This window comes from Neolewinella lacunae (assembly GCF_014349155.1).
Lineage (GTDB): Bacteria > Bacteroidota > Bacteroidia > Chitinophagales > Saprospiraceae > Neolewinella > Neolewinella lacunae.
Genome location: NZ_JACSIT010000149.1, coordinates 57,672 through 98,064 on the forward strand (window position 1 = coordinate 57,672; position 40,393 = coordinate 98,064).

The window sequence follows — 40,393 nt, forward strand, 5'->3', positions numbered from 1 at the left end:
GGGATGCCCTCACCCGCATTGGCAAAATTGAGGTAGGGCAGTGGGAGCCCATTCTCGGTAGCGAAGCGACGTCCTTTTACCGCAATAAGCTGGAATTCGGAGTCGCCAACCGCCGCTGGCTGACGGCCGAAGAGGTAGGAACGGAAGTGAACAACGAAGCCAACGTCATCGGTTTTCATAAGGCCGGAGCTTACGATAAGCTCATCGAGATCGAGGAATGTCATCTCCAGCACGGCCCCAGCAATTTGCTCCGCAACGGCATCCAGGCGCTCGCCATCGAAATGGGCGTTCCTTTCTTCGACATGCGGGAGCGGACGGGCCTGTTCCGGCAGTTCATGATCCGGACTACTACCACCGGACAGTGTATGCTCGTCCTGGCATTCTTCACCGACGATCAAGCCCGGATCCAGCCCTTCTTAAGCGCCATCATGGCCCGGTTCGGCCAGCACCTGACCAGCCTTTACTACTGCATCAACGGCAAGATCAATGAATACATGATGGACCTGGAAATGGTCCACTTCGCCGGTACGACAACGGTGGTGGAAAACCTGGGTCACGTCAATTTCCACATCGGCCCCAAGTCTTTTTTCCAGACCAATACCCGCCAGGGGCAGCGGCTCTACGACATCACGGCGGAGTACGCGGGCCTTACGGGCCAGGAAAATGTATACGACCTTTATACCGGTATTGGCTCCATCGGGCAGTACCTGGCCAAAGACGCACGCGCGGTAGTGGGCATCGAAGAAATCGCCGCCGCCATCGAAGACGCCAAAGTAAATGCTGCCCTCAACGGCCTGGATAACTGTACCTGGTACGCCGGGCAGGTAGAGCACATCCTCACGCCCGAGTTCGCTGCCGAGCACGGGCGCCCCGACGTGCTCATCACCGACCCTCCCCGGGCGGGCATGCACCCCAAGGTCTTACCCATGCTGCTGGAACTGGCCGCCCCCGTTATCGTCTACGTCTCGTGCAACCCGGCCACCCAGGCGCGTGACCTCGCCATCCTGGCAGAAAAATACCGGGTAGTAAAGGCCCGGGCGGTAGACATGTTCCCCCAAACCAGCCACGTCGAATCCGTGGTGCGTCTCGAACTGTGCTAGTGGGCCAATCAGCCCGGCGTACCGGCTACTGCTGGGCTTTTTACTCAATCCCTATTTCCGCCTGTTGGCGGCTGATGATGACCCCCACCCGGCTGTAGAGCGAATCCACCCAACGGGGTTCCTGCCGGACGAGCCAAAGGAGGCTGTCGAATTCCGCCCGGTTACTGCCGTAGGCGGTTAAGGTGCGATCAAAGTATACCTCGCGCATCGAGTCCCGTACAATGATGGGCACTTCCGTAGCCAAACCTTCGGCCAGTTGCATATCGGCCACCAACGGGGCCAGGGCATCAAGATCAACCGGCGGCTCTCCGGGGACGGAGTCGCTACAAGCCTGAAACAGAAGAAACGAAAAGCAGAAAATGCGATACATATATATAAGGATGTTGGTGTGGGCCGGATAAGGGCCGCTAACCATAAGAACTACAAAAGGAGGGCGAAAGCCACCGGGGTCAACGTACTACGTCTGCTTTGGGTAGAGGAAAACGGTGCGCCGCGCCGCGCTCAGGCGGAAGGCCGTCCAGTTGGGGACGTCGGCCTCAGCTCCGATGATGCCGCAGGTTGGGACGTTACCAATGTAGCTGTCGTGTTCGAGGCGATTGGCCAGGTCGGTATACCCAGGGTTGTGGCCAAAGACCAGGACCGTATCCCACTCGGCGGGCAGGTTTTGCACGTGTTCCTCGATCGTATCGGGCCAGGCGTGGTAGAGCTCCGCCTCGGTAAGGACGGCCGCTTCCGGCAGGCCGAAAGCTTCCCGAAAAGCCTGGGCCGTTTGGCGCGCGCGCTTGGCGCTGGAGGTGAGCAATCCCGCGGGGGAAACGCCCAGCTCCCGCAGGCGCTGGGCCATACGCGGTGCGTCGTGGATGCCCCGCGTGTCGAGGGGCCGGTCGTGGTCCGCCAGGTTAGGGTGATCCCAATTGGATTTGGCGTGGCGAACGAAGTAAACTGTTTTCATAGCAGGGTGGGGCGGGTTGCGGGGTAGTCAATAACAGGCTTAACGCTTAATTAACCCCGGCGCGGCGGGAATGCCCTAGTTTTGTGCGTAATTTAACCCAAAGGTGTACCCTATGAGTTTGGCTAAGATACTACTGGTAGACGATGAACCCGACATTCTGGAGATCCTGGAATACAACCTCATCAAAGAAGGTTACGAAGTAGCTACCGCCGGAAACGGGGAAGAAGGCTTCAAGGTGGCGCAGAAATTTCAACCCGATCTGATCGTGCTCGATATCATGATGCCCGTTATGGACGGCGTAGAACTCTGCCGCCTCCTCCGCAGCAAACCCGAATTCAACAATACCATCATCACCTTCCTCACCGCACGGGAAGAAGACTACAGCCAGATCGCTGCACTCGATACCGGCGGCGATGATTACATCACCAAGCCCATCCGGCCCCGCGTCCTGCTGAGCCGCGTCAAGGCCCTCCTGCGCCGCAACGAACGGCAGGAAGACCACGAGGAAGCCAGCACCATCCTGGTCGGCGACCTGGAAATCGACCTCGAGCAAGTCATGGTCTTACGCGGCAAAGAGCGCATCGAACTGGCCAAAAAAGAGTTCGATCTCCTCACCCTCCTGGCCTCCAAGCCCGGCAAAGTGTTCAGCCGCGACGAGATTTTCAACCGCGTCTGGGGCACCGACGTTATCGTAGGTAACCGCACCATCGATGTCCACATCCGCAAACTGCGCGAAAAACTGGGCGACCACTACATCAAAACCATCAAGGGCATCGGGTATAAATTCGTCTTTTAATGTTGAAAAACAGCACCCCGCGGCAAGTCGCGGTGCAAGCCGCAGCCGCGGCAACTTTTATCACCACCGCACTCGTACTCGTTGTCGTACTGCTTTTTGCTGCCCCGGTACCCGCCTGGTTGTTTCTGCTCCTGCTGGCCTGTGGCTTTGCGGTCTCCTACTTCGTGATCCTCCTTTTTCTGGACCACTTTATCTACCGCCGCATCAAGTTGATTTACAAAACCATCCACAGCCGCAAGATCAGTCCCGATGCCAAAAGGGAAAGCGTCGACCCCGACCGACCCATCATCGACGAAGTGGAAAAAGAAGTGGAGGAATGGGCCACCTACCAGGAAGACCAACTCGATGAGTACGAGCGCTTCGCCGAATACCGCCGCCGCTACATCGGGGACATCAGTCACGAACTGAAAACGCCCATCTTCAATATCCAGGGATACCTGCACACCATCCTCGACGACGAAGACGTCCTCGACGACCGCAAGTTCACCCTTAAGTTCCTCCGCAAGGCCGCCAAAAACGTCGAACGCCTCCAAACCATTGTGGATGACCTCAGCGCCATCAGCCGCCTGGAAAGCGGCGAGCTCGTCTTAGACATTGAGACATTCAACATCCGCACGCTGGCCACCGAAGTCTTCGAAGAACTGGACCTGAAAAGCCACGAAGCCGGCGTCAACCTCAGTTTCAAACCCGGCGCGGACGGCGGGTTTATGGTCCGGGCCGACCGCGAAAGCATCCGCCAGGTCCTCATCAACCTGATTACCAACTCCATCAAGTACGGCAACGTGGGCGGCAACACCCGCATCGGCCTTTATGACATGGCCACCTACATCCTCTGCGAGGTAGCCGACGATGGCATCGGCATCCCCGAAAAACACCTCCCCCACGTTTTCGACCGCTTTTACCGGGTCGATAAGAGCCGCAGCCGCCAAAAAGGGGGCTCGGGGCTGGGCCTCTCCATCGTCAAGCACATCATGGAAGCCCACCAGCAAACCATCAACGTACGCTCCTCTCCCGGAATGGGCTCTACCTTCGGCATCACCTTGGCCAAGGCTTAGGCGCTGTTGTGGGCGCGGCCGCAGGTGCCAGGTGAGAAATATGAAGCAAGGGAAGGTCCCCGCAAAGGTTTTTTTGCCAGAAGCTTTTTCTCATCGCCCGGAAAACCCTATCTTTGCGGTCCAATTAAAAAATAGCACCGTTTAATGCTGATCATCAACGTCCGTGAAGGAGAAAACATCGACCGCGCACTCAAGCGGTACAAGCGCAAGAGCATCAACACCCGGGTGATCCGTGAGTTACGGAACCGCCGCGAATTCACCAAGCCAAGCGTTCTGCGCCGCCGTGAAAAGTTGAAGGCCGTCTACCGTCTGGAAAAATACGGAGAGCGCTAGCCACCGGCTAAGCCCCCTTGTTATTTGTCATATAGCAGGCTTTAGGAGAAGTCTGCGCACCGCCGAAAGCGGCTGCGGATTGCATTAAGTGCATCCCGCAGCCGCTTTCGGCGTTTGGGGAAGTTCCGGTACGAAGGGGGAGGAGAAGTTGTGCCTCAGGCAAACGCCTTCGTCAGCCAGGTTCAGCGGACGGCCGTGGTCTCTTCGCCGGCGGACGCACGGTCCGGGAGGTGGGGCTGGCTAGGGTCGTGGTACGGCGATGCCCCGACGTTGGGCGTGCGCGGCGGCCAGGTCAGTTCGAGCGGAATGGGCCGGGACTTTACCGGAACCGGGCGCTGCGCGGGAATGACCGCAAACAGGATAAAACCAAGAAACACCAGGGTGATCCCCGTGAGACCGAGTGCCAGTCCCGGTCCGAACGCACCCGGGTCTTCCTCGGCCCGTACCAGAACCGGGCGTTCCTCGGCCAGGCGGATGGATTTGATCGTGGCCAGGATGGCGCGCTGCTCGCGGGCCACGCTGCTGCAGTGCTGATCCACCAGCGTCTGGAAGGCACTCCACAGCGGTGCGGCACGGCTGCCCATAAAAGTAGCGCCGGGTGCCTCGGGCAGATAGGATGCGTTGAGAACGCTCGTCCATTCCCGCTGTCCGGTGGTGGGCTCGTGGCATAAGACGATGACGCGGCGGTTGGGGTCCTGGGCCGCTGCCGCAATGACGGGACGCTCGTACTGGCTGATGTAAGGGTCATTAACGTAAGCATCGTTGTTGATGACGATGATGAGGTCCGCCCGCCAGAGTCGGTCCATCACCGCCTGGTCGTATTCACGGAATTGCAGGTGGAGGTCGTACCAGTAGTCGAGTTCGTAGGCCTGGGCCTGGCGGATGCGGAGGGCGGCCAGACCGTTGACCACGTCGTTGATGCCGTAGGCCAGCCCCTTGCGGGCGTACGAAATAAAAACCTTAATGGACGGAAGGTCGGACATGACCAATGGGCGGTTTTTACAAAGGTAATTGGTTAGTTCATAGTCTAGTAGTCTAGTAGTTCCTGGTTCAATAGTTTGCCGGTAAGTAGTGAACTATGAACTATGAACTATGGAACTCCAACTCCCCTTGCACCTGCGGCCGCGCCCGATTTATTGACCTATACCGGGTAATAAGCGTTAGGCGGTGTATTTTTGACGCCCTATGGATTACCTTAACGATTTAGCGGAGGAATTCGAGCACCTGAAACGGTTTGAATGGGCGGCTAACCAACTGGTGGCACCCGATCGCCTGGCCACATTGGCGTGGGCCAATGACCGGTCCTATTTGCTGTTTGCCCTTTATCTGAAGGCGCGGCAGCTGTTGTACGAAGGCCGGTACACGGAAAAAAGCATCGGCCTGCAGGAGGCGGATTTTGTTGCGCTGGATGCGCTGCTGGTCCGTCGGGCGCTGCAAGTTGAAAAGGACCCACTTTTGTTTGCCTACCTCCGGACCTGCCAAATTGTGGCACTTGACCCGCTAGCGGAAGGCGTGGACCAGCAGATTGAAGACCACATTGCCTACCTCCAAAGTTTTCAAGTGCACCTGCCGTTGGAAGACTATGTGTACAATTTGTCCCTCCTCAACAATTTCTGCATCAAAGGAAAAAGCCTTGGTGCGAAGGGGCTCACCGCAGCTACTTTCCGCAGCGCATTGCTGATGCTGGAGGGCAAGTACGGAGCAAAATGGTCGCGTAAACCGCATTTGCCCTACATCATTTTCAGCAACGTGGCCACCGGTGCAATGGACCTGGCCGAACTTGGGCAATGGCAGTTTGTCCCGATTTACTACAAGGCCGATGAAGCGCCGGTAAATGATGTTTACGATTGGCTGGAGCTCTACATTAAAGGCTACCAGAGCCGGGTGGAAAAGACTTTTCGCGCTTCAACGGTGGCTTACGTACGGGCCCGGATGGCTTTTAGGCGGGGGGATTTTGTGGCGGCGGCCAATGCCATCAGTAAAATAGACGAAGCGGCTGTGGAGTCATTGGTGCTCGGCAGCCGGCGGCTGACGCTGATGACCTGGTACGCGCTGCGGTACAACGGTGACGAAACAGCCCGCCGAATGGCCCGGAAATTTTTGGCCGACCCAAGAGCTCTTCTCCTGAAGATGCGGGCCCAGGTGCGTGATTTAGAATTACGTCAAAAAAGGTTACCCGGCCACCGCTCGCACTTCCTCACTTTTCTCGACGCTTTTTCGGCACTCCTCCAGTTGCGGGATGCCTTGGAGGATTTACCACCCGAATCCATTCGCCGCAGCCAGCAACTGCACGAAGGTCGGCAGGCCGCCATTGCCCCACTTTTGGCCTACCCCCACGAATCCGGGGAGTGGTTATTAGCGCAGTTTAAGGCCCTGAGTTGAATACACTTGAGCGCATTGATTTGGTGGATGGGTCGTATTGCGCCCAAGCACCAATGAACCGATACTTTTGAAGTCATATGGAAGATTATCTACAGCAGTTACAGGAGGATTATGACGCACTCAAAAAATTTGAGTGGAGTATGAATGCACAGAAGCCCCCCGAGGGGCTCGCCCAATTGGCTTGGGCCAGCGACCGGGTTTTCCTGCTTTTTTCTTTCCGTTTTCAAGCCCGCTGGCGGATTTACCATATCCGGTTTACGGAACGCCAAATCGGCCTATCCGACAAGGATTTCCAAGGATTGCCCGCCGTACTGGCCCGCCGCAGCGCCCAGATCGAAAAAGAACCCCTTCTGTATGTTTATTGGAAAACCAACCAGATCCTGGACCATGATCCCCTCGCTCCAGAGCTCCTTCAGTTGATCGAAGACCAGCTGGCGGCGTTGCAGAGTTTTGAACCGGTGCTGCCACTGGAAGACTATATTGATAATCTTTCTGCTATTGACAATTACTGTGCCCACTGCACGCGGCAGGGCAATGTGGCTTTGGAAATCGTTGCCTTTCGCGCCAGATTACTCCTTCTAGAGGGCAAGTACGGTAAGCATTGGCGAAAAACGCCTTACCTGCCTTTGCTCTTGTTCACCAATCTGGCCCTTAATGCGGTGCAAATTGAAGGGCGGGCGAACTGGCGCTACGTGCCGGTATTCGGACTTTCCGAAGACGTTGTGGTACGGGGGGTAGGGGACTGGCTGGAGGGCTACATCAAGGGCTACCAGACCCGTGTGGAAAAACAGTACCGCAAATCCGCCGTCGCCTACATCCGTGCCCGACTGGCCTTTGCGGAGAAGGATTTTCCCCGGGCGGCTAAGGAAATTCTGAAAGTAGAGGAAGAAGCGGTTGAGGTATTAGTATTGTCCATCCGACGCTTACTCCTCATGACCTGGTATGAACTTCGTTATTGCAGCGGGGACGCGCCCGACCCCATGGCCAGAAAGCTATTAACGGACCCCCGGGCGACGTTAAAAACAGTCCGCGAAAGGCTGCGCGACCTCGTTGAGCGCCAAGGAACCCTCCACGCTCACAGCGAACATTTTCTACCCTTCATCAATGCCTTCGCCACGCTGCTGACCCTGCGCGATGGTTTAGAAAAGATGCCCCCCGAGGGCCTCGCCCGCAGCAAATACCTCTACCAGCCGCGCAAGGAGGCCCTGGAAGCGCTGCAAGATTACATCCACGAATCGGGCGATTGGCTCAGGGAGAAGTTTAACGCTTTGGCTTGAAAACCGGAGGGAGGCCGCAACGGCATTTGGCTCGTGGGACTTTCGCAAGCGGGCACGGGTTTACTTGGTGGATCAAAACGTTGAGATAAACATTTGTTGCTATAAAAAAGGTGGGCAGGCCACTGCTGACCTACCCACCCCCAACCTTGGTAATTAGTGCTGAGCATTTCCCCGCCGGGTAAGCCAGAAAGCGGGAGGAACCACCGCTGCCCTACTCAAGCGGACGAAATTACTTAGTCTTCCACCTCCACCTCGTAGGTCATTTTGCCACTGCTGTGGAAGATCTGGATGAGGTACACACCGGGCGGGTAAGCCGAAATGGTTTGTACTAAGACCTCCAACGTGGTGGTAATGAATGGACCTTCGTAGCCCTCATCCACACTAACGGCAGTCTCGGGATCCGTCTGTACCAACGGGGATACGGACTGCAGGAAGTTCTCGTCCGTGACAATTTGGGCACGGAGAGGGCTGGTCGCCAGGAAGGCGGCGACGGCAAAAACACTAACAATCTTGTTCATAATTGAAAATTGCGCAGTGAGAAAAAGTCAGAGTGCGCACTCTTGGATGAAGGCTAGCCAAGTGCTGTTCTGCCCCGCCGCCGGGGCGTCGGGACTTAGTGTCGTACGAATCGAAAAGGAAAAAGTGTCACCAACTAAGGCATGGTAGAGTGCGTAATCGGGTCGTCACCCAGCACTTTCCTTCTGCTTCATAAGCATTTGATTTTTAGTGTATTACAAAATATTTTCTCCTGTTTTTTACGGGTATCCGGGGCGTCAATCTGTGATTTTTTGCTATCGGAGAAGGATGGGCTCACCTTTGGTTTATAATTCGGTCCAGAAATGACCTCCAAGCAAACCTGCGTTCTGGCAGCGGCTTAACCCCAAGGGTTTGGCCAGAAATCCGGTGCGTAGCGCGCTTCTCTAAGCGGCCTATTAACACCCCCCTCCTTGCCGGGCGGCACTCTGGCGCACGCGCTGGATGCCACTTCGGTGAGGAGGCTTTTTACCCTTTCTATACATCTGTTTTGAGCGCCGGCCCGCCTACCTTCGGGGAAAGCGGAGCCGGTTTTACACCGAACTGCGCCGACGATTCGCGCAGACCCAATTATCTTCCAATGGTCCGAATACAACTTCGCTATGCCCCCGGCGCTGAGCCGGCACCGGGGCAGGTAGTTCTCCTGGTCATGCGCCATTCCCTGGGCTGGTCGGACGTAGCCACTACCGATGCCGACGGCAGCGTCACCCTCGATTTTCCGCCCTGCGAGGCAGTGCTTTACCTCAACGGGAGGCGCTGGTTCGAGGGAATGCTCTGCAGCGATGCCCAATTTTTCCTCTCCTCCCTCGGGGGGCAGGCATTAGTGGGCGCGGCCGCAGGTGCCGGGAACGTTGAAAGGCCAGGTGACGACAACAGCGACGGTTGGCGACTGCGCGGGCGGCGGATCGGGAAATTCTCCAAAAATCAGGACCAGAAACTTCAACTTCGCGGGCTCTTCCCCGCTAAGGCTAACGGCGAGGCTGAGACAGCTGCCGAAGTCGGAGGATGATGTAGAGCAGAAGCGAGATCAAGAATGCCAGCCCCAAACTGTAGCGCTTTGGTGAGGCATCGTTGCCCGTCGCGTAGCTGTTGCTGCTGTGCTGGAGGGCTTCGAGTTGCTGTTCCAGGTCCCGAGCGTAGACGGCCCATTCGCTGTTGCGGAGTACGTAGATGCTGTCGCGAAAAATCAATCGCTGGAGGGCGAGCTCTTGGGCGATACTGGTTTCGGTAAGCCCTTCGTTGTCGTGCACGACCTTTTCGTAGTCGTCAAGCAGGCGCCGGTGATCCTCTTCGACTGCGGCTAGGCGGCCAGCGAGGGAGTCGTAGTTGGCAAGTTTTGGGGCGTTGGCCTCCGCTCTATCTCGGAGTTCGCTGATGACCGCCTTACAGTCCTGGTTTTCCAGGCGCTGTTTGGCAACATGTGTGCGGACTTCCCGGGCGTTCGGCCTGGCTGTCGTGCACATGTACCCGAGGTTGAGAACCAAAAAGATGTAGAAGCCGTGTTGAATTATGTTGTTTCGTAACATTTGGAGATGATTATTTCTCCACCTGCGCGTATCTTTGGGTTGAAGCGACGAAGCTCCGCGCAAGCGTAGAGTGAGTCAAGTAGATCCTCGTTTTAGGCTTTTGGCCTTTACGACGGTAAGCGAACGGTGAGTTTCAACTTGCCGTGGTTCCTTTCCACTACCCTGCCCGGTTGTGGGATGGAGTTTACACAAGCTTTGTGGAAACTTACTGCCGCCCGTTTGGGCGGGGATCTTGCATTTGGTCGATTGTGTTGCATAGTAGTGTAGTTATTACAATGCAAATATAAGTAAATTTGATTACAATGCAAATAAATAGATAAAATAAATAGTATTTTGCTATGCATTTTACAATTCTGTGACATTTTAGTCGCCTTTTTCTGATTAGCCACCGCTTTTACGGAAGTCTTTTGAATTGTTAGCTTAGTCTAACTTCCCTTAGAATGTATCTAAATAAGGAGGAAATTTTAAATTTTGCTTTTTATTAAGGAATTGAGCACTACATTTGCAGAGTAAAAAAAGCGGTAGATCAAACTTTTTGAGTACTATACGGATTGGATAGTACCGCGTATTGTTGGTTACAATTGGATTGCAGAGGTTGATCCTAGGTAAAGCAGCACGCAAGCAGAACAGAAGGAGAACCGCCTTACACGCATACAAACCATACTTCCTGCATCCGGACCCCAAATACGAACCCGTAGGGCTATGGCATGTTAGACTAGGACAGATCGTAATCATTCACAGAAACAGACTGAAAATGCATAGTATTCCGCACGAGGATGAAGTTATCAGCCTACCCGCTGAAGCCAGTTCAAGAGAAGTCGAACAAAAGTTCAACCGCTTAGAGAAGTCCGCTTCCTCGAAGAATAGTAGATTAGTTATTGACGGTTTTGAAGATTTGTTTCTCCGAAGTGGACTAAAGAAGCGGGAGAAATTGGCCAGTTTGGTCGCGGCGCTTAAAGCAGATGTTATTTTTAAAGACGGATTCCCTTTTTCTAAAAAAGACCTGGCCTTGCGGGAAAGCATGCGGGAGTACTTCAGTTTGCCCAACCCTGATGAGGTAAAACGAAACATATCTTTCGTGCCCAGAGCGGGAATGACCCCTGAGGAGATAACGCTGCGGAACGAGTGGAAGCGAAAACAATCGACCGCATTTGATGATCCTTGGTTAGAAATCAAAGCTGCTATTTTGCCCCTCAAGGCGCTCCGAGTGCCCGAAAGTGAGATCGTCAAGGAATTGAAAAACCGTAATGTGCACACTATTAACGGTAAGCCAATTCCCCAAGCTACCATCAACCGCCTTTTCCATGAGTTCAAGGAAACTTTCCGAAATCTCCAGCCGCCCGTTGAGAAGGCGGGGCATTTTTACGCCATGGGGGGGATTCTGCTTAAGGACAGCCCTGTTCCCAAAGGTCCTAAACTAGACCGTAGTACTAAAGAATGGGAGAACCCGTTTGCTCCTCTTCGCTTTAATCATGAAATCAAACTCAGGTTTCAATCTGGGACCATCACCGAAGAAGGGGTTTATCTAGGCATTTTGAATCGGGAGGGAGCAAAAGTGGAGGCCCTGCATTTTCCGTCTTCAACGGTGAAGGACAATTACATCAGGATTGAAGCGCTGGTTGATACAGTATTAATTCCTGGTTATTACGAGGCTTTCGTATTTAACAGTAGTGCCGCTTACCAAAAGGGAGAATGGTCAGATCAATTTGCATTCACCCTTGGGGAAGAAAAAATTAAACGCGTATTGGAGGAAAACAACGTGCGCTTTGTTCCAGATCACAGAGGAGATTTCATCCTCGTTCCAGTGTCATGAGGGCTTTGGTGCTAGTTCGTATCCAAAATGTTCCAATTCAGCGAAGCGTAAGCTCATATCACCCAACAAGAGGTAAGCCCCCCAATGTAGGGGATTCGAATAATGGGTATAGCCTTCATTTTTACTTTTTAGCATAATTTTGTTGGCTCTTCGCATTGCTATTCCCAATGCTTTCGCACGCTTATCCGTTATCCCAACCCATTGTTGAAAGAAGATTTCGGAATAGTGTTTGGCTTGCTGGGTATAACTTGTGAATTGGGTTCCGATGACGGATCGGCTGCCAGCATCCAAAAAGGCCGTCATCATGGAAAAAGCCATGTACCCCACTCGAGCAAAGCCTTCCGCAGATCCGCATCCGCTGATGAAGACCAGCCAGTTGTTGCGGAAGTCGCTTTCCGCAATTTCTTCGTGGTAAATGTTGGTGGGGGACCGAAGATATTCCGGGGCAAAGTCGCTCTCTTCCCCTGGAGGAGGGCTGGTCAGTTTGATTAATTTGCGCACTTTGGAAAGGTCTTTTTCCTGTTCAACGTGACAAAAGAAGTAGAGGACGGCCGATAATTGAGCCCGCGCCAAGATAAGTTCTTTGTCTTCCGGAGTATATCTCCCTGTGGCCGTTACTGCTGGGAAATACTGAAATCGGTGGAGAGGCTGGTTAATTCGCCCGTCAAAAACGAACTGCTTCAAGTGCGTAAAATGCTTAGGGCCTAAGGTTGAAATGAACTCTTTGGGGGCATGGTGTTGATCGCCTTGGTAATCAATACCGTGGGCTGCCAAGAAAAGATACAGGTTCGGAGGATTGTCGGGGTCGGTGGAAGCCGAAGTGTGGCTTCCGTTTTTGCCCCCAACTCGCCAAATATCTGCAAGACATGGTAAAAGGGCGTGTTCGTATTTGGTGCCGAAATAAGGGAGTTTTGAAAATCGGTACTCCTTGCCAGCAGAAGCCACGCTCGCGGGGTCGCGCAAGGGCATCAAACTATAGGGAATCCGTTGCATCCACTCCTGGTTAAAAGTGAGGTACAAGGAGCGGGGTATGTTTTCCAGTGTGCCAAACAGATCCCGATTCATTTCGTAGGCAAGGGTAAGCCATAGGCTGTTTAAGCGATCTGCCGTAGCAACGGGTTCCTTTGCCGGGCTGGTTGTCCATACCTCTTCCTTTAAAACCCGCTTGACAAAGTGCTCTTCCGGGGGGTAGTATACCAGCGCATTGCCATTGATCAGGCGGTTGGCAAAAGCACTAGGGCCATCCTGATGCTGATCTTCACCATTGCCCATCTGTCCATTTTTCTGTTCGCGTTTTAGGACCCGATGCACACAAGAGATCGTTTTCGCTAGATGTTCTGCTTTTGTTTGCAGCCCCTTTACTCCGGTAAAGGACTGCCCTTGTCCCGTCAGGCGGACTGCCCGGTACATATAAGCGCTGGCATTGGGTGCAGTTTGAAAAAGGCTCAGGAGATAGAGGTGTTCTTGACCAGCAAAAAAGGATATAAGCCCCGTTCGTTTATTGCCGTCGAAACGACTGATGATCGTATCGGCTTTGAAGCCATCCTCTTGATCGGACAAATGGCGTTCTTTCTGCCAAAAATCCCAGCTATCCTCGATTCTGTCAAAATTTTCTTTTATAGTCCGTTCGCACTTCCCGCGAAAGTCTTCTAATGGTACTAGATTTCTATCTTCTTGAGGCTGCCCGCTAGCCACCAACATTTTTTGGATGTATAATTGGAGGATGTTGAGCCTGCCACGGAAGCCCTCCAAGGCCAATTTTCCCGGGCGGACTGGGGCTGCCGCGTGCTTCTTTTTCCAGTCCATATTACGCTTGCCTTGGAGATGAATATTGAGCATGATGTCAAAAATCTCCCTCTGCTTCTTCGATCCAGTGGGGAATAGATCAAACTCCTTTTGACACACGGCGATGGCGTTTTCTTGCATTGGGGTAAACCGCTCGAAAATGCTTTCCCGGGAAGCCTCGCTATTAAGGTGAATGATGCAATCAATCATCCCCGCGTAGCACTTTCTGTAGATTTTAAGAACCTGCCTGAAGGAAGCGGTTCGTGCTTTTGTGCTGGCGGCAATCTGGTAGCGTAGATACTGTAGCTTGAGTTCTTTACCCGAAATCTTGAAGTATTGTAGGCGGTCTAGGCAGTTTACTTTCCCTAGGGAATCTGCTGCGAAGGGGACTCCAGGTCGTTTGGCTATACGCTGGTTTTCTTTACGCTCTTTAGGGCTGCGTCGGTTGGCTTCATGCGCCTCTTTGATCAATTCTTCCGCCTCTCTTAAGTGCTGCTGCGCTTCCGGGATATTTCCCTGCTTGATCTTGCACTGGGCAGCTAGGAGTTCCGTATGACTTAAGTAGTAGAGGCATTTGGCCTGCGTAGGGTGGGGCCTACCCTCAAAACAGCCTTTTCTTATTTGGTACTCTTCCCGGAAATGCTTTGCAGCTTTACCAAAAGCTTCCATGACAGCAGGAGTGAACTCCCCATGCTCTTGCGCGCGTAGCTCTCTGCCGCGATTGAGCCAACTTACGCCCGCCAAGAGTTTTAAGTGGGCCATCCGACGATGGTCTTTACCATTGAAGGCTTGCTGTATCCGGGCCCCAGCATTTACGAGTCTTTCTTCAGCGTTCAAGAACCACCCTGGATACGGCGGATGGTAAGACGTCATGTCAAAGAGCGCTTTCAAATCGTCAATTTCTGACCAGTAGATGTGGTTAGGATCAAGTGAATCAGCGTAGATGGATTCTGCTGAGGCGAAGAGGCCACTGATATTCCCATGTTCCAAAGGATAATCAAAATAAGACCGGGCAACCAGCACACAGATCCGCCCCCGCAAATAATCATGCCGTTTTTTTTCGGCATGCGGAGCAGAGGAATACTGGATCAAATCAAAAGCCAACCCCAAATGCACCCGCGCCAATGCATGGTCCAATCCCCGGTACAGCGTCTTGCCCGCCACAATGTGGGCCCGCGGCAGCAAAAAGGAAGCCTCCACCCGCTCAAACTGGTCTTCCCCCTCGGCCTGGAAGGTTTCCACCTCGGCAATTAAGATGCTCACCAAGTTGTACGCCCGCAGGTAAAACCCCCGCTGGTAGGCAATCCGGGCTTCGATCAGGTCAATCTCGAAACTTTCGATGGGGCCCGCTTCTCTGATTCTCGCGGCGTACGGAAGCAGCGCTTTCTCTACATCCCAGGGAACTTCAATCAAAAGTTTCAACCGGAAACCAGCAATAAGCCGGCGGGCCTCGGCTGGTGTGAATTCTTCCAGTTCTGGAGATACCGAAGCAAAAAAGTAGGTAGCCCCATCCGCAAACTTGTTGCGTTTGAAATAGTACTCATAGTTGCGTGGCTCCTCTGGATGTTTGCTACTCAAAATAGTGTTCACTTTCCGCCTGCGTGCACAGGCCGGTTACGGAATGGGTGTGATACTATTCTGTTTTGAGCAAAAGTAGCCGCCGCAGGAAAATGGGTGGGGTGCGGCGGGAGGGTAAAGATAATGTAAAGTCACGCTTCACTTCCCAAGGGGGAAGCGGCGAAAAGATTAATCGACAAAGAAGGGCCCCAGCCCGTATGGTCAAAAGGGCGGAAAAGTCCGCTCGCCAGTCGTTAGCACAGCGTTACCCCCCCTTTGGTTGCCATTAATTACTCAACATCACCGGCATCACCAGCATCATGATCTCCTGGCCAGCCACTTGCTCGGTGGGCAGCAGAATGCCCGCCCGGGTAGCGGTGCTCATCTCCAGCCTGATCTCTTCGCCTTCCAGAATGCCGAGCATCTCCACGAGGAATTTGGCGTTGAAGCCAATCGTCAGCGGCTCCCCGTTGTAGGAGCAAGCCAGTTGCTCGGTGGCTTCGTTGCTGAAGTCAAGATCCTGCGCCGAAACCGTCAGCGAGCCATCGGCGATGGAGAGGATGACCTGGTTGGTCGTCTTGTTCGCGTAAATGACGATGCGCTTGAGGCTCTGCTGGAGGTCCGTGCGGCTGATCAGGAGCTCGTTGGGGTTATCGACGGGAATGACCGCGTTGTAGTCGGGGTAGCGTGCGTCGATCAGGCGGCAGGCCATTTTCGTGTCGCCGAAGGAGAAAAAGGCGTTGGATTTATCAAAGGCCAGCGTCACCTGCGCATCCGTGCTCGGCAGGGCACCTTTGAGGAGGTTGAGGGATTTCTTGGGGACGATGAAGCTGCTGGTCACCTCACCAGTGATGTCGCTGACGGAAAATTTCACCAGCTTGTGGGCGTCGGTGGCGACCATGACGAGCTTCGAGAAGTCGACCTGGAAAAACACGCCCGTCATGGCGGGCCGCAGCTCGTCGGTGCTGGTGGCAAACAGCGTTTTGTTGATGCCTTCCTGCAGGCTCAGGGCAGAGACGCTCACCTCGTCGGCGTCGCTCGGCTGGGGCAGGTCGGGGTAGTCGTCGCCGTTTTCGCCGGCCAGCTTGTATTTGCCGTAGGCGGAGGTAATCTCGATGGCGAAAGTATCGTCGTTGACGGTAAAGGTGATGGGCTGCTGGGGCAGGGCCTTGAGCGTATCGATCAGGATCTTGGCGGGCACGGCCACCGTCCCGTTGCGGTCGGCGTTGATTTCCAGGGTGGTGATCACCGTGCTCTCCAGGTCCGTCGCCGCAATCGTGAGCTGGCTGCCCTCAATGGTGAAGAGAAAATTCTCCATGATCGGCAGAACGGGGTTGCTGGAAATGGCTCCACCGGCCAGGGTGAGCTTCTTTTGCAGATCGGAAGAGGATACGCTGAATTTCATACGGTTCGGAGCTTTGGGCAAACTTACGGCTTTACTTGGTTTGTCCTAGATCTTTTGCAGTTTTCGTTCTTCAGGAGTTTTGCACGGGTGTGGAAAAGCCCCTGCTCCTCCGTCCGTTCCTGGCACCTGCGACCGCGCAAAAAGGCTTTTGGGCGCGCACGCAGGTGCGATGAAAGGCCCCTTGGGAGCAATGGAAGGCCCCCACGCTGAGCCACCAACGCAGCAATGTATGACCATACCTTCCTGCTTAAACCTTGGCTTTTAGTAGGTTGTAAACAAGGGGCGCTCCTATCTTTGCCGCCGCTTGAAGCGCCCGGACCGCAACGCAACCCGGCCAGCGAAGACGTATAATAAGGTATGACCAATCTTCACCCCATTCACGACCGTACCGTGCAGCGCGCCGAGCGGGAAACCGCCAACGGCCACCGCGCCGGCGTGGTGTGGCTCACCGGCCTCTCGGGCAGCGGCAAAAGCACCATCGCCACGGCCGTGGAGCGCGAGCTTTTTGCCGCCGGACACTTCGTGGTGCTGCTCGACGGCGACAATGTCCGCACCGGCCTCTGTGCCGACCTCGGCTTCAGCCTCGAAGACCGGGAGGAAAACATCCGCCGCATCGCCGAAGTGGCCAGACTGTTCGTGCAGGCTGGTGCCCAGGTGCTCTGTACTTTCGTCAGCCCCACCCGCCAGATCCGCGCCCTGGCCCGCAGCATCATCGGGGCGGAAGACTTTATGGAAGTGTACGTCAATACCCCCCTGGCCACCTGCGAGGCCCGCGACGTAAAAGGCCTCTACGCCAAAGCCCGCCGCGGCGAAATCAAAGGTTTCACGGGCATCGATAGCCCCTACGAGGCCCCCGAAGCGCCGGATCTCGACTTGCCCACCGCCAACCAAACGGTAGCGGAAAGCGCCCAACAACTCATCCTTGCCCTCCGGGCCTGGAATTCCTGAACCACGCCCCAGCAGCAGAACCGCCAAGCATCACGCATGTCTTCCACCTACCAACTAAATCACCTTCGGGAACTGGAATCCGAATCCATCTTCGTTTTGCGCGAAGTCGCCGCCCAGTTTGAAAACCCTGCCCTGCTCTTCAGCGGGGGGAAAGACTCGATCCTGATGGTCCACCTGGCCGTCAAGGCCTTCCACCCGGCTAAGATTCCTTTCACCCTTTTGCACGTCGATACGGGCCACAACTTCCAGGAAGCGCTCGATTACCGCGACGCGCTGGTGGAGCGCATCGGCGCCAAACTCGTGATCGGTTCGGTGCAGGAAGCCATTGACACTGGGATGGTCCGCGAAGAAAAAGGCTACAACGCCACGCGGAATTACCTGCAAACGGCCGTCTTGCTAAAGGCACTGGAAGACGGCAAGTACGACGCCGCCCTCGGGGGTGGCCGCCGCGACGAAGAAAAGGCCCGCGCCAAGGAACGCTTTTTCAGCCACCGCGACGAATTCGGGCAGTGGGACCCCAAAAACCAGCGCCCCGAACTCTGGAACCTCTTCAACGGCCGCAAGCACTTCGGCGAGCACTTCCGCATTTTCCCGATCTCCAACTGGACGGAACTGGACGTGTGGCAATACCTCGCCCTGGAAAATGTTCCGCTGCCCAGCCTCTACTTCGCCCATGAGCGCGAGGTACTGCACCGCGACGGGATGCTGCTGGCTACCGAAGGAGGCCTGATCCCCGTACGCAGCGACGAAAAAGTGGAGAAACTGATGGTCCGCTGCCGCACCATTGGAGACATCACCACCACGGGCGTCTGGGAATCCACGGCTTCTACGCTGGAAGACATCATCGCCGAGGTCTCCATGGCCCGCCAAACCGAACGCGGTGGCCGCGCCGACGATAAGCGCAGCGAAACGGCGATGGAAGACCGGAAAAAAGCGGGGTACTTTTGATGTTTGATGTTTGATGTCAGATGTGTGATGTGGTGCGATAGTTCAAATGTTTACTCAACTCCGTAGAATGGATCATGAATCAGGACACAATAGAAGTGCGGCTGATGGATTACGCAAAGCGCTGCTTACTGCTGGGGCGAGATTTGATTGGCCTCGGTTTTGCAGACAGCAAGCACCTTGCAGGACAATTGATTCGTTCCGGAAGCCACCCCGGTATTCATTACGGAGAAGCCCGAGCAGCGGAATCTCGTCGCGATTACGCACATAAATTAGGCGTATTACTGAAAGAACTCAGAGAAGCGCATAATATCGTCCGACTAGCTGAAATGATGGAATATTACGCTCCCGAAAGACTGGCCTACCTCCTCAAAGAAGGAAACGAATTGATTGCAATAATGACGACCACCGTCAAAAAAACTAAGGGAAAACCCAACTGGCTGACCCATTAAATATTCCCAATTCCAGTGCATGACATCTGACATCGTACATCTGACATCATACATCTGACATCGTACATCTGACATCGTACATCAAACATCAAAAGTGACTAACCACACGGAACTCCTCCGCTTCACGACCGCCGGCTCCGTCGATGACGGCAAATCCACCCTCATCGGCCGCCTGCTCTACGACTCCAAGTCGATCTTTGAGGATCAGTACGAGGCCATCTCCGCCACCAGCGCCAAGCGCGGCGAAGAAGGCGTGAACCTGGCCTTGCTGACCGACGGCCTCAAAGCCGAACGCGAACAAGGCATCACCATTGACGTAGCCTACCGCTACTTCGCCACCCCGAAGCGGAAGTTCATCATCGCCGATACCCCCGGCCACATCCAATACACCCGCAACATGGTGACCGGCGCCAGCACCGCCAACGTCGCCCTGATCCTGGTCGACGCCCGGCAGGGGGTAGTGGAGCAAACCCGCCGCCACGCCTTCATCGCCAGCCTGCTGCAAATCCCCCACCTCATCGTCTGCATCAATAAGATGGACCTGGTGGGCTTCGACGAAGCAGCCTACACGGCCATCAAAGAAGATTTCCAAGGCTTCAGCCACCGCCTCGATGTGCAGGACATCGACTTCATCCCCATGTCGGCACTGCTGGGCGATAACGTCGTCGAGCGCAGCACCAACATGGACTGGTACGGCGGTTCCACGCTGCTCTACACCCTGGAAAACGTCCACATCGGCTCCGACAACAATTTTATCGACTGCCGTTTTCCCGTCCAGACCGTCATTCGCCCCTACAGCGATGCCTACCACGACTACCGGGGCTACGCCGGCCGCGTCGCTGGCGGGGTCTTCAAAAAAGGCGATAAGGTGACGGTGCTCCCCAGCGGCTTTACCTCCACCATCGCCAAGATCGATACCTACGACGGCGAGCTGGAAGAAGCCTATCCCCCCATGTCCGTCACCCTGCTGCTCGAAGACGACATCGACATCAGCCGGGGCGACATGATCGTGCGCGAAAACAACCAGCCGGACAATGGCCAAGACCTAGAAGTCATGCTCTGCTGGTTCAACGAACGCCCACTCCAGCCCAATGGCAAATACGCCATCATGCACACCACCAAAGAGGCCCGCTGCATGATCAAAGAAGTGCGCTACCGCCTGGACATTAATACCCTGCACCGCGACGAAGAGCAAAAGGAAATCAAGATGAACGACATTGGCCGCGTCCTCCTCCGCACCACCGCCCCTCTCCTCACCGATCCCTACCGCAAAAACCGCATCACGGGCTCCATCATTCTGGTGGATGAACAGACGAATGAGACGGTGGCGGCGGGGATGGTGATCTGACGGATCACCGTCGCATCGTCTCGTAAAACTCCACCACGGCGGGGTCAACCATCACGTCGCGGGGCGTGAGGGGACTGCGCAGTACAATGCCCTCCAGCGTCCGGCAGCGGGACAGCGCCACGTAGGTTTGCCCGTGCTCGAAAGCGCCGCGGCCGAGGTCGATGATGATGCGGTCGAAGGTCTTTCCCTGGGACTTGTGGATGGTTACGGCCCAGGCCAGCCGGACGGGAATCTGGCGGTAGGTCCCCAGCGTCTCGGTGCCAATCTTGGTGATGTCGGCCCCTTCGGAGGTGTAGCGGATGATGTCCCATTCTTCGTAGCCCACCTCAATCTGCCGGGGCGGGCCGCTTTCCTTGACTTCGATGATGACCGACTCGGTTTTACATTCCACCACGGTGCCGATGGTGCCGTTCACGTACTGTTTGTCGTTGTCGTTGCGCAGGGTCATCACCTGGGCCCCGACCTTGAGTTTTAACGCTGCGGGGACGGGAAAAAGGGACTCCGGGAAATTGCCCTTCACCTGGGCGAGGTAGAGCATCTCGGGGGTCTCAAGCTGGGCCAGCGCGTTGCTGTTGATGTCGGTCACCGTCGCGTTACGGGCCGCCAGGGTGAGGTAGGGGACCCCGGCTTCGGGCTGGAAACCCGCCTCGTAGCGTTCGTTCAGGGCCGTGAGTTCGTCGTAGTCAACGGTTGCGTTCCGGATGGCTTCCAGCAGGCCGAGGAAGTAGCGGCTGTCTTGGCGGTACACCTGCTGGAGTTCGATCATTTCCAGGTCGATGTGGTCGAGGCAAGCCGCGCTGAAAAAATACGGGCTCGCGAATTGGTAGCTGAAGTACTGCCGTTCCTCTTCGCTGCTTACCACGGGAGGCAGCTGAAAAAGATCGCCAAAAAGAATGACCTGTACCCCGCCGAAGGGCAGGCTGTTGCCCCGGTTGAGTTTCAGGGCGTAGTCGATGCCCTCCATCACATCGGCGCGCACCATGCTGATTTCGTCGATGACGAGCGTCTCCAGGTTCGTGAACAGGCGCTTGTAGCGGCGGTTGGGGCGGATGTCTTTGCTCTGCAACAGCCGGGGCGGAAAGCCAAAGAGGCTGTGAATGGTTTGCCCCTGAACGTTCAGCGCGGCCACGCCGGTGGGGGCCAGTACAACTACGTTTTTGGCGGTGCTGCGGCGGAAAATTTGCAGGAGGGTAGACTTGCCCGTCCCCGCCCGCCCGGTAATGAACAGGTTAGCCCCGGCCTCCATGCGTTCCAGCGCGTAGTTGAATTCGGAAGACAGATGAAGCGGCTCCAGGCCAGGCGAGGTAGACATGGTGGCGAAGGTAGCTAATGTCGCGGCTTTAGCCCCCATCATAAAGGTAATGGCGCGGCCGCAGGTGCTCAGGAACGGATAAGGAGCGGGGGAAGGGGCAGTGCGGTGTTTATTTTTCGTTCCATTTGAACTTTTGCTGGCGGGGGACTAATTTTACCCAAGACCATTCCGATTCCCAGGCCGATGAAATTAAGGGGCAACGAAGCAAAAGAAAGCCAGGCGACCGCCGCTGCCGCCAACCGTTTTACGCCAACGGCCAACCGCGCTTTGGTCCCTCCGTTCGAGGACCAACGGCCCTCCACCGTGACCCAGATGCGCTTGGGCGAAATGGCCAACACCCGGCCCGCCGGTCACCTGGCCATCGTACAAAGGCAGCCGATAGTCTTGCAGGCCAAATGGACGGACCAGTATGGTGTCGAACACGATGACGATCCACCCCCGGGCTGGCTAAAGGCCAACAATAACGTAATCGGTGAGCACTACTATGATCCCGGAGGAGAAGAGGAAGTGGAGGAAGATCCAGTGCCTTCGGAAGAGGAAAAGGATGGAGTAGGGGAGTACGACTCCGAAGAAGAGGGTTTTGGAGACAGCGAAGAATCCAGCGAAGAGCCAGAAAACTCCGATGAATCCAGCTTTGAGCCGGACAGCGACGATGGTCGTATCCCCGCCGAAGAACGCTACTACGGAAAACGCGGTGAGTACCGCTCCGGCCGAAGGTTTTACAAGGACCGGCAACGCGACACCCGCAAGACCCTCGTGAAAAGGCAAAGCAGCCCCAGCGGGCGCCTCTACTCCCGACACGACCAATCCGGTCCCGTAATTCCGCTCGATAAAGAAGGGCGGGAAATCAGAAAGCATAAGAAAAGCAAAAAAGACAAGCAGCCCGACATCGACCATCGGCTGGACTGGATAGCCATCGACCAGGCCGTGGAAGAGTACAGCGATACCGAACTCTCGGAAGCAGAAAAAGAAACCTTCAAAGACCACCTCTATAATGTGGAGGATAATCTTGAAATCCTTGCCCATGAAGACCACAAAAGTAAAAAGCGCACTACCCGCGACGCGCTCGACGAACCGCTGAAAAAGAAAGCCAAGCTTTTCGTTAAAGCCCAGCGGGAAGTTTATAGTTCAGACCTTTACGCCCAGAGAAAACGAAATCAAAAGAGGGAACGCTTGAAAAAATTGGCGGAGCGAAAAAAGAAAAAAGACAAGTAGCAGGGCAAATCTCCCGCCCAGCGAAGGAGCTCTTTGTTCGGGATTTGCTTCTCCACTTACTGGCGGATGCTTAGAGCTTGTCTAAATTTTTACTTCCTGATAACCAAGCAGTTTGCTACGCAGTACTGCGTGCTATGAACCTGGCGTCACAAAAAATGGCTTACGTAGTCCACTATGCGCGCAATTTTTTGTCTAGCCAGAACCATAAGTCCTTGATTACAGCCCACTAAATTTTAGACAAGCTCTTAAATAACCGCATAACTATTTTCCCGGAATGCAGACCTTCGTTCACTATTTCCTGCATTTCGGATTCCCGTTTTTCATCGCCTTTTTCGGCTTTCGGAAGGATTGGAAAAGGGCTTATTTGCTGCTGCTGGCGACCATGTTGGTGGATTTGGATCACCTGCTGGCCAACCCCGTTTTTCAAACGAACCGTTGCAGCATCCATTTTCACCCCTTGCATACTTACTATGCAATGCTGGGGTACATGGTACTCCTTTTCCTGCGCTGGCCTTTCCGATTGATCGGGATTGGCCTCCTGTTCCATATGCTGACGGATTTGATCGACTGCCTGATGATGTATGGGCATTGCCAGGAGTGTTTTGCTGACGCCCCCGCGGCAGCCCTGCTGCGTACCGTCGGCGGGGCGCTTGGGATGTAGTGCCTCCTTTGCCGCAGTACTGCCCAAAATTTTATATTTTTTTTGAGTATGTTTTAGTGCTTCGTTAACCTTTTGCGGGCGGTTTTTTCGAGGATAGGCATATCTTTGCAGCATACAAATTGCCCAAACCAAATTACTCCGGGGCTGACCCTGGTTAGGCGGTGGCGAACACTTTTTCACCCAATAAATGCATTTTCCTATGCGTATTTTTCTTTTCACCTGCCTGCTGGCAGCCCTCTCTTTTACGGCCTCTGCCCAGGTAGATGCCAAGATCAACGTCGGGTCCCTGATTTTTGGAGGCGTCGATGTTTCCGCTGATTTCGCTGTAGGCGAGAAGTCTTCTTTTGCTGCTGGCGTGGGGTATATCTCTACGGATTTTGGCAGCGATGACTTCAAGTACAGCAACCTGCGCATCATCCCCGAATACCGTTACTACCTCAACCCCCGCCTTGGTGCCGACCGCTTTTTCGTGGGAGCTTATGGTAAGCTGGCATTCGTTACGGCGAAGGACGAGACGGACAATTCGGAGGTAGACGCCACCCGTGGGGCGCTGGGTTTCATGTTTGGCAACAAGTGGGTCACCGAGGGAGGCTTCTTATTTGAGCTCAACGCGGGCCTGGGCCGGGCGACCGTTTTTGGCAGCAACGACGGTGATGCCGAGTTTGAAGACGCTTACGGTACCCTGACCAGCTTTGATTTCCGCCTGGGTATTCTGGTAGGCTATCGTTTCTAGTGGGCCAACCAGTCCTCAGCCCGGCTTCAAGGCCAGTACGTTAAGGTTCCCCTCTCCCGGATTTCGGGGGAGGGGAACCTTCGTTTGGAGTGGGCTGGCCTGGCTTTTTGTCCCTGTCCCCTGCACCTGCGTCCGCGCCCATTTCCAGTCTTCTACTGGCAAACGCCCCTTGGCAGCTAAAAAAGCGGGAACTTTGTGGGGAGTGGCCGTCTGGGCGGCCCCAAACGTTGTGAGGAACAGATGAAAGACCTATGTGCCCAATACTGGTCTGCTTTTTTGGCTGGCGACGAAGCCGCCTTTCGGGCACTGTATGACCTGACCTACGATGAGCTCTTTCACTACGCCTGGCGGTTGGGGGGCGATGCGACGGTTGCGCGGGATGCCTTACAGGAGATTTTCGTGGCCATTTGGCAGCGCAAAGACCGGCAGCCCCCCGTGCGGGACCCCTGGGTTTTCCTTTTGGCCAGTTTACGCAATCGTTTGGTGGATGAGGCCCGGCGGACACGGGTAGTACCCCCACCCCCTACTGCGGAACCTTCGCCAGAAGACCAATTGCTGGACGCGGAGTATGACCGCCTGCGCGCCACCTGGCTGGCTGAGCAGATGGACCGCCTGCCTGCCCAACAGCGGGAGGCGCTGCACCTGCGCTACCGCGTTGCACTCGACTACCCCGACCTGGCGGAAGTCCTGGGCGTAAGCCAGCAGGCCGCCTACAATTACGTCAACCGCGGCATCCGGCAGCTGCGCAAGGCCCTGGAGAGTGCGCCGCCGGATTTTTTTTAAAAAAAAGTTGCGCGGGGGTGGTTAAATCCGGTAGCCGCATCCGTCTCCTTATTGCTAAGCCTTCCTGCCGGACTTTCCGATCATGCCACACATTTATACCAGATTTCTTTCCCTGGACTGCGAACAACTGCTGGAGGACCCTGACTTCCGCCAGCGGGCGCTTAGCGTGGACGCCAGCGTACGCGCCCACTGGACGGCTTGGCTCGATGAGCATCCTGCGTACCGGCCTACGGCGGAAATGGCCCGGGCCATTCTGCTGGCCGTTGACGCTCCGTCGCCCGTAACCTTACCCAGCCCCCGCGAAAAAGCCACCGACTTTGCTGCGCTGCTGAGCCGGGCCCAGGTGGCAAAAGAGCGTCCGCTGCGACGGTCCCGGATGCTGCCCTTTGCGGCTGCGGCGGGCCTTTTGCTTCTGATCGTGGCGGTTTTCCTACTGCGCCCCACGGCACCTACCGTTTACGCCAGCAACTACGGTGAACTCCGGGAGATTGTACTCCCCGACGGCACCGTTGTCAACCTCAACGCCAATTCAACTTTGACCATTCCTACGGGGGGCTGGACGGCGGAGGCGCGTACGGTTTTGCTGGACGGGGAAGCCTTCTTCGCAGTAAAGCCACAGCCTGCCGGCGATGACCTACAGCCTTTTGTGGTACGGACCCGCGCGGCGGAAGTGCGGGTGTACGGGACCCGTTTTAACGTCCGCGACCGCCGGGGCAAGACCCAAGTCTTTCTGGAAGAAGGTGCGGTGAGTGTCGGCTGGGCGCAGGGGGGATTGCCCGAAACCCCATTGTTGCCGGGAGAAGTACTGGACCTGACCGCCGGCGCGGGTACCGCAGAACGGCAAAAGGCCGAGGAACCTGCTGCGTTGGTCGCCTGGAAGACGGGGCGCCTGGTGTTTTCGGAGCGCCCACTGGCCGAGGCGCTGGAATCCTTGGGCGATCTTTATGGCGTGGTGCTTACCTGCCCCGATGACGCCGTCGCCCAACGGGTAATAAGTTCTGCCGGCATCCCGGTAGATGATCTGGAGCTCGCGCTTCAACTGTTAGAAAAAGCCCTTAACCTCAAGGTGGAACGGGTGGAGAATAGTAAAGTATACTTGGTCCATTCCGCAGAATAGGCGGAGCAATGGGCCATTAAGTCGATTATGTTTAATAAAGTACCGTCTTTATCGCTGACTGTACTGACCGTTTTAGCGCTCAGTCTCTGCGCCCCGGCTTCGGTGGTGGCGGGCGGTGGCGTGGGTACTCCTGAGGATCCGCGTCCACTGGCGGAGATGCTGGAGGAGCTGGGCCGGCGGTACGGGGTATTTTTTACCTACGATGCGGCAAAAATTGCGGGAAAGGAGGTAGACTTTATCCCCGCCGAAGGCGAATCTCTGGAGGATGCCATTGAGCGGCTCCTGACCCCGACCAATCTGGGTTACGAGGTTTTGGGCGACAAATACTTCGTTCTTTTTGAGGCCAGTGAGCGAGGGCGGCGCGAAGCCTCCCGCCTGCGGCGTAAGGTCCGGCAACTGGATCGCATCGAAAACGGCGGAACCAGACTACGGGTATTGCGGGCCGACGCCGACCCCGGGCGGCAGTTGCGGGAGATCCAACGCGAAAGCAAAGCAATCGCCCTGGCGGGAGGAGTCGGGGGTACGGTACTGGACGAAAACGGCGAACCGCTCCTGGGCGTAAGCATCCGGGTGCTGGGTACCAGCCAAGGCACGGTCAGTGATGGCCGGGGGCAGTTTACGCTCCCCAGCACTGCGGAGACTACCCAATTGGAGTTTTCCTACCTCGGCTACGGTACGCGTCAGCTGACCCTGCACCGGGGGGAAAGCGCGCAGGTTCGCTTAAAACCCGTTGGGGCAGCCTTGCCGGAAGTCCTGATTGTCGGCTATGGGACGATCCAGGCAACGGAAGCTACGGCCAGCGTTGCCCAGGTAGAGCGGGATGCACTGGCGCACGCCCAGGCGATGCTAATGCCGCAGGAGTGGTTACAGGGCCGGGTGGCGGGGGTACAGGTATTGGGTGGCAACGGGGAGCCGGGGGCGTTCCAAAGCCTGCGCATCCGGGGCAGCAGCAGCATGAACGCCAGCAACGAGCCGCTATACGTGATTGATGGGATGCCGGTGGATAACAGTCCGCACGCACCTTACGGGTTGCAGCCCGGGCGCAATCCCCTCAACGCCCTTAACCCTGCCGATGTAGAAAAAGTAACGGTTTTAAAAGATGCCGCAGCCGGGGCGATATACGGCTCGCGGGCGGCCAATGGGGTGGTCTTGATTGAAACCCGGAAGAGCCGGCTCCACCAGCCTGGTCAGCTCACCTACAATGCCTGGATAGCGGGTGCCGAAGCGGTCAACACCCTGGACGTTTACGACGCAGCGGGCTACCGGGATTTGGTGGGTCGCCTGGCACCCCATCGCCTGGCGGAATTGGGTGAAGCGAATACGAACTGGCAGGCGGCCATTCTCCGCCCCGCCTTCAGCCAGCAGCATACGCTGGGCTACGGCGCGGGAAATGATCGCGGGGGCTACCGGATTTCGCTTGGTTATTTACAGCGGGAATCCATCGTGGTGGGAGCGGGGAGTGAGCGACTGAGTGCGGCGCTGAGCGGACGCCGCGACTTTCTCGACCACCAATTACAACTGCAGGCCGATGTCAAAATGGCGCGTTTGCACGATCGCTTCGTGGCCCCTTCCATCTTCAGCTATGCCTATGCCTTCGATCCTACCCAGCCGCTCCGGGATGCCAGCAGCCCCTGGGGCGGCTACTTTGAGTACGACAACGACCTGACAATAAAAAACCCCCTGGCCGAGGCGAACCTAGTCCGCGATGAGAGCCGGGTTTTCCGCCTGCTCGGTAACCTGCGTTTGCGCTACCTGCCCGCCAAAATCCCCGGCTTGGAAGCCACCGTATTTGTGGGGAATGACCGTACGGATGGCGTACGCAACCTCTTTGCACCTTCTACGGTGCGCTATCAGTACGTCAACAAGGGAGAATTCCGCTACGCACCGCAGCAGCGGGATAACCGCCTGGTGGAAACCTACCTGAACTACGCGCACCGTTACGCCGATGATCGTTTGGGGGCCAGCCTGACGGCTGGCTATACGTACCAGCATTTTCAAGCCCATTACCCCGTAGAGAGTTATCTGGGTATTGAGGGATCGGACTATGCCTTTGGGCGCATCCCCGCCAGCGACCGCGAAAACCGCCTGGAAGCATTTCAGGAAAACCGCCTGGCTTCGGTATTCGGCCGCACGGGACTGGACTGGCGGCACAAATATTTCCTGACGGCCAGCTTCCGGGTGGATGGCTCCTCCCGGTTCAGTCCCCTCCACCGCTGGGCTTCTTTCCCGGCCGTATCGCTGGCCTGGCGGATCAGTGAAGAACCTTTTATGCAGCGGCAAAGGGGCTGGGTGGACGAACTCAAGCTGCGGGCGGGCTGGGGGCTTACGGGCAACCAGGAAATCGGGGATTACCAGTACCTGCCCACCATCACCCTCGGCGATGCAACGGTGCGCTACCCCTTCGGCGAAGAATTTCTCACTACGGCGCGGCCGAATGCGGTCAGCGCAGATTTGAAATGGGAACAGACCTCGAGCGCGAACCTGGCCCTGGAGGGCAGCTTTTTTGGCAAGCGCCTGCACGCCACGCTGGAGGCTTACCAGTCTACGACCAAAGACCTGCTTTCGCGGGTCATTGTGCCAGCGGGGTCCAACCTTTCGGATATAGTATTGACCAATATCGGCAGCATCCGCAACCATGGGGTAGAATTTAGCGTGGATGCCAAATTGGTGGAGGGCAAAGCCTGGCAATGGTCGCTGGGCTTCAACCTGGCCACCAACCAAAACCGGATTTTGTCCCTGGGACCCAGTCCGGAACTGAACTTCCGTGCGATCAGCACTGGAAACATCAGCGGAGGGACGGGCAATACCATCCAGGTCTACCAGGTTGGGCAGCCGTTGAATGCTTTTTATGTTTTTGTCCACCGCCGCGATGCCCAGGGCCGGCCTTTGCCCGATGGCGTGGACCACAACGGTGATGGCCAGGCGGATTTGGCCGATATCTACGAAGACACCAATGGCGACGGCGTGGTGAACGACCGGGATAAGCGGGCCTGGCAGCAACCTTCGCCCCGCTTCCACGGCGGGCTGCAAAGCCGGCTCACCTACCGGGGCTTTGGCTTGCGGACGGCCCTGCGCTGGCAAGTGGGGAATTACGTTTACAATAACCTGGCGGCCTCCAGCGAAAACTACAACCGCATCCTGAGTGAACCGGAATTGCTCAACGTCCCCCGCGCCATTGAGTTAAGCGGCTTCCGCACCCCGCAGTTCTTTTCGGACTACTACGTGGAGCACGCTGCCTTCCTGCGAATGGACGCGCTGACGCTGGAATATACCCTGCCGGTGAAAAAAGCGGCCCGCCTGACCCAGTGTTACGTATCCCTGCAAAATGTATTTACCCTGACGGCGTACCGGGGGCTTGACCCCGAAGTGGGCAACGCCAGTGGCAACCCCTCCGTACCCCGTTACGGTATTGACGACCTGCTTTTTCCCACGGCCAGAACCCTTCTGCTGGGGGTAAATACCAGCTTTTGACAAACTTTAATTTGTTGGTCTTGGGGCACTCACCCAGGACTGGCAAAGCACAATTTTTTATTACAACTAACCAAGCAATAGTATGAAGCTTAAACTATTCTATCATTTGAAGGGCAGCTTGTTGCTGTTCGGCCTGTTGTTGGCCGCGCAGACGGCATTCGGCCAAAGTACCATTACGGGTACTGTTTACGACGCAGACAGTGGCGAACCTTTGATCGGTGCCTACATTCTGGCCGTCGGTACGCAATCGGGCACTGTTTCCGATATTGACGGAACGTACTCGCTCACTCTTCCGGCAGGCGTAACGGAAATTGAACTTTCCTACACGGGTTACGGCACCCAGCGCATTACGGTAGGTACGCAGACGGTAATCGATATCCGCATGCAGTCTGGCCAGCAGCTCGAAGAGATCGTGGTGATTGGCTACGGAACGGTGAAGCGCGAAGATGCCACGGGATCGGTAGAAACCGTTTCTTCCGCAGAATTTAACAAGGGGGCCATTTCCTCCGCCCAGGAACTCGTGGCGGGCAAGGTGGCCGGTGTCCAGGTCACTACCGACGGCGGACCCGGCGGTGGAGCGACTATCCGCATCCGGGGTGGTTCTTCCCTGAGCGCCTCGAATGACCCGCTGATCGTCATCGATGGGGTGCCCCTGCCGACGGACGGCATCAGCGGCAGCCGCAACCCCTTGAGCCTTATCAACCCGAACGACATTGAAACCTTTACCGTGCTGAAAGATGCCTCCGCGACGGCCATTTACGGCTCGCGCGCCTCCAACGGGGTAGTCATCATCACCACTAAGAAAGGCACGGCGGGCAGCAAACTGCAGCTGGGCTACAATGGCAGCGTAGGCGTGAGCAACCCCGCCCGCACCCTCGACGTGCTCAGTGCGGATGAATTCCGCAGCCTCATCACCGATCGCTTCGGTGAAGGCAGCCCCCAGGTCGGTTACCTCGGCGAAGCCAACACCGACTGGCAAGACGTTATTTTCCAGAATGGCCTTTTCCAGGACCACAACGTAAACGCTACCGGCGCCATCAAGTCGCTGCCCTACCGTGTCTCCGTTGGTTTTACCGACCAGCAGGGCGTGCTGAAGACCGACCGCTTTGAGCGGATTTCCTACGGCTTGAACCTCAACCCGGGCTTCTTCGAAAACCGCCTGCAACTAAACTTTGGCATCAAGGGCGCCAACTCCCAGAACCGCTTCGCTAACCGCGGCGCGATTGGGGCGGCACTTGCTTTTGACCCCACCCAGCCCGTGTTTCAGGACAACAACTTCGGCGGCTACAACTACACCGCCCAGCTGAACAACAGCAATCCCAATACCCTGGCACCCAGCAACCCGCTGGCCCTGCTGCGGCAGCGCCAGGACAACTCCACGGTAAACCACTACATCGCCAATTTCACGGCCGATTACCGCTTTGCGTTCATCCCCGCCCTGCGCGCCAACCTGAACCTCGCCTACGACCGCTCCAAGGGGGAAGGCTCCATCTTTGTGCCCTCCTACGCCGCCTTCGCCTTCGACGCGGGTAACGCCGGTGGAACGGACAATATCTACAGCCAGGATAAGAAGAACGAACTCCTCGAGTTTTACCTCAACTACAACAGAGACTTCGACGGCATTCGCCTGGACGTACTCGGCGGTTATTCCTGGCAAAACTTTTTCCGTGAATCTTTCTTCCGCAATTCTAACCTGGACGGAACGGAAGTGGAAGAAAATACCAACCCGGAGGAGTACTACCTGCTGTCCCTCTTCGGACGGGCCAATGTCACCATTGCCGACCGCCTGATCCTGACCGGTACCCTGCGCCGCGACGGCTCTTCCCGTTTCAGCGAGGCGAACCGCTTTGGCCTTTTTCCTTCCGCTGCGGCAGCTTACAAACTCATCGACGTGGACAACAACCCCCGCGGTCTCAACGCCCTCAAACTGCGGGTCGGTTACGGTGTGACGGGGCAGCAGGAAGCGGGTGGATTCTACCCATCGCAGGCCTTTTACCAGGCCAGCCTGGCCAATGCCCGCTACCAGTTTGGTGACCGTTTCGTTACCACCCTGCGCCCCGAGGGCTACAATGCCAACCTGAAATGGGAGGAAACCACGACGGCCAACATTGCCGTAGACTTCGGCATTTTCAACGACCGTCTGAACGGCTCTATTGAAGTTTACCAACGCACCACCACTGACTTGCTCAACTTCATCCCCGTTCCCGCCGGTACTAACCTGACCAACTTCATCACCTCCAACGTAGGTGACCTGGAGAACCGCGGCTTTGAGATCAGCGTCAATGGCGAGCCCATCCGGACGGAAAACAGCAGCCTGCAGATTGGCGTCAACGTGAGCGTCAACCGCAACGAGATTACGCGCCTGACGGCTACCGAAGACCCCGCTTACGTGGGTGTCCCCACGGGTGGCATCGCCGGCGGAGTGGGCAACAACATCCAGATCCACAGCGTCGGATTCCCCGCCAGCTCCTTCTACGTTTACGAGCAGGTTTACGACGAAACGGGCGTTCCCGTGGAGGGCGTTTACGTAGACCGCAACGGAGACGGGATGGTGAATACCAGCGATTTGTACCGTTACAAGAACCCCGCCCCACAAGCCTTCCTGGGCTTTACGACCAACTACAACGTCAATAACTTCGACTTTTCCTTCGCCGGCCGTGCCAGCTTCGGAAACTTCGTTTACGACAACAACCTTTCCAACCGCGCCCTTTACGACGCGCTCGTCAACAGTACCGGCTTCCTGACCAATACCGTCCCCAACATTGCGGACGTGGACTTTACCACGGCCCAGTACTTCAGCGATTTCTACATCCGGGACGCCTCATTCCTGCGCCTGGACCACATTACGGCGGGCTACCGCTTCGACGATGTGGTAGGAGCAGGCAGCACGATGCGGGCCTACCTGACCGTGCAAAACCCCATCGTAATCACCGACTACGAAGGCATCGACCCCGAAGTTTTTGGTGGCATCGACAACAACATTTACCCCCGCGCCCGAACCATTCTCTTTGGTCTTGGTGTTAACTTTTAAACCGTAAACTATCATGTTAAAAATGCACAAACTTCTCGGCAGCCTGCTGCTTTTGCTGCTTTCGCTGGGCTTTACGGCCTGTTTCAATGACCTGGACACCGTGCCGTTGGACGAAGACCTCGCCACGGCCGACGTCGTCTACGATGACCCCGCTGCCTACGAGCAGGTGCTGGCCAAGCTCTACGCTGGCCTCTCCGTCTCCGGCCAGCAGGGCCCCGCTGGTTTGCCAGACATCAGTGGCATTGACGAAGGATTCTCTACCTACCTGCGCCAGTACTGGAAAGCCCAGGAATTGACGACGGACGAGGCCGTCATCGCCTGGAACGACGGCAACATCCACGACTACGAAGAGCACGACTGGAACTCCTCCAACGAGTTCATCACGGCCATGTACAACCGGATTTTCTACCAGATTACCCTGGCCAACGAATTCATCCGTGAAACTACCGAGGAAAAGCTCGCTGGTCGTGGCCAAACGGGAACCGTAGCCGATCAGGTCGCCGTATTCCGCGCCGAAGCCCGCTTCCTGCGCGCCCTCAGCTACTGGCACGCCCTGGACTTGTTCCGCAACGTGCCCTTCGTAACGGAGGAGGATGCCGTAGGATCTTTCTTCCCCGAGCAGATCAACGCCAACGAACTCTTCGCCTTCATCGAGAGCGAGTTGCTGGATATTGAGTCCACCATGGTGGCTGCCCGGCAGAACGAATACGGACGGGCCGACCAGGCCGCCGTATGGACCCTGCTGGCTAAGCTCTACCTGAATGCCGAAGCCCACGTCGGCCAGGACCGCAATACCGACTGCATCACCTACTGCAAAAAGGTGATTGAGGCTGGTTACAGCCTGGAGCCGGAATACGCCAACCTGTACGTGGCCGATAACGGCAACAGCCCCGAAACGATCTTTGCCGTACTTTTTGATGGCCAGAATACCCGCACCTGGGGAGGCATGACCTTCATCACTCACGCGGCCGTAGGCGGCAGCATGGATCCCCTGGCTTTCGGCCTCGACGGCGGCTGGGGCGGTACCCGGGCCACCAGCGCCTTCGTCAATAAATTCCCCTCGGCCGGCGGCGGCGGCCAGGTCGTGGTAGCCCCTCAAGACCCCAACAACAGCTACAACCTGTTGAACGTGCCCGGGGCCTACCAAGGCTGGGACCCCGCCAACAACGCTACGGCCCTGGCCCAGAAAGGCGACGCCAATACCTTCGAAGGCTACGCCTACTTCGCCGAAGCAGGTGAATTCAAGTTTGCCCGCGGCAGCTGGGACGAAAACTACGGCGACAACGAAGGAGACGGTACCCTGGAAGCGGGCGGCGGAAACCTCTCGGTAGCAGCCCCCGGCTACTACCGCATCTACGTTGACCTCAACGCCCTGACCTACTCCATTACCCCCATGCAGTTTGGCCTCATCGGCAGCGCTACCCCCGGTGGCTGGGACAACGATACCGACATGACCTACAACCCCGTAACCGGGGCCTGGGAACTGGAAGTAGCGCTGGTTGGCGGCCAGGAAATCAAGTTCCGCGCCAACGACGCCTGGGACCTCAACTACGGCGACGACGGTGCCAATGGCCTCCTGGAGCAAAACGGTGCCAACATCGCCATTGCCCGCGACGGCGTCTACAAAGTCAGCCTGTTCCTCAATAAGCCCGACTATACCTACGGCATCGAAGTCCCCAGCTCCGACGGCCGCGCAATGTTCTACACCGACGGGCAGAGCCTCGAGATCACCGACGTATCCCAGTTCACCCAGGGCTACGCCATCACCAAATTCAAAAACGTGACGCGCAACGGCGTGGTAGGCTCTGACCTTACCTTCCCCGATACCGACTTCCTCATGTTCCGCCTGGCCGATGTCTACCTGATGTACGCCGAAGCGGTACTGCGCAACGGCAGCGGCGGCAGCATCGATGAAGCCGTTGGTTACATCAACGAACTGCGGGAACGCGCCTACGGCAACACTTCCGGTAACATCCAGCGGAGCGACCTCAACCTGCCCTTCATCCTCGACGAGCGGGCGCGCGAACTCTACTGGGAATGCCACCGTCGCACGGACCTCGTCCGCTTCGGGCAGTTTACCGACGGAACGTACGTATGGCCCTTCAAAGGCGGTACGCTGCAAGGTACGCAGACGGCTGCCTTCCGGGACGTCTTCCCCATCCCCGCTGCCGACCTCGGCGCGAACCCCAACCTTCAACAAAACACCGGATACTAAAGCGGCGGGTGGCCTGGGCAGCACCGTCCGGGCCACCCACCTTCCTTTCGCTATCCAATTAAAAAATTAGCAACCATGTTTAAGCAAACCATTCTCATCGCTTCGCTGGCGCTGTCGATCGGCTTTTTCGCTTGCGAAAAGCAAACCTTCGATCCCGTCTTAAGCCTTGGAGACCCCGCCTCCATCACTGCACCCACTGAGGGCACTGCTTTCGTCATTGCCGAAGGAACGGAAGAGGAAACCATGACCACGTTTACCTGGACGGCGGCCGATTTCGGCTTCCAGGCCGGGGCAACCTACACCGTCGAGGTAGACCTGGCGGGCAACAACTTCGCCAGCGCCACTCCGCTCGTCCCTGCGGTCAACGCCACCACGGCCCCCGTCAAAAACGGTACGGTGAACAACTACCTCATCTCCCGCGGCGGCGAAGGTGGGGTGGCTCAGCAAATCCAGGTCCGCATCAAAGCCCAGGTGGGCCGGCCAGCGGACAACAACGTGATCTTCTCCGCGCCCGTGACCCTGACGGTTACGCCCTTCGAAGCGGAGCGCGTGTACCCCCGCCTGTTCGTCCCCGGTGCTTACCAGGGCTGGAACCCAGGCGACGAATCGACCGTCATCTACTCCGTTCCCGAAAACGGCATTTACGATGGTTACGCCTTCTTCCCCGATCCCAACACGGAGTTTAAGTTTACCGATGCGCCCAACTGGGACAACGGCAACTTTGGCGACAACGAAGGCGACGGCATCCTCGACGATGCCGGTAGCAACATTGTCGCGCCCGGCCAGGGCATGCACCGCCTCAACGTCAACATCAACGACCGTACCTACACCGTTACCCCCACCAGCTGGGGCGTGATCGGCAGCGCCACCCCCACGGGATGGGATTCCGATACGGACATGGTTTACGACCCCGAAAACCGCACACTGACCCTTACCCTCGACCTCGTGGGTGGCGGTGACAACGCCATCAAGTTCCGCGCCAACGACGCTTGGGACCTCGATTTGGGCGACAACGGTGCCGACCTGAAAATGGAGTACGGCGGTGCCAATATTCCCATCACGGAATCCGGCAACTACACCATCGAGCTCAACCTCAATGGCCCGATCTACACGTACACCCTCACGCGGAATTAATCCGTTTTGAGGGGCGCTGCCGCAGGTGCAGGGTAGGGGATAAGGAGCAAAGTCAGGGGGCCGGAGGGTGCGTTTTTGCCCGACGTCCCTGGCTCTTTATCCCTTCCCCGGGCACCTGCGGACGCGCCCAAAACCAACTACTTTGAACCGGTCGATCCTGCTCCTTTCGCTGCTGCTGTGGACTGCTTCGGGCTGCCTGAAGCTGGAAGTGGAGCCTCGTTCGCTGGAGGCTACCGAGCAATTTTTTGCCGACGAGAGTGCCTACGCCGCCAGCCTCGCCCGGCTTTATGCGGGCCTGGCCGTGACCGGGCAGCAAGGTCCCTCCGGAGCCCCCGACCTGCAAAATATGGACGAGGGTTTTTCCAGTTACCTGCGGCAGTACTGGCAATTGCAGGAACTGACGACCGAAGAAGCCATCATTGGCTGGACCGACGACGGGCTGCCCGACCTGCACGCGCACACCTGGACGAGCGATAACCAGTTCGTCCGCACCATGTACAGCCGCATTTATTTTCAGGTGGCCCAGGTCAATGAATTTCTCCGGCAGAGCACGGAAGAGAAGCTGCGGCAACGCAACGTCAGCGACGCTACGCGGGGGCGGGTGCCTGGCTACCGCGCCGAAGCCCGGTTTCTGCGCGCGCTGAGTTACCTCCAAGGCATGGACCTATTTGGGGCCATCCCACTCTACACCGAAAACAATCCTTTAGGCGGTGCGCCGCTCCCCCAATCCAACCGCGGCATCCTTTTCGACTTTCTCGAAAGCGAACTTCACGATATTCTGGCCTACCTGCCCGAGCCCGGGGCGCAGCAGTACGGCCGCATTGACCGCGCCGCCGTGTGGGCGCTGCAGGCCCGCCTTTTTTTGAATGCGGAGGTCTATACCGGCCGCTTGCGCTACGATGAATGCCTGCAAGCCTGCCGCAAAATCATACAATCCGGTCGATACCGATTGGCGGAGGATTACCGCCACCTCTTTCTGACCGACAACCACACCTCCCCGGAAATCATCTTTGCCATCCCTTTCGACGGGCTTAATACCCAGACCTGGGGCGGTATGACTTACCTGATCCACGCCGCACTGGGAGGGAGCATGCGGCCCGAGGATTACGGCGTCCGCGGGGCCTGGGCGGGTTTACGCACCACTTCCGCGCTGGTGGAACTGTTCACCCGGCAAGCTTTCCCCGACCGGCGGGCTGACTTTTACACCGCCGGGCAGCGCCTGGAAATTGAGCGGGTCAGCGATTTCCAGCAAGGCTACGCGCTGCCGAAATACCGCAACCTCGACCAGGCCGGGGTGCCGGGCAGCAACGAAACCTTTCCCGATACGGACTTCCCCCTCTTCCGCCTCGGCGAAATTTACCTTACCTACGCGGAGGCGACCCTGCGCGGCGCGGCGGGTGGCGAGCGGGCTACGGCCCTGGAATACCTCAATGCCCTGCGGCAGCGGGCGGGCGCCGAAGACCTGCTGACGGACGCCGACCTCCACCTCGATTACCTCTTGGACGAGCGGGCGCGGGAACTTCACTGGGAGGCCCACCGCCGCACTGACCTCATCCGCTTTGGCCAATTCACCACCAACCGCACCTGGCCGTGGAAAGGCGGCGTAGCGGCCGGCACCTTTACGCCGGAGTACCGCGCCCTGTTCCCCATCCCGGAGGCGGAGTTGCTGGCCAATCCGGCGTTGCGGCAGAATGCTGGGTATTAGGGGGGTAACTTTTTTTGAAATTTTTTGAAAAAAGTTGCCCGAGCTTGTTTACCTCGGGACCAAAACTGGGCACTAATGAGGTAAGAAGTCAATTCTTAGCCTCATGCCCAGAGAAAAGGAACGCTCCGAAGCGAATGTTGCTGCTTTACTGTTGCCGGTATCCAACGGGTATCGGGTTGTTCGGTTTGCGGACATCATCTGCTGCCGGGCGGAGAAAAGCTATTCGGCCATCTGTCTGGCGGCAGGGGAGGAAGTCATCGTGAGTTATGGCCTTTCGCGCCTCGTTCAGGTTTTGCCGGAGGACATGTTCTTTCGCTGTCATCACAGCTATTTGATCAACTGTAGTCAGGTAGAAGGGATTGACAAAGTGGGCAGTTCCTACTTTTTGCTGCTGGGGGAGTACCGGGTGCCGGTTTCGCGAAGCCAGCAGCAGGCGGTGCGGGGGTTGTTTTACCAGTTGTGAATGAAAAACAACCAAAAATATAAAAAAACAGACAAAGTGTATAACGGGGGCTTTTAGCGTATTCTGTACGTGGTAGCTTTAGTCTTAAATATTGCTACTTAGACCAGTTATGAACTTTTCAAAGTTGCTCAACTAGTTACTGAAATAATTATGAACCCACTATTCTGTTCGTTTCCTGTCGGCCTAACTCGCTCATTAGTATGGTGTTTGCTATTTTTTTTAGGGTTTGGTCCTTTGAACTCCCAATCGAATCAGTATATGAGGGTTCAAGAGTCACAGGTCCATTCTCGTGATTCCATTAATAAGGTATATCAGGGTTCCTGGTGGCAAGATGCTTTGGATGTTTCTTTTGAAACTGTTCCGCCCGGGTGTGGAGCAGTTCCTTCTGGTCGAGCGATAAAGGTGATGGACAGCTTGCAATCTAAAGTCGATGCCTTTACTCAATGGTTCGCCTCTGACGCTAAATTGAAATCTAAACAGCTAATGACCGTCATCCCCGTCAGGGCACACATCATTAGGCAAAGTAATGGCAGTGGTGGTCTATCGATTGCCCAATGGAATACAGCATTGGCTAATTTGAATGCCTTATATGCCCCCGCAAATATACAGTTTGTAGAGTGTGGTGCGCCGAATATAATTCAAAGCTCTACCTTTTATAATTTTTCCTCTAGTCAAGAAGCCTCTATTTATAACGCTCATGGAGTTGAGGATGTTTTGAATATTTTTATTCCTGGGGGTACGTTAACAGCTGACGGGAATGACCTTTGTGGGTATGCCTATTTTCCATGGAGTAATGCGCCGGATTTGTTAGTTACAGCAGCTAGTTGTATGACCTCAGGGAATACATTTGCTCATGAGGTCGGTCATTACCTTGGCCTTTATCATACGCATGGCAAGACAAACTGCGAAGTTACAGATGAATTGGTGAATGGGGTACAGTGCAATTCCCGCGGGGATAATGTCTGCGATACACCGGCCGATCCAAATCTACAGGGGCCAAACTGTTCCGTTTATCTGGTTAATACCAATTGTGTTTATGTCGGTAATTCTACTGATGCCAATGGACAGCTTTTTAATCCCAATCCGAGAAATATAATGTCCTATTCAAGGCATTCTTGCAGGGACTTTTTTTCTCCGCAGCAATTGGCTCGGGCGGCCTTTTATGCAGCTAATGCTCGCAATAATTTGGTATGCAGCACTGGTGGTTCGCAAGGGCTTACTATGGCAACAAGCCTTGCGCTGAACCCAAGTAGTGTGGCTTCGGGGCAAAACGTCCAATTTAGTTTCAACGTAAGAAATACTTCGAGCACAACTTTTAACGGACAGCTGTTTATGACCATCAACGAAACCGATGGTTCTTTCGTGGAAGCCTTGGGGGTGTCGTCCGTTTTTAGTCTTTGCCCAAATTGCACTTTTTCATCCAATTACACGGGTAGTTTTCTCATGGATCATCCGGCCAGAACTTACCGCATTGTCGCATGGTACCGACCAACTGGAACATCGGAGTGGACAGAAATTGCCGACGGTAATTTTAGCAATGAATCTAACCTTATCGTGACTGGGGGAACTAGCGGCGGAGGAAGCCTACGAATGAACAACAATATAACACTTACGCCTAACCCCATTATCCAAAATCAAGCAGCTCAAGCTACTTTCACCGTCCGAAATGCAGGTTCCAGTAGCTTTAATGGTGACGTTTCTATCGATTTGTATCAAGGTGATAACTATCTAGGTGAAATTCAACAGAGGGCCATCACTAGCCTAAGTCCAAATAGCACTAGAGCTTTGACTTATAATTTTACACTCCCCCAAACATCTGGAACTTACCAAATCCTGGCTTGGTTCCGACCCAACGGTGGAGATTGGGCACAAGTGGAAGATGGTAGTTTTAATAACGGTATTGAATTCCAGATCGTCGCTCCCGCTGCAAGTACCCTCACGGTTTCTACAAACCAACTCTCCCCCTCCGCGACAAGCACCAGCGGCTCTTTTGATGTAGCGGGCAACTGCACCAGTTGGTCGGCCAACAGCACGGCCAGCTGGATCACTTTATCCCCCAGCAGCGGTACTGGCCCCCGGACGGTCAACGTCACCTACACGGCCAATACTTCTACCAGTTCCCGAACGGGCACCATTACCGTTTCGGGCTGCAACATTACCCGAACCATAACGGTGACGCAGGCTGCTGCGGCCTCCACCCTCACCGTCTCCACCACCCAACTTTCCCCGAGTGCTACCACCACCAGCGGCTCCTTCAACGTAGCGGGTACTTGCACCAGTTGGTCGGCCAGCGACAACGCCGGCTGGATTACCCTGTCACCCAGCAGCGGTACTGGCCCCCGGAC

At 56.1% G+C, this 40,393-nt stretch carries 31 protein-coding genes and 1 pseudogene (1 of these 32 running past the window's edge); 23 read left to right on the plus strand and 9 right to left on the minus strand.

Annotation, left to right across the window (positions count from 1 at the left end; genetic code table 11):
* Nucleotides 1–1,100: the 3' portion of a 23S rRNA (uracil(1939)-C(5))-methyltransferase RlmD gene (gene rlmD, locus H9S92_RS18275; RefSeq protein ID WP_187468143.1), read on the plus strand. The gene continues 319 nt to the left of window position 1, outside the view; 1,100 of the gene's 1,419 nt are visible here — the last part of the coding sequence; the start codon falls outside the window, past its left edge; it ends in the stop codon at nt 1,098–1,100.
* 40 nt (nt 1,101–1,140) lie between these two features.
* Here the strand turns inward: rlmD and H9S92_RS18280 are convergent, their stop codons facing one another.
* Nucleotides 1,141–1,470, minus strand: a complete 330-nt coding sequence (locus tag H9S92_RS18280; protein ID WP_187468144.1) for a hypothetical protein — start codon at nt 1,468–1,470, stop codon at nt 1,141–1,143.
* 87 nt (nt 1,471–1,557) lie between these two features.
* Entirely contained in the window at nt 1,558–2,052 is a 495-nt protein-coding gene (locus tag H9S92_RS18285; RefSeq protein WP_187468145.1) for a SixA phosphatase family protein, read from the minus strand.
* A 112-nt stretch (nt 2,053–2,164) separates the two neighbouring features.
* Between H9S92_RS18285 and H9S92_RS18290 the strand changes: the two genes are divergently transcribed.
* From H9S92_RS18290 to rpsU, 3 genes are all read left to right on the plus strand, one after another.
* The gene (locus H9S92_RS18290) at nt 2,165–2,848 is read left to right on the plus strand and encodes a response regulator transcription factor (protein ID WP_187468146.1); all 684 of its coding nucleotides are present in this window, start codon (nt 2,165–2,167) and stop codon (nt 2,846–2,848) included.
* Nucleotides 2,848–3,903, plus strand: coding sequence for a sensor histidine kinase (locus tag H9S92_RS18295; protein ID WP_187468147.1), 1,056 nt, complete (start codon nt 2,848–2,850; stop codon nt 3,901–3,903). Before H9S92_RS18290 ends, H9S92_RS18295 begins: the two co-directional genes overlap by 1 nt.
* A gap of 144 nt (nt 3,904–4,047) precedes the next feature.
* Nucleotides 4,048–4,236 (plus strand): 30S ribosomal protein S21, encoded by a 189-nt coding sequence (gene rpsU, locus H9S92_RS18300; protein ID WP_187468148.1) that lies wholly within the window; start codon nt 4,048–4,050, stop codon nt 4,234–4,236.
* A 182-nt stretch (nt 4,237–4,418) separates the two neighbouring features.
* Here rpsU and H9S92_RS18305 read toward each other — a convergent pair whose 3' ends face one another.
* Nucleotides 4,419–5,219 carry a hypothetical protein gene (locus H9S92_RS18305; protein ID WP_187468149.1) on the minus strand — a complete coding sequence of 267 codons (801 nt, stop codon included), beginning with the start codon at nt 5,217–5,219 and terminating at the stop codon, nt 4,419–4,421.
* A gap of 202 nt (nt 5,220–5,421) precedes the next feature.
* Here H9S92_RS18305 and H9S92_RS18310 point away from each other — a divergent pair, with 202 nt between their 5' ends.
* Both H9S92_RS18310 and H9S92_RS18315 read left to right on the plus strand, forming a co-directional pair.
* Nucleotides 5,422–6,618 (plus strand): hypothetical protein, encoded by a 1,197-nt coding sequence (locus tag H9S92_RS18310; RefSeq protein WP_187468150.1) that lies wholly within the window; start codon nt 5,422–5,424, stop codon nt 6,616–6,618.
* Nucleotides 6,619–6,758: 140 nt separating this feature from the next.
* Nucleotides 6,759–7,895 (plus strand): hypothetical protein, encoded by a 1,137-nt coding sequence (locus H9S92_RS18315; protein ID WP_187468151.1) that lies wholly within the window; start codon nt 6,759–6,761, stop codon nt 7,893–7,895.
* Nucleotides 7,896–8,128: 233 nt separating this feature from the next.
* On the opposite strand, the gene H9S92_RS18320 is transcribed toward H9S92_RS18315, so the two are convergent.
* A complete protein-coding gene (locus tag H9S92_RS18320; protein ID WP_187468152.1) occupies nt 8,129–8,413 on the minus strand; it encodes a hypothetical protein in 285 nt (94 codons plus the stop codon).
* A 596-nt stretch (nt 8,414–9,009) separates the two neighbouring features.
* Between H9S92_RS18320 and H9S92_RS18325 the strand changes: the two genes are divergently transcribed.
* Nucleotides 9,010–9,438 (plus strand): hypothetical protein, encoded by a 429-nt coding sequence (locus H9S92_RS18325; protein WP_187468153.1) that lies wholly within the window; start codon nt 9,010–9,012, stop codon nt 9,436–9,438.
* Here H9S92_RS18325 and H9S92_RS18330 read toward each other — a convergent pair.
* Nucleotides 9,398–9,955 carry a hypothetical protein gene (locus H9S92_RS18330; RefSeq protein ID WP_222936163.1) on the minus strand — a complete coding sequence of 186 codons (558 nt, stop codon included), beginning with the start codon at nt 9,953–9,955 and terminating at the stop codon, nt 9,398–9,400. The two genes, H9S92_RS18325 and H9S92_RS18330, sit on opposite strands and share 41 nt — an antisense overlap.
* A gap of 754 nt (nt 9,956–10,709) precedes the next feature.
* Here H9S92_RS18330 and H9S92_RS18335 point away from each other — a divergent pair.
* Nucleotides 10,710–11,768: a hypothetical protein gene (locus H9S92_RS18335; RefSeq protein ID WP_187468155.1), complete on the plus strand. Its 1,059-nt coding sequence runs from the start codon at nt 10,710–10,712 to the stop codon at nt 11,766–11,768.
* Here H9S92_RS18335 and H9S92_RS22720 read toward each other — a convergent pair.
* Together H9S92_RS22720 and dnaN are read right to left on the minus strand one after the other, a co-directional pair.
* A complete protein-coding gene (locus H9S92_RS22720) occupies nt 11,763–15,143 on the minus strand; it encodes a CHAT domain-containing protein (protein WP_187468156.1) in 3,381 nt (1,126 codons plus the stop codon). The two genes, H9S92_RS18335 and H9S92_RS22720, sit on opposite strands and share 6 nt — an antisense overlap.
* Nucleotides 15,144–15,396: 253 nt before the next feature.
* Nucleotides 15,397–16,515: a DNA polymerase III subunit beta gene (gene dnaN, locus H9S92_RS18345; RefSeq protein ID WP_187468157.1), complete on the minus strand. Its 1,119-nt coding sequence runs from the start codon at nt 16,513–16,515 to the stop codon at nt 15,397–15,399.
* Between the two features lie 357 nt (nt 16,516–16,872).
* Here dnaN and cysC point away from each other — a divergent pair, with 357 nt between their 5' ends.
* From cysC to cysN, 4 genes and pseudogenes are all read left to right on the plus strand, one after another.
* Entirely contained in the window at nt 16,873–17,463 is a 591-nt protein-coding gene (gene cysC, locus H9S92_RS18350) for an adenylyl-sulfate kinase (protein WP_187468158.1), read from the plus strand.
* Between the two features lie 30 nt (nt 17,464–17,493).
* Nucleotides 17,494–18,411, plus strand: a pseudogene (gene cysD / locus H9S92_RS18355) (sulfate adenylyltransferase subunit CysD); the annotation flags it as partial.
* A 74-nt stretch (nt 18,412–18,485) separates the two neighbouring features.
* Nucleotides 18,486–18,860, plus strand: coding sequence for a four helix bundle protein (locus H9S92_RS18360; protein WP_187468160.1), 375 nt, complete (start codon nt 18,486–18,488; stop codon nt 18,858–18,860).
* A 73-nt stretch (nt 18,861–18,933) separates the two neighbouring features.
* Nucleotides 18,934–20,208 carry a sulfate adenylyltransferase subunit CysN gene (gene cysN, locus H9S92_RS18365; RefSeq protein WP_290282896.1) on the plus strand — a complete coding sequence of 425 codons (1,275 nt, stop codon included), beginning with the start codon at nt 18,934–18,936 and terminating at the stop codon, nt 20,206–20,208.
* 4 nt (nt 20,209–20,212) lie between these two features.
* Here the strand turns inward: cysN and H9S92_RS22725 are convergent, their stop codons facing one another.
* Nucleotides 20,213–21,520, minus strand: a complete 1,308-nt coding sequence (locus H9S92_RS22725; RefSeq protein ID WP_290282874.1) for an ATP-dependent DNA helicase — start codon at nt 21,518–21,520, stop codon at nt 20,213–20,215.
* A gap of 183 nt (nt 21,521–21,703) precedes the next feature.
* Here H9S92_RS22725 and H9S92_RS18375 point away from each other — a divergent pair, with 183 nt between their 5' ends.
* The gene (locus H9S92_RS18375; protein ID WP_187468163.1) at nt 21,704–22,735 is read left to right on the plus strand and encodes a hypothetical protein; all 1,032 of its coding nucleotides are present in this window, start codon (nt 21,704–21,706) and stop codon (nt 22,733–22,735) included.
* A 226-nt stretch (nt 22,736–22,961) separates the two neighbouring features.
* Here the strand turns inward: H9S92_RS18375 and H9S92_RS22935 are convergent, their stop codons facing one another.
* The gene (locus H9S92_RS22935; protein WP_187468164.1) at nt 22,962–23,510 is read right to left on the minus strand and encodes a hypothetical protein; all 549 of its coding nucleotides are present in this window, start codon (nt 23,508–23,510) and stop codon (nt 22,962–22,964) included.
* Nucleotides 23,511–23,595: 85 nt separating this feature from the next.
* On the opposite strand from H9S92_RS22935, the gene H9S92_RS18385 reads away from it, so the two are divergent.
* The 10 genes from H9S92_RS18385 to H9S92_RS18430 all read left to right on the plus strand — a co-directional run.
* Nucleotides 23,596–24,129 carry a DUF3575 domain-containing protein gene (locus tag H9S92_RS18385; RefSeq protein WP_187468165.1) on the plus strand — a complete coding sequence of 178 codons (534 nt, stop codon included), beginning with the start codon at nt 23,596–23,598 and terminating at the stop codon, nt 24,127–24,129.
* A gap of 240 nt (nt 24,130–24,369) precedes the next feature.
* Nucleotides 24,370–24,912 (plus strand): RNA polymerase sigma factor, encoded by a 543-nt coding sequence (locus tag H9S92_RS18390; RefSeq protein ID WP_187468166.1) that lies wholly within the window; start codon nt 24,370–24,372, stop codon nt 24,910–24,912.
* Nucleotides 24,913–24,994: 82 nt separating this feature from the next.
* Nucleotides 24,995–26,029, plus strand: coding sequence for a FecR family protein (locus tag H9S92_RS18395; RefSeq protein ID WP_187468167.1), 1,035 nt, complete (start codon nt 24,995–24,997; stop codon nt 26,027–26,029).
* A gap of 27 nt (nt 26,030–26,056) precedes the next feature.
* Complete coding sequence (locus H9S92_RS18400; protein ID WP_187468168.1) at nt 26,057–29,500, plus strand: SusC/RagA family TonB-linked outer membrane protein; 3,444 nt, start codon at nt 26,057–26,059, stop codon at nt 29,498–29,500.
* 82 nt (nt 29,501–29,582) lie between these two features.
* Nucleotides 29,583–32,531, plus strand: coding sequence for a SusC/RagA family TonB-linked outer membrane protein (locus H9S92_RS18405; protein ID WP_187468169.1), 2,949 nt, complete (start codon nt 29,583–29,585; stop codon nt 32,529–32,531).
* A gap of 22 nt (nt 32,532–32,553) precedes the next feature.
* Nucleotides 32,554–34,746, plus strand: coding sequence for a RagB/SusD family nutrient uptake outer membrane protein (locus H9S92_RS22395; protein ID WP_187468170.1), 2,193 nt, complete (start codon nt 32,554–32,556; stop codon nt 34,744–34,746).
* Between the two features lie 75 nt (nt 34,747–34,821).
* Nucleotides 34,822–35,880, plus strand: a complete 1,059-nt coding sequence (locus tag H9S92_RS18415) for a SusE domain-containing protein (protein ID WP_187468171.1) — start codon at nt 34,822–34,824, stop codon at nt 35,878–35,880.
* Nucleotides 35,881–36,022: 142 nt separating this feature from the next.
* Nucleotides 36,023–37,585, plus strand: coding sequence for a RagB/SusD family nutrient uptake outer membrane protein (locus tag H9S92_RS18420; RefSeq protein WP_222936165.1), 1,563 nt, complete (start codon nt 36,023–36,025; stop codon nt 37,583–37,585).
* A gap of 103 nt (nt 37,586–37,688) precedes the next feature.
* Nucleotides 37,689–38,048 (plus strand): LytR/AlgR family response regulator transcription factor, encoded by a 360-nt coding sequence (locus H9S92_RS18425; RefSeq protein ID WP_187468172.1) that lies wholly within the window; start codon nt 37,689–37,691, stop codon nt 38,046–38,048.
* A 258-nt stretch (nt 38,049–38,306) separates the two neighbouring features.
* Nucleotides 38,307–40,393: BACON domain-containing protein (locus tag H9S92_RS18430; RefSeq protein WP_222936166.1), on the plus strand; the 2,087-nt coding region annotated here is incomplete at its 3' end.

Bases quoted from the DNA above. Each gene is read 5' to 3' on its own strand.
- dnaN (WP_187468157.1), bottom strand. From the start codon at position 16,515: ATGAAATTCAGCGTATCCTCTTCCGATCTGCAAAAGAAGCTCACCCTG.
- H9S92_RS18375 (WP_187468163.1), top strand. From the start codon at position 21,704: ATGAAATTAAGGGGCAACGAAGCAAAAGAAAGCCAGGCGACCGCCGCT.
- H9S92_RS18320 (WP_187468152.1), bottom strand. From the start codon at position 8,413: ATGAACAAGATTGTTAGTGTTTTTGCCGTCGCCGCCTTCCTGGCGACC.
- H9S92_RS18305 (WP_187468149.1), bottom strand. From the start codon at position 5,219: ATGTCCGACCTTCCGTCCATTAAGGTTTTTATTTCGTACGCCCGCAAG.
- H9S92_RS22395 (WP_187468170.1), top strand. From the start codon at position 32,554: ATGCACAAACTTCTCGGCAGCCTGCTGCTTTTGCTGCTTTCGCTGGGC.
- H9S92_RS18280 (WP_187468144.1), bottom strand. From the start codon at position 1,470: ATGTATCGCATTTTCTGCTTTTCGTTTCTTCTGTTTCAGGCTTGTAGC.
- H9S92_RS18315 (WP_187468151.1), top strand. From the start codon at position 6,759: ATGAATGCACAGAAGCCCCCCGAGGGGCTCGCCCAATTGGCTTGGGCC.
- H9S92_RS18390 (WP_187468166.1), top strand. From the start codon at position 24,370: ATGAAAGACCTATGTGCCCAATACTGGTCTGCTTTTTTGGCTGGCGAC.
- H9S92_RS18325 (WP_187468153.1), top strand. From the start codon at position 9,010: ATGGTCCGAATACAACTTCGCTATGCCCCCGGCGCTGAGCCGGCACCG.
- H9S92_RS18295 (WP_187468147.1), top strand. From the start codon at position 2,848: ATGTTGAAAAACAGCACCCCGCGGCAAGTCGCGGTGCAAGCCGCAGCC.
- H9S92_RS18335 (WP_187468155.1), top strand. From the start codon at position 10,710: ATGCATAGTATTCCGCACGAGGATGAAGTTATCAGCCTACCCGCTGAA.
- H9S92_RS18330 (WP_222936163.1), bottom strand. From the start codon at position 9,955: ATGTTACGAAACAACATAATTCAACACGGCTTCTACATCTTTTTGGTT.
- H9S92_RS18310 (WP_187468150.1), top strand. From the start codon at position 5,422: ATGGATTACCTTAACGATTTAGCGGAGGAATTCGAGCACCTGAAACGG.
- cysC (WP_187468158.1), top strand. From the start codon at position 16,873: ATGACCAATCTTCACCCCATTCACGACCGTACCGTGCAGCGCGCCGAG.
- H9S92_RS18285 (WP_187468145.1), bottom strand. From the start codon at position 2,052: ATGAAAACAGTTTACTTCGTTCGCCACGCCAAATCCAATTGGGATCAC.
- H9S92_RS18290 (WP_187468146.1), top strand. From the start codon at position 2,165: ATGAGTTTGGCTAAGATACTACTGGTAGACGATGAACCCGACATTCTG.
- H9S92_RS18405 (WP_187468169.1), top strand. From the start codon at position 29,583: ATGAAGCTTAAACTATTCTATCATTTGAAGGGCAGCTTGTTGCTGTTC.
- H9S92_RS22725 (WP_290282874.1), bottom strand. From the start codon at position 21,520: ATGTCTACCTCGCCTGGCCTGGAGCCGCTTCATCTGTCTTCCGAATTC.
- H9S92_RS18395 (WP_187468167.1), top strand. From the start codon at position 24,995: ATGCCACACATTTATACCAGATTTCTTTCCCTGGACTGCGAACAACTG.
- H9S92_RS22935 (WP_187468164.1), bottom strand. From the start codon at position 23,510: ATGCTGCAAAGATATGCCTATCCTCGAAAAAACCGCCCGCAAAAGGTT.
- H9S92_RS18360 (WP_187468160.1), top strand. From the start codon at position 18,486: ATGAATCAGGACACAATAGAAGTGCGGCTGATGGATTACGCAAAGCGC.
- H9S92_RS18385 (WP_187468165.1), top strand. From the start codon at position 23,596: ATGCGTATTTTTCTTTTCACCTGCCTGCTGGCAGCCCTCTCTTTTACG.
- H9S92_RS18415 (WP_187468171.1), top strand. From the start codon at position 34,822: ATGTTTAAGCAAACCATTCTCATCGCTTCGCTGGCGCTGTCGATCGGC.
- H9S92_RS18425 (WP_187468172.1), top strand. From the start codon at position 37,689: ATGCCCAGAGAAAAGGAACGCTCCGAAGCGAATGTTGCTGCTTTACTG.
- H9S92_RS18400 (WP_187468168.1), top strand. From the start codon at position 26,057: ATGTTTAATAAAGTACCGTCTTTATCGCTGACTGTACTGACCGTTTTA.
- rpsU (WP_187468148.1), top strand. From the start codon at position 4,048: ATGCTGATCATCAACGTCCGTGAAGGAGAAAACATCGACCGCGCACTC.